Origin of the sequence: Moraxella catarrhalis (assembly GCF_001656295.1) — a bacterium.
Lineage (GTDB): Bacteria > Pseudomonadota > Gammaproteobacteria > Pseudomonadales > Moraxellaceae > Moraxella > Moraxella veridica.
Window position 1 is genome coordinate 1 of the sequence record NZ_LXHE01000007.1, and the last position, 57,671, is coordinate 57,671.

Consider the following 57,671-nt stretch of genomic DNA (forward strand, 5'->3'; position numbering starts at 1 on the left):
ATCAGACATACCCGTTATTAATATAAAAGAACACTAAATCAAAGGCTTTAAAGTGATTCTCGAGTTTTTTGGAAAAGTTACAACTTCGCCTAACTGCTCGTTTTATCCTATGCCGAATACGGCAATTATTTCCTTCGATGCCCACGGTGAAAAATTTACCAATTCTTTGAGTAAAGCCTTTAAAGCCAGTGACGAAGCTATCCCAATTATCACTGGCAATAACAGCACAAGTTACACCCAAGGCTTGAGGTTTTGCGCTTAATCGTTTAACCGTTTTAAGGTCTCGCTTTCCCCATACATAGGCAACAATTTCGCCTGTTTGACGGTGGTAAGCATAGATGAGCCATTGTTTGTTGCTCTTTTTACCTACGAACATCCATAGCTCGTCTACTTCTAGTTGGTCATAGTGACTTTGCTTTGGTATCAGTCGGTAGTTGCATTTTTCCAAAGTAGCTAATACTTTACCTTGGCTAATCCTTTCAACGCAAGCGATGTCTCTTATGCCACTACCTCGTACCATGAGTTGGCGTATTTTGCTTTCTTTTTGAGAGTGACATCCAAGATAACTTAACGCATGGTCGCCAATAAATTGCCGCCTGCAGTCTTTGCATTGGTAGTTCTGCTTACCATAGCTTTTTTTACCGTTTTTCTTTATACTGTCCCCTAAACAGGCTGGGCAGTTGATGTATAGTGTGATTTGCATTTCACTATTTTATCAATTTCTCAGCCTGTTTTTTTACAGCATACTTTTTAAAGCACTACCATATTTTGAAATTTTGTTTGCCAAATAATTGGAGTCTTTTAATAAAGGCTCATTCATTTTCGAGCCATGACCAGGATAGTCAATAGGCACTACATTAATTCTAGAATCTATTGTTTTTTTCCAATTAGCGTAGATACTGGCACTACTACCTGCAGGTGGCAAACAAAACAAGTTACATTGTGTATGTTGCAAAGCTATACCTCAAAATAGTTAAGATAAGTAAATGAAAATTATTTAAGGTTTTCCGCTCGTTCTGAGTCTGTCGAAGGGTAGGAAAACCATTATGGTTCGACAAGATCACCAGGAACGGTTTCAAATTGTCCTATTACTTAGGTCATAAATTTTATCAGTCTTCCAAATATCTGATAGGCGATGGGTAACAAAAATAACTGTGGAATTAAGTTTATTTATGTTTTTTACTACCTCAACTTCTGTGCCTTCATCAAGGGCTGAAGTCCCTTCATCTATAATTAAAATAGGGGCATTCTTTATTATAGCTCTTGCTAGTGCTACCCTTTGACGTTCGCCACCAGATAACGCTGTTCCCTGCCTACCTACATGGTAATAGATACCGTCAGAAGAACGTTGAATCAGGTCTGTCAAAGCTACTTGCTTTGCAACATTCTCAATTTCTTCATCTGTGGCCTGTGGCTTTCCAATACGAATATTTTCAGCCAATGTACCTGTAAAAATAATAGGTTCTTGTGGCACGTAAGCAATATGTTTGACAAGTTCATCATAGGGAAATTCTGATAATCGAATACCACCCAAACAAATATATCCTTCTTTTGGATCATCAAAACGTAGTATTAATTCAAGTAAAGTGCTTTTACCACTGCCACTTTTACCTGTAATTTGGAGATGGGTTTGGTAGGGGATAATAAGATTGATATTGCTTAGGATTGGTGAGTGGTTTACTTGATGGATGGTAATTTCAAATTTCTTTCTATCTTCAAGTGTTTGATAGGTACTTAAAGTGTGCGATACAACTGTATTATCAGGTTCATTCAATGACGGTATATAATATAATTGGCTATATTCTGAGAATAAATGTTTTATGTCATTAATACTGAAAGTAGCGGTAGCCAATTGTTCAAGGGGAGCTGCCGCCCTTGTAATAAGCACGATTATAGCTAAGATTTGCGTCTCTATTCTGACACCTGCAAACCATAAATAACCAATTAAACCTGCAGTCGGGAGTACACTAGCAAATAATGAAATACCTGTTGCTAGAGCTGCTATTGAATTAATACGGCTAAAACTATCACTTTGACGTAGCCATTCATTTTTCAATGGTTGCACAGCTCCATCTATGCCTTTAGATGTTCGTAGCAACTCAATGTGTTCTACGAAATTAAGTATTGATTGATTAGTAAGCAATTCAAGTTGATTCCGATTTTTATCTACCCTTAATAAAAGAAACTGACCATACCATTGTAGAGCAAATGAGAAAAAAAGCAGACCAAATGCCCAAATTGCAACTGTTTTTTCTGTCAACCACCCTAAACTTACGATCAAAAACAACGCTAAACTTGGTGAATGAATAAACATTTGTAACTGATGGGCGGGAATGCTCATAAATTGAGGGATACTTTTTCCTGCCATACTTGCAACTTTAGTGCGGTTGGCTTGATTAAGCCATGATAGTTTGGCAGAAGCTAATGCTGTTCCCAAGCCTTGATATAAATCACCTGCGAGCCTAACACCTGTCAAGTAACCCTGCCGACTCACTAAAACAGTAAGTAATACGGCTATAGTAGCAGACACAAGCACATTAAAAGGTGATAAATTATTCAAGATTGAAAATGACAATACCGTATAAGCAATTGCTTCTGCTAAAGCGACCAACAGCCATCCAATACTAACAACTAATAATCGCTTATGAGCAAGTGGTGGCAAAGAAATAACGATATATCGAAAAAATTTGTGTATAGAGCTAAACATTAACAGATAACCTTTTTATTTTGCTTGATAGGCGTATAACCACCTAAATTTATGTGGTTATCTGCACTAGCTATAATTGTTTTATCATGTGTTACTACGATTAAAGTTTTGTTGTTGGTGATAATATGAGTACGTAATTCATTCATCAATTGGTGAGCATTATCAGCATCTAATGCACTAGTTGGTTCATCTAGCAAAATAATATGGGCATTTGAAAGAAATGTTTTGGCAACACATAGACGTTGACGTTCACCGCCTGATAATAGGTGAACTGGACTATCTAATTGAACGTCAAGTCTAACTCTATTTAGAGCCAAGGTAAGCATGTCATCTGTCACTGAATCATTAACCATTTTTAAATTATCCTTAACCGTTAAAGGTATGATATCGCCACCTTGAGGAATAAACAAAATAGCTTCTTGACGACTTTGGCTATCTATTGTCAAAAGTGGATAGTCATTAATATAGACCGTTCCCTTAGTTAGAGGTTCAAACCCTGCTAGTACTTGTAATAGCATGGTTTTACCTGTACCACTTGGTGCAGTAATGGCAGTCATAGTTCTAGGTACGAATTGGTAACTAAGATTTTCAAATAATATTCTGTCTTGAAAGATTAATTGACCCTGAACAATATGAACCTTGCAAGCCTTTGATAAGTCACCAATAACAGATTCTTTACCCATATCTAAAATTGGTTGATTTAAGAAATGAATTAATCGCTGAGCAGAATTTTTTGCAGTAGCAACATAGTCTAAGCCATGACCTAACTTAAGTGCAGGAGTGACAAATGCCAAGCTAAAAAACAAGGTTGCTGCCAAAGTTGAAGTGTCGTAGTCGTAAGCAACCACATAGGCAATGGCGAAAGTTGCTATAGCTTGTAACAAAGATACCGCTAGCCCAGCCATGGTTGCGACTTTACTCACCCACATGACCATATTTTGACTAAATGTCATCGTTGCATGGTCATAGTTTTTTAATGCAAATGATTGACCTTGCCAACCATTAAATATTCGATGGACACGAATACCTCGTGTGTAGTCATCCACCGCCGTGATAATATCTCCCATGACTTGCATTCGAGCTGTACCATCACGGGCTGTTACTCTGGGCACAATAACAAGGTAATATAATGATGCAAGAATCGCTGGTAATAAAACCCATAAAGATTGCCATCCAACCATTGTTAGTAACAAGGAAATTGACAATATTGGTACGATAAAAAATGCTACCAATTCATTTGGCAAATGTGCCAATAGATGATGTAAACTATCAATGTCTTCTTTAATTAACTTTTTTAAGTCATTATTGTCTTGAATAGCTAACCTACTTGCAGGCAGTCTTACCATGTGTTCAATGATAAGTTGACGCATCGTAATTGAGAAAGTTGCCTCAGCAGAATGGGAAATATAAGATACCAATCCTGTAGATACTGCCCCTATAAACCACAATACCACACTAACTATTAACCAATAAAGATGCTTATTAGCTATCAGCTTAACAATGCTCCAGAATCCTAGTACCATAGCCACGCCACTAATGCAAGCAAATAAAACACTCAAAAATAATTTTATTCTTAATGGATATAAAATAGGCTTAATTTTCGGATTCATTAAAATTTCATATAAGTTGTTAGCTTTCATAGGTCGCTATCACAGTCGAAAGAGGATTGGTTTTGTAAATCATTAACAATATCCATAATTACGCTATCAATTTGGTGAGTGTCTTTGTGATGAGGCAACATAATTAAATGTGCTTGATTACCAGATACAGCTAAATTATGTTTTTGCCAAATATTTTTGGATGGGCAGGGGATTACCACAGATGTAATGCCCCTGTTTTTCTGTAAATGGAAGAGTCTAAAAAACTTAACTAAATCAATTAACATAGTCTATAATTCGTTTTTTTATCACCCTAGTTTGACCTAAAAATCAATCGAAGCCGAAAGCTTAAAGGTTCTTGGTGCTCCAACTGTCAGAAAGCTATCCATTTGTCCAACGCCCCAGTATTTTTTATCAGCAACATTTTCTACTACACCATTCAAGGTGACGGGATAGTTACCAATTTTGGTTTTATATCGACCACCGATATCAAAAATGGTGCGGCTTGGAATCGCTAAGCTATTATCAGTATTGATATATTGTTTTGAGGCGTGAGAGGCATTCGCTGTTAATGTTAAACCTTCAGCCATAGGTGTGTCCCACTCAACGCCAAGTTTGGCTTGTTTTTTGGGTACGCCTACCGCAATATTGCCTTGATTAATCCCACCTGCTGTACGGCTAAGTTCAGGTTTGAGATAAGAGAGACCACCCATTAAGCGTATGTCTTGTAGGGGTGAGCCTACAAAACTCCATTCAATACCACGATTGCGTTGTTGTCCATCTGATGAATAAATTTTAGTGGTTGGGTCGGTGTAACTGTTAGGTTTTTCAATTTCAAACGCACTCAAGGTGTTAGTAATACCATAAGTATCAAATTTTAAACCCACTTCTTTTTGTTTGGTTTTTTGTGGGGCAAATACTGTACCTGCATTTACCGCAGTAGCAGGGGCAGCACCGCCTTGGGTTAAGCCTTCCATATAGTTGGCATATAAAGACAGATTATCATTGGCTTTATACACAATCGCAGCAGCTGGCGTTGTTGCACCTTTGTCATAAACCGTTTTTTTGCCAAAACTGCTTGACTCATCTTTGACTTGTTGATGGCGAACGCCCAAGGTTAGCTCAACCTTACCATCAAGCATAGCCATAGTATCAGCCACACCGTAGCTTGTTAATGTTAGGTCTCGATGCAAAAATTGTGGCAATGAACTGCTCATTGCCAAAGGCTCTCCCCAATTTGGGTGATAAAGATTGGTGGTGACTTGCCAATTTTTGAGCTGGTCAGCCGTCCAGTTAGGGCGAGGAATTAGACCGTATTCATTTTGGTCATGATTATAATAGGTGGTATTTAAGACCCACTGATGACGGATATCCCCTGTAATAAAACTACCCTTAATGCCCGCTTCGGCTGATTTTTTATCGATATCAAAAGCAAGCTGTCCCATACTGGTGGTAAAGTTACCCTTATTATCCAAAATAGTGCCAGCTGCTGCACCATTATATTCGTAATCAGTTCTGCTTGTGCCGTATTTGGCATAGCCAGTTAAATTATTCGTTAATTGATAATCACCATTGAGCATTATGCCTTTGTCTTTATTGGTGACATGAGACCAATCGGGTGTGATAAGTTTGTCAGATGCAGGTGATTTAGGAATGGCTTTTAAGTTACTTCTCAAGCTGATACCCCTTGCCACACCATCAATGTGGTCTTGGGACGTATAGATATCTGCCGAGATGCTGCCTCGACTAAATTGGCCGTCCAATCCTAGAGCGGCTAATTTAGTTTGATGTTTTTGATTATCGATAGCACCTTCACCATCACGATATACGCCATTAAAACGTGCACCAAACTGGTTTTTTTCTCCAAAGCGACGAGCAATATCAACGTGTCCGCCTATATTCGCACTGTTGGTATAATCTACTGTCAAGCGATTGAGTGGTTTACTTTTTGCACGTTTAGGGGTTAGATTAATCATGCCACCGACTGAGCCTTTGGGTGGCATACCATTAAGCAAGGCAGACGGTCCTTTTAAGACTTGTACACCTTCATACATTTCAGGTGCGGTTCGATAGAAGGGTGAAATACCAATCAACCCATTAACAGTCATGTCACCAGGTTCGCTGGCAAATCCCCGAATATAGTAGTTTTCACTCCATGACCCTTTATCATTGTTACTAAAGACACTGGGGTCTGTTTTATTAATGACATCACTGATATCTTTTGCTTGGATATCAGCAACGTACTTGTCTTTATAACCAACCACATTAAAAGGGGTATCTTTAACACTTTTACTGCCTAAAAAACCAATCTCATTAGCGGTGGCTATCTGTCCCCCTTGATAGGTCGGATGTGTTGATGTAACTGTAATTGTTGGCAGTGTGACTGTTGGTAGATTTGAGTTATCCGATGAAGCTGTAACTTCAGCAGCTTGGCTATTCATTGCTGATAAGCCGCTAACGGTCAAAACTCCCAAACAGACGGCACGTTGTGCGATAAATAGTTTATTTAGCTTAAGATGTCTCATCGTAAGAACATGGTGTTGAAAATGTAGCATATATTTATACTCCAATATATATTGAAAATGATAATCATTATTAATTATACTTTATTTTTACAGCAATTCAACAGTTTTTTACAAATTTTGTAAAAGTTGTGGGGATTATGCTGTTTCCTTTGTTTATTTGTATCCTCTTAACACATCATCCATCATTATCTTGACAGAAGTGGGGCTAGCAGCCGTTGTGTACCAAGCGTCTGCATCGACAAATACCACACGCCCATTTTTCCAAGCTTTGGTTTGTGTGAGTAGTGGGTTGCTTACGCTATCAGCATTAATTAAAGGGCGATGTTCCATAACGGCGGTGCGGTCTATGATATACAAAATATCAGGGTCAGTTTGATTGATAAATTCGCTCGAAATAGGCTCACCGTGCAGGTTTATTTGCGTAGTCGTGCTAGCTGGTTTGACACCCAGTTCATTAAATACAAAGCCATAACGAGAGTTTGTGCCAAAATTGCTGAAAGAACCATTGTTGTGCATAATGACCAAGGCTTTTTCAGGACGATTAGCTGTGATTTGCTTGACTTGCTGGAGTTTTGTGTCAATTTCACTTACTTTTTGCTGAGCTAAGGCTTGTTTGTCAAAAATTTTACCCAAATCTAGTAAATGGTTTTTGATGGTATTTATCTGCCCATTACCGCTTTTATAATCAATATCATAATGCAAGGTGGGGGCTATCTTGGTGAGTTCTGGGTAGCTTTTACTGTGTAACGGTGTCATGAGAATCAAGTCAGGTTTTAGAGTGTGTACTTTTTCGATATTGGGTTGAACAATAGAACCCAAGTCTGCTATGTCGTTATTGTTTTTATATTTTTCTAAGAAATGCGGTACAAAATCTTTCACCATACCTGCGATAGGGATATTTAACTGGTCTACAAAATCTACTTCATTCATATCCAACGCAGCGATTTGTTTTGGCAAAGTATTGATGACGGTTGTGCCTAGCTGATGTTTGATGGTAACGCTATGATAATGTGTGGTCTCTTGAGATACTGATGAATTATTTTTTGGTGTGGGGTTGTCTGGTTTCTTTTCACAACCTGTTGTGATGACACAGGTTGCCGTAATCGATAATAGAGCGAGTGTATTTAAAAGTTTCATAAAGCGTTGTCTCCATGGTTAAAATAGTTTAAGTAAGTTTAAAATAGTTGCATAACAGACTGTTTTGGTGACGAATAATCTCAAACTTTAGGTCGTACAAATTTTCCAAATTCGTTTCGGTCAAAACTTGCTCGACACTCCCTTCAAAAAATATTTTTCCTTGTTTGATAGCCACAATATGGTCAGAATAATTGACCGCAAAATTAATATCGTGAATGACTAATACCACGGTTTTTTGTTGCTTATCACACAGTTGTCGCAAGGCTTGCATGATTCTGACGGCGTGATTCATGTCTAGGTTGTTTAGCGGTTCATCAAGCAAAATGATGTCTGTTTGTTGGGCAATGGTCATCGCAAGAAAAGCCATTTGCCGTTGCCCCCCACTTAGCTCATCTAAATAAGTGGTTTTAAGGTGAGATAATTGCAAAAAATCAAGGGCATGACACACAGCTTGACGGTCGTTATCAGTAAGTTTGCCTTGACTGTAGGGAAAACGCCCAAAACTTACCAATTCTTCCACAGTAAGTCGTAAATTAAATCCGATAGACTGGCGTAGTGTGGCGACGAGTTTTGCATAGTCAGAAATTTTAATGGCATCGATGTTGTTGTTATCAATAGCTATTTGTCCACTGGTGGATTCTAATAGTTTGGCTATCATCATTAATAATGTCGATTTTCCAGCCCCATTCGGACCTATTAACGCCGTGATTTTGCCTGTCGGAAATGTTGTGGTAACAGCATCCAAAATTACATTATCACGGTATTTTTTGGTCAAATTGTTTACTTCAATCATACCTGACTCCGATTGCGAAGGATAAATACCAAAAAATAACTCCCACCAAACAAATTAATCAAAATACTAACCGTGGTTTTGTAGTTAAATATATGCTCTACCAAAAATTGAGAAACAATAAAAATCACCATGGCTATCCCAGTTCCTACAGGTAAAGTGAATTTATGCCGATTGACTTTGCATAAAGCATAAGCAATATTGGCAACAAAAATACCAAAAAACGCCGTCATACCGATTAGACTGGTCGAAACAGCCACCAACACAGCGACTATCGCCAAAAAAAATCTCACTTGTTGTTGGTAATTGACACCCAGCGATATCGCTTGCTCTCGCCCTAAGCTCATCACATCCAAAATCGGCAACCGCTTTGCCAATAGGGCTAAAACCCCCACGATTAAAACGCTGGCATATACCAATGTCTCAAGCTCAGAGCGATTAAACGAAGTGTAAGTCAGACTTTGTAGCACCGAAAACTCACCAGGACTCATTTTTAGCTCAATGAATTGAGAAAAGGTACTAATCACCATAGATAGCACCAATCCTACCAACAAAAGCACATAAACGTCATTTTTACAAAACGGTAAAAGGTACTGGTACAATGCCCAAGAGTAGCCCAACATCAATAGCACAGAAATGATAAAGTTGCCATTTAACCCCAAAAAAGCAATCCCTTGTACCCCTACCATAAACAACAATAATACCTGCCACAGTAAATAAACCGACTCATAGCCCATCACCGCTGGTGTTAAAACACGATTTCCCACCACCGTCTGAAAAATAATCGCCGAAAATGCCAAACAGACACTACCTAAGCCAATCGTTAGCAGTCTTATCAAACGCTTAGGAATCACATAGTCGAAATCCAATCCTGAATCATAAAACACAAAAATAACTGCCAATACCGCAATACAACCAATTAATGCCCATAATTTTTTGGCAAAGCTGACAGAAAAAAGGTGAGTTATCGGCATTAGCGAACCCCCCGTATCAGCAATATCAAAAACAACACGCCACCAATACTACCTGCCGTCAAAGCAATTGGCACCTCAAAAGGATAAATCAACAAACGCCCAACGATATCGCAAATCAATAAAAAACACGCCCCACTCAACGCAATGATTGGTAGCGTTTTTGCTAAATTTTCACCATAGTTCAAAGCCACCAAATTGGGTATCACCAAACCAACAAAAGGTATCGCCCCAACTGTAATAACCGTAATGGCTGTAACAACTGAAACCAACAAAAACCCAACGCCTACCGTTAATGAATAATTGATGCCCAAGCTTTTCGCCATATCCTCGCCCATACCCACCACGGTAAAGCGTTGTGCATACAGATAAGTCAAAATGAGTATCGGCAATACGACATAAATCATCTCATAATGCCCTTGGACAACTTTAGAAAAATCCCCCAATAACCAACTCTGCATACTTTGGATAATATTATTTTGATAAGCATAAAACTCAGCAAATGCACTCAAGATACCGCCATACATCAGACCAATCACAGGCACTAGCACCATATTTTTGACTTTCAAACGATTAATAAAAACAATAAACACCACACTGGCGACAAAGCAAAATAACGTCGCAAAGAGCATTTTTCCGAGTGTACCGATGCTAGGCAAGAACGTTAATGCTATTAAAATACCCAGTTTTGAGGCATCTAACCCCCCTGTTATACTAGGTTCTACAAATTTATTGTGAACAATCTGCTGTAAGATAACGCCACTCACTGACAAACCCACCCCAGTCAAAGTTAAAGCGACAAGTCGAGGCAAGCGACTGGCAGTCAAGGTCAGCCAAGTGTGGCTAGATACATCAAATAGGGAAGTCCAAGCTATCTGTTGCACCCCAACAAATACAGAGATAATACACAACAATATAAATACTAAACTAATTTTCATTAATTTTTGGTCTGAATAAAAAATTATACTATAATAACATAAAATAATGATAATGAGAATTATTTTTATTAAAAATAATATCTGGTGGTGCATTAAAAAGTATGGTTTGTGTCATAATAATTACCTTTATTAAGTAATTTAGTTCAACTATCATTAGCTATTTGTACCATAACAGATAGCATCTCTGTATAAGGTTGTAGTTTTTACCATTTAGATGGTAGTTTTTACCTTATGTGAGTAACATGATAATTATCACAAAGTAAAGCTTTTTTACCACAAAAAAGGTAATTTTATGATTATTAATCGTTTTCCAGTGATTTTGGCAGAAAAAAGACTTCGGGTAGCTGATGTTGTTAGAGCAACAGGGATAAGCAAGACGACGTTGCATAAGTTATATAACGACGACTCAACACGGATTGATTTTGAAACCCTTGATAAACTATGCCGTTTTTTGGAGGTGCAGGTTGGGGATTTGTTTGAATACAAGCCTGAAGATTTATCGCAAGCAAAACAGGATTAGGCCAAAGCTCAGCTTGCAATCAATTGGTGCGTATTTTGACTTAATAATGCAGCTTGCTGCTTAAAATTGAGTTGGGGTAATTTTTCCAATATTTTAACTTATTGAAAAAGAGTCAATGGGCACATTTTAGGCACAATTTGGGCACGCAGAAATTTGCATGTGCCCAACTTATTAAAAGTGATCACACAACAATAAAGATAAGCAGTCACACAAACCCCTGATTTTAAACAACAAAAAAGCCCAAACCGTTTGATTTGGACTTTTTAGAATTTGGAGCGGGAAACGAGATTCGAACTCGCGACCCCGACCTTGGCAAGGTCGTGCTCTACCAACTGAGCTATTCCCGCTTTGTGTGGCATATTATATCGCAATTTTATTAGGTGTCAAGCATTTTCAGAATTTTTTATGCATTTAATTTGAGCACTTTGACATTATCATACCCTTGAGATAGCAGCTGCCCTGCCTGCAACCGACTCATCACGCCTTGTTGGCAATACAAAAGATAGGTTTTGGTGTTATCAAGTTTGGCAAACTGCAAGCCCAGCTTATAAAATGGCAAACAAATCACTGGCGCATCGACAGTGAGCGGTGCATCACAAGCCTCATCAGGCGCGCGAATATCTAGCACCACCTCGCCTGACCGAATATGATCAACCACTTTGGGCATGATTGGCGCATCACTCATATCCAAGCGGCGAATATCAAGAACCTGCGCACTTTGGATGGCGTGATTTAAAATTTCAAAATCAAACCGTGATTCTTGCTCCAAAATCTTAAATTCGGAAGCTTTAGCAGTCGGTGACTTTGAGATGACACCGCAGTATTCAGGCATTGACTTGGCAATGTTTGCAGTGCCAATTTTTTCTGCGGTTTTTACAATGGCTTCTTTATCTTCGGTAATTAATGGACGCAAAATCAGCGCAGATGACGCTTGATCAATCAAGCGCAGATTGGTCAGTGTTTGGCTCGCTACCTGACCCAATGCCTCGCCTGTGACCAGTGCTTGGATTTTCATTTGCTGGGCGATCTGACTGGCAGCTTTTACCATCATACGCTTTAAAATGACGCCCATCTGACCATCATCAACAGTCTTTAAGATCTCAGCAACAATGGGCTCAAAATTCACCGTCACAAAATTCACCTTGTGCGACAAAGAATAGCGAGACCACAGATGATACGCCATCTGCTTGACACCCAACTCATGTGCCTGACCGCCCAAATTAAAAAAACAATAATGGACGCGGCTACCACGGCGCATGAACATATAGCTTGAGACACCCGAATCAAAGCCACCTGAAATCAGCGACAAGACATCTTCTTGGGTGCCCATCGGAAATCCGCCAAGACCTTTAAAACGCCCTTTGACCAAAAACACTTTGTCATTTTCAATCTCAATAGCGACGGTAACCTCAGGATTTTTAAGCTTGACATAAGCACTATCTATACGCTGATTTAAGCCGCCGCCGATATAGCTTGCCGCCTCCATCGAGTCAAATTCGGTCTTGCCGCGCCGCTTCACGCGCACACAAAAGGACTTGTCGATCAGTTTATCTTTATAATCTAAATAGACATATTCAAAAATATCATGCAGATTTTGGTACTTTTTTTCATCAACTTCCAAAAAATGATGAATGCCTGAAATGCACTGAAGCGCCTCACGAATCTGCAGATGCTTATCTTGAGTTGTCTTGACTTCAATAAAGTCCCAATGGCGAGTCACCACCACTTTTTCATCAAAGTGGCGCAGCGCTGATTTGATGTTATAAAATAAAATTTTGACAAAACGCTTGCGAACCGAGTCGCTTTTCATGATGATTTCAGGAAAAAGCTTGATGATAAATTTCATAACGATGCTGACTGATAAAAATCGGCTATTTTACACCATTTTTATCATTTATGATATTTACAAAAACAAAAAAATCACACCCTATGCAGAGCGTGATTTTATCAATCAAGCAATTAATTATTCACGTTCAATCGCCAAAGCAAGCCCCATACCGCCGCCCACGCATAAAGTAGCAACACCCTTGGATTTGTTACTTGCGATCATCTCATGAATCAAAGTCACCAAAATACGGCAGCCTGAAGCGCCAATCGGATGACCGATGGCGATGGCACCGCCATTGACGTTGACGCGCTCGTTTGGTAGCTTAAGCTGGCTTGACACGCCAAGCGCCTGTGCAGCAAAGGCTTCATTGGCTTCGTATAAGTCAACATCATCAACCGCCCAGCCAGCTTTATCCAGCGTTTTTTGGACAGCTGACACCGGACCCAGACCCATAACTTCAGGCTCAATACCAGTGGCTGCATACGAGACGACCTTGGCAAGTATCGGCAAACCAAGCTCCTTGGCTCGGCTTTGTTTCATAAGCATGACCGCCGCCGCACCATCATTAATGCCCGAAGCGCTGCCAGCCGTCACCGTGCCGTCTTTTTTAAAGGCGGTGCGCAGCTTAGCAAGTCCCTCCAAAGTGGTATTAGGCTTGATGTACTCATCTTGATCTACGATAATCGGGTCGCCTTTACGCTGTGGTACACTCACGGCAGTGATTTGACTGTCAAATTTACCGGCGGCTTGAGCGGCGGCAGCTTTTTGCTGAGATGCCAACGCAAATTCATCTTGAGCATCACGAGTGATCTGTAGCCGTTCAGCGATATTTTCAGCGGTAATGCCCATGTGATAGCCATGATACACATCGGTCAAGCCATCAGCGATCATGCTGTCAGTGAGCGAGCCATTACCCATCTTGATGCCATCTCTTAAATGCACAAAATGTGGGCTTTGGCTCATCGACTCCTGACCCCCAGCGATCACAATATCAGCATCGCCGCACAAAATCGCCTGCACGCCCATTTGCACCGCCTTAAGTCCAGAGCCGCACACAACATTCACTGTCGTTGCTGGGATTTGTACTGGCAACTGGGCAAACATCGCTGCTTGGCGTGCTGGGTTTTGACCCACGCCTGTGGTGAGCACATTTCCCATGATCACTTCGCTCACCGCCTCAGGTGACACGCCTGTTTCGGCTAATAAATCGCCGATCACAGCCGCCCCAAGCTTAGGCGCAGGCAAGCTTGATAACGACCCCAAAAAAGACCCCACTGCCGTACGCTTGGCAGCCACAATCACTACGGAATCTGTCATAATTATCCCCTTATCATTCCATAAATTATGATATAAATTTCATCAATCATTGAGCGATCGTCACACCAGTTTTGCTTTGTAATTCATCAAAGCTTACACCATCTGCCAGCTCAACCAATTTAAGACCACTGTCAGTGACATCCAAGACCGCCAAATCTGTGATGATGCGATGCACCACCTTTTGACCAGTTAATGGTAAATCGCAAGCCTGCTTGATCTTAAATGAGCCATCTTTGGCGGTATGCTCCATCAGCACAATGACACGCTGCACGCCAGCGACCAAATCCATAGCGCCGCCCATGCCCTTGACCATCTTACCAGGGATCATCCAGTTTGCCAAATCGCCCTGCTCGCTGACTTCCATCGCCCCTAGGATTGCCAAGTTCACCTTACCACCACGAATCATCGCAAACGACTGCGAGCTGCCAAAAAAACTTGCGCCAGTCTGTACGGTGACGGTCTGCTTACCTGCGTTAATCAAATCGACATCGATTTCATCTTCGGTAGGAAAGGCGCCGATGCCAAGCAAGCCATTTTCAGATTGTAGCATCACATTGACGCCCTCTGGGATATAATTGGCAACCAAAGTTGGCAACCCAATGCCAAGATTGACATAAAAACCATCTTGCAACTCTTGGGCAGCTCGCTGCGCCATTTGTTCACGATTCCACGCCATGACTATTCTCCTTTATGATAATACTGTAATTATGCGCTGCGAGTGGTGCGCTGCTCGATGCGTTTTTCTGGATTGGCATTGACAATGATGCGATGTACATAAATCCCAGGCAAGTGTACGCTGTCTGGATCAATCTCACCGATTTCTACCAACTCTTCGACTTCTACCACAGTGATTTTGCCTGCAGTGGCGACGTCAGGATTGAAGTTACGCGCGGTTTTTCGAAATACCAAATTGCCCGCTTTATCCGCTTTCCATGCCTTGACCAGTGCCACATCAGCGACCAGTGAGCGCTCCATGACATAGTCTTCGCTATCAAACTGTCTGACTTCCTTACCCTCAGCGACCTGTGTACCTACACCCGTTTTGGTAAAAAACGCAGGAATGCCCGCCCCGCCTGCGCGCAGCTTTTCTGCCAAAGTACCTTGCGGCGTCAGCTCAACCTCCAGCTCGCCTGATAAAAATTGTCGCTCAAACTCTTTATTTTCACCCACATAAGAGGCGATCATTTTTTTGACTTGACGAGTTTGTAATAATAATCCCAACCCAAAATCATCGACACCAGCATTATTGCTAATGCAGGTCAAGCCCTTGACGCCTGTGTCGCGCAGTGCCACAATCAGCTGCTCTGGAATGCCGCATAAGCCAAATCCGCCGACCGCGACTGTTTGATCATCCTTAACAATATCTGCCAACGCTGATGTGGCGTCTTGATATACTTTATTACTCATCATTTGCTCCCTAAAATAAAGCCAGAATTGACCCAATTAATTAACAGTTACATTATCCAAAAATAATAAATAATCCACAAATTAAAATGCCCGAATAACCCAGCGCCATCAAGCAATAGCCCATGATCGCACGCGCATCAAGACCGACAATGCCAAGCAATGGCAGCGCCCAAAATGGCTGAATCATGTTTGTCCAAGCATCTCCCCAAGCGATCGCCATCGCTGTCGTCACTGGCGACACCCCAAGCTCAGCGCCAGCTGGTAGCATGATCGGACCTTGAACCGCCCACTGTCCGCCACCTGATGGCACAAAGACATTGACCAATCCTGCACTCAAAAATGCCAAAATCGGAAAAGTGGTTTCATTAGATATCGCCACAAAGGCATTGCTGATCTGCCCTGCCAACGAGCTGCCGCCCTCGCTTGCCCCCATCATCAAACCCATGATACCGCCATAAAATGGGAATAACAAGACAATCCCAGCGATGCCGCGGGCACTGTCTTCGATGGCGCGGCTGTAGCGCTCAGGCGTCCCATGCGCAAATAGCCCTGCAAACAAAAACAGTCCAATGACAATATTTAGCGCCAAATTAAATCCATTGGCGGCAAAATGTCCAAATAAATACACCGCTGCAATGCCCACGATGATGAGCGCAATGAACCGATTATCATCAAGTTTTTGGGCAGGTGTATCACGCAAAGGCACCTCAGGCGCTGGTTCTTGGAGCTTGGCAGGATCTGCGATGATGGGCGTTTTTGGCAGCATCAGCATATTAATGATGGGCAAGCCAATAAATAACCCCGCCACGATGGCAAGGTTCAATGGTGAAAACAGTGTTTGGCTGACTGGAATAGCAGCAGTGATGGTCTCACCAGACAGTCTGACCAAGTCAGCACCTTCCGTCGCCAATGCCAGCGGAATGGAGCCTGATAAGCCACCATGCCAAATCAAAAATCCTGAATAGGCGGACGCCACCAACAGCGGATAATCCACACCTTTGACTTGGCGCGCCAAAGATTTGGCAAACACCGCGCCAACAATCAGCCCAAAGCCCCAATTTATCCAGCAGCCCATCAGTGCCACCACCGTCACTGTGATAATCGCTTGCTTGGGACTTTTGACTTTGGCAGCGATGCCATCTAGCAGCCGACCAATCACAGGCACCTTGGCAAGCACATGCCCTGTCACCAAAATCAGCGCCATTTGCATTGAAAATCCGAGCAATGACCAAAGCCCATCACCCCAAAACTTGGCAGCTTCAAATACGGTTTGATTGGTAAAAATCAGCGCAGCGACATAGACCGCCAAGGTAAGTATGATGCAAAAGACAAATGGCGATGGCAGATAGCTTTTCACCATTTTGACTGATAGGTCAGTGAGTATGCGAAACATGATCAGATCCTTTGATAATAGCCAATAAACTTTGAAAATCCCTGGATTTATTCGCCAAACGGCAATTAATGAACGCCGATGTCTAAAATTCAAACCTAACTGTATCGCAATTCACATCCTTTGACAAGCATGCACTTAAAAAAATTTCTCACAAAATTTGTCAAGTCATCCATTGATACCATCTAAGATCGGTTTGTGTTAAGCTAAAGATTAGGATTTTTAAATCAAACCGTGTAACCAAGGAAAGATGATGACAAGCGTCTATGACTTTAGCGCAACTGATCTGACAGGTCAGCAAGTGAATTTGAGTAGTTTTAAGGGCAAGGTTTTATTGATTGTCAATACTGCAAGCCAGTGCGGATTTACCCCTCAGTTTGCAGGTCTACAGGTGCTGCACGATCGCTATCATGCCCAAGGGCTTGTCATTATTGGCTTTGCTTGCAATCAGTTTGGTAATCAAGAACCCAACACTGGTACGGCGATTGGCGAGTTTTGCCAGCGGCATTATGGCGCTCAGTTTTTGATGATGGATCAAATCAAAGTCAATGGTGACAATGCCCATCCGTTATTTCAGTGGCTAAAGTCTCAGCAAGGCGGTGTGTTTGGTGATGCCATCAAATGGAATTTTACCAAATTTCTCATTGGACGAGATGGTCAAGTCATCAAGCGCTATGCACCCATTACCAAACCTGAAAGCTTGACCGCCGACATCGAAAAAGCGCTAAAAATATGACCAAATGATGAAAAAATAACCCATTAAATATCAATAACTTATAAAATTTATCCAAAATATCAGGTAATTTCACCCAAAAAGCATTTGACACTGCTGTGAAATTCTATATAATACGCACCACAACGAACGAACACAGTGAGACATCACTCACTAAGTCGTTTAAGAACTTAAAATGTTGATACCTTGACACCGTATCGAATCTTTTTCTTAAGCACAGTAAACTGTTTAAAGAAAAAAACACATTTTAGGGTGGTTAGCTCAGTTGGTAGAGCATCTGCCTTACAAGCAGAGGGTCAGCGGTTCGATCCCGTTACCACCCACCATATTGCAGCGGTAGTTCAGTTGGTTAGAATACCGGCCTGTCACGCCGGGGGTCGCGGGTTCGAGTCCCGTCCGCTGCGCCATTTTTAGTGTAGCTTTTATAAGCTTTTCACTTTCTCCCCAAGTCTCCCCTGGCTTGGGGATTTTTTCTTTGATGGCAAATATTTGTCGGTATGGTCAGCACACCCAAATACTATCGACACCAAGCCAAATTCAGATGCCTAATAAAGGCAGTTGTGCTAAACTATGATGATTTTACCAGCTATTTTAATTCGCCAGTATCATTCGAGCCAAACAACTATGTCAAGCCCAATCATATTTCATCCAAAAACAGTTCACCCAAAAACCAACAACCAAAACACACCACTGCCCAGCGAACCTTATCACCACAAAGCCAATCACAACCAAAACCGCAGTATCGCCCAAAGCGGTGCGGTGGCAACATCCACATCAAATGGTACACCAAAAATTGGTTTTGTATCACTCGGCTGCCCTAAGGCATTGGTGGACAGTGAGCGCATCATCACAGAGCTGACTTATGAGGGTTATCAAGTTGCCAATGATTATGATGGTGCAGATTTGGTCGTGGTGAATACCTGCGGATTTATTGAGTCAGCGGTACAAGAATCTTTGGACGCCATTGGTGAAGCGATTAATAAAAATGGCAAAGTGATTGTTACAGGTTGCTTGGGTAAAGATGCCGAAAAAATTCGTACCATGCACCCTGCCGTTTTGGCGGTTACAGGTGCTCACGCTTATGAAGAGGTCATTTCTGCGGTCAATCATCATGTACCAAAACCCGCCAAATCAAAAGAATACGACCCAAAGATTGATTTGATTAATGGTGCAGGCATCAAACTTACGCCCAAACACTATGCCTATGTGAAAATTTCTGAAGGGTGTAATCATCGCTGCACTTTTTGTATTATCCCATCGCTGCGTGGCGACTTGGTCAGCCGCCCAATAGATGGCGTCATGAAAGAAGCGGTTGCACTTAAAAAATCAGGCGTCAAAGAACTTTTGGTCATCTCTCAAGATACCTCAGCTTATGGCGTGGATTTAAAATATAAAACTGTATTTTGGGAAGGCTGGCCGCTTAAGTCTAAATTTTATGATATGTGTGAGGCGATGTCAAAATTAGGCATTTGGGTACGCCTGCATTATGTGTATCCATACCCACATGTGGATGCAGTCGTTCAAATCATGGCAGACAGCATAGCGGCTTCTGGTGGCACGGGAGGCTTACTGCCTTATTTGGACATTCCATTTCAGCATGCCAGCCCCAGCGTCCTAAAGGCTATGAAACGCCCTGCCATGAGCGAGAACACCCTTGAGCGCATCCAAGCATGGCGCGCCATTTGCCCAGATATCGTGATTCGCTCAACTTTCGTGGTCGGCTTTCCTGGTGAAACCGAAGAAGATTTTGAATATCTGCTTGACTGGCTGACCAAGGCTCGCTTGGATCGTGTGGGCTGCTTTACTTATTCAGAAGTCGAAGGCGCGGTCGCCAATGATCTGCCCAATCCTGTACCCGAAGAGATCAAGCAAGCACGCTATGAGCGCCTAATGGCACTTCAGCAAAAGATCAGTGCAGAAAAACTTGCTGAAAAAGTCGGTAAAACGTTGGTCGTTTTGGTAGATGAGATCGACACCGAAGAAAATATCGCCATCTGCCGAAGCTATGCTGATGCGCCCGAAATTGACGGTCATGTCTATGTGGACAATATCGACGCCACAGTCAAGGCAGGTGATATGCTGACAGTCGTGATTGATGAAGCAAGTGACTATGATTTGTTTGCAAGCTTTGGGCCGGCATAAGCGTACAAACACCCAAAATCTATCGGGCATCAGCCCATTTAAACTTATGAGACATCAAGTCTGGCAGTGTCGATAATTTGCTTGCCAGACTTAATCAGTGACGCCAGACTTGATCGCTGGTCTTACCCTGCTCTCTTTATCGATATACTTGATCCACACCCATATCGATCGCCGCAAACAATCGATCAATCTCATCAAAGGTCGTATAATGCAGGCAGCCCATTCTAAGCACTGATCCTGTTGGGCTTAGCGCTTCTGCTAGGGCTTGGGCATAAAAATTACCATAGCCAAGCGCAATGTTTTGCTTGCCCAAAAATCGACTGAGCGCTGTACCACTTTGAATATTGCCATCTTTGATGATATTGAACGCAAAAGTCGGCGTTCGCCCTTCTGCGCTTGGCTTACCATACAGCTTCAAAAATGGGCGTTGACCAAATTTATCCAAAATATATTGGCTTTGCTGATTCTCATAGGCGCTCACCAAGTCATAACTGTTTGCTTTGCTGTCAGGGGTGAGTTCATCAGCTCCCGATAGACTCGCCCAATAACGCATCATGGCGATAAATCCCGCTTGCGACTCAAAAGACTGCGTGCCTTGTTCGTATGACATGGGCGGCTTATTGGCGGCAGGCGCTACTTTATACGGAGTTAATGCTTGTAAAATCTCACGGCGCGCAAACATCAAGCCCAAATGCGGACCCCCAATTTTATAAGCCGATGCAAATAATAAATCAGCCCCCAGTGCTTTGACATCAATGGGCATGTGCACCGCCGCATGTACAGCATCGATACTAAGCCAAGCACCTACCGACTGGACGGTTTTTGATAGCTGCTTGATATCAATGATCGTACCAATCAAATTAGACGCCAAGCCAACCGCCACCAAACGAGTGCGCTCATCAATCATGGACTTAGCCGCCTGATAATCGATATCATCTTGATTGGCGTTCAAAGGGATCATCCGAACTTCAACACCACGCTCCATCGCTGCCAGCTGCCATGCAGAGACTTGAGAGTAATGATCTAAGCTGCTGACAACCACATTATCGCCCACCTGCCAAGTGGCAGCAACCACACGAGATATCATGAACATCAAACTGGTTGCATTTTGTCCAAACACGATCTCATCGGCATCGGCACCCAGCCAAATCGCCGCCTGTGTTCTTGCTTGTTGATTCATCGACATCGTCTGCACGCCGGCATGATGATGGCTACCCATATTACTATTACCATGCCTAAGGTAATCCATCATCGCTTGAGTGACGCAGTCAGGCACCTGAGAGCCGCCAGGTCCATCAAAATAGATGGGCAAATCCCCATTTTCGTTGGCATAATTGAATGCCGCAAACTGACGGCGAATGTCAGACAATCGATCTTGAAGCATAAATTTTCCCTAAGACAACACATAAGATAAGACAACAGAACGCTGTATAAACCAGTGATCAATCAGATGAGAGATTTGGATTATTTGCAGTCAACACAAGCAAATCCCAATAACCAACCTGATCTTGATCGCCCACAGCCACAGCAGACGCACTGTGCCAAAGCGTACGATCATTGACGATGCAATATTCGCCAGCCTTAGGCGTTAAGGTGCTGACAGGCTTTGGCGACTGTTTATCGCGCCAAATCATCAGCTCGCCGCCTGATTGATTGTATCTTTGAATGGTGAAAACGCCCACATAGTCAAAGCCATCTTGATGAATCCCTTCAGGCGCCGACTCAGCAGGAGCGCTGTCTTGTTTGGCGATGATGCGCATTTGATGAATTTCAATTTGGCACACACTTGGCAACTCACACGCATCAACAAAACTTTGGTAAATCTGTGCCATACCTTGACTGTGAAGCGCTTGATCGCTTAAATTATCGTAGACGCGCACCACATCCCCTTGGAATTCATTAATATCACCTGATTGTACGAAGGCTTCGGCAGGCAGCACAGAAACTCTACCATGATCAAAGCAGATTTTGGAGTATCGACGCAGGCGATATTCGCCATCTTTATAGCGGCTGGGTGTTAATTCGTCAAAAGATGGGCGAAGGCTGATTACAGAGTCAGGCTGCAGTGCGCCAAGATGCATCAGCAGGGTTTGAGTTGGCATGATAAACTTCCTTGATTTGCCTAGTGGGAATGCTCAAGCAAAGATTATCACAACTTTATTTTATCTTCAACCAAAAAATAAGTTATCAATTCAGCGATTGTCGCCCTTAAAATATTTGTGATTTTTTAGACTTATCAAAGCCTTAAAAATTTGCTAAAATTTATCTTTTTAACTTTCTTTGATCATGTGATTGGATTCGTCAGGGATTTGGATAATGATCTAAACCTTTTGATAACATCATTTCACTTTATATTTTTAATTATTTTAGCAAAGGTGCATTATGGCAGGTCATAGTAAATGGGCAAATATCAAACATCGCAAGGCTAAGCAAGACGCGGCAAAAGGCAAAATTTTTACCAAAATTATCCGTGAAATCGTTTCAGCCGCCAAATCAGGTGATCCAGACCCTGCCAACAACCCTCGCCTGCGTGCCGTACTAGAAAAAGCCAATGCCGCCAACATGACCAAAGATGTCATCAAGCGTGCGATTGAGCGTGGTGCTGGGGGTGGTGATAATGACAATATGGAAGAGATTACCTATGAAGGTTATGGTATTGGTGGCGTAGCGGTCATTGTTGAAACCATGACTGATAATGTCAATCGTACTGTCGGCGAGGTGCGTCACGCCTTTAGTAAAAATGGTGGCAATCTTGGCACGAGTGGCTCAGTGGCATATTTATTTAGTAAGCGCGGCGAAATTGTGTTTCATGATTTAAGCTTAGAAGACAGCGTGATGGAAGCAGCGTTAGAAGCTGGCGCTGACGATATCGAAAATGATGGCGAAAGCTTATTAGTCATCACATCACCAGCAGAATTTGGTGCGGTCGTCGATGCGCTGACAGCTGCTGGACTCACCCCTGATAGTATGGAAGTGACCATGTCGCCTTCTACCACAGCCGATATTGATAACATTGACGATGCCCAAAAAGTACTTAAAATGATCGATATGCTAGAAGATTTGGACGATGTTCAAGAAGTCTATACCAATGTTAATTTTAGTGATGATGTCATGGCACAGCTTAATGCTTGATGATCGACAAGATTGGCTTAGCCAATCTTGTTTTTTATTACCAAAACCATGAGTGATTCACCACAAGTCTAAGCTTAACTGTATTAAATTTGTAGAATAACAAGGAAATTGTATGCTCACCCCTTATGTTCGTGCCATCTTACAAGCCACCGTTTATGATGTTGCCATTCATACCCCCCTTGAACCTGCCGCCAAACTTTCCAAAAAATTTGATAACCACATTCGTCTAAAACGAGAAGATTTACAGCCTGTTTTTAGTTTTAAATTACGAGGTGCTTATAATAAAATCAGCCAATTATCCGACGCCCAAAAACAAAAAGGCATCATTTGTGCATCGGCAGGTAACCATGCCCAAGGTGTGGCATATTCTGCCAACCGTTTGGGTATTAATAATTTAATTATCATGCCAACCACGACGCCCGACATCAAAGTTCAGGCAGTCAAATCCTTTGGCGGTACGGTGCATTTGCATGGCGACAGTTTTGATGAAGCCAACCGCTTTGCGATGCACAAAGCCGAAACTGACGGCATGACTTATATCGCGCCTTATGATGATGAACTGGTGATTGCAGGACAAGGAACTATTGGGCTTGAGCTGACACAGCAGTGGCGCGAGATAGATTATGTGTTTGTGGCGTGCGGTGGCGGCGGGCTGGTCGCTGGCGTGGCGGCGTTTTTGGGGGAAGTGGCGCCGCACATTAAGGTGGTGGCGGTCGAACCCAAAGGCGCTGCTTGCCTAAAAGCTGCTTTGGCATCTGATGAGCGTGTACGCTTGCCACAAGTATCGTTATTTGCTGATGGTGTGGCGGTCGCCCAAATTGGCGAGCTGCCTTATCAAATTGCCAAATTATCAAAATCTGATGGCTCAGGCACTGTGATTGAGCCTGAAGTGGTGACTTGTACTAACGATGAAATCTGTGCCGCCATCAAAGATATTTTTGAAGAAAATCGCTCCATCGTTGAGACGGCGGGCGCACTGTCTGTGGCAGGCATGAAAAAATTCATCCAAACCAACGGCATCACTGACAAAAACTGCGTCGCCATCATCTCGGGTGCAAATATGAACTTTGATCGCTTGCGCTACATCGCTGAGCGCACCGAAATTGGTGAACAAAAAGAAGCGATTTTTGCGGTGGCTGTGCCTGAGCGCACTGGGGCATTTTTGGATTTTTGTCGCACGCTCCAAGGGCGTAACATCACCGAGTTTAATTATCGTGTCGATGCTGCTCACCCAGAAGCTGCGGCGCATGTGTTTGTGGGCGTGGGGCTCAAAGAGGGTCAAAAAGAGCGCGCCACCATCATGGGCTTATTAAACGATGCTGGTTACGATGCTCACGACTTGACTGATGATGAAGCTGCCAAAACCCACATTCGCTATCTCATCGGTGGTCATGCGCGCATCGAAGACGAGCAGCTGTTTCGCGTGGTTTTCCCTGAGCGTCCGGGTGCGCTGTTAAACTTTTTGGAAAAATTAGGACAAGATTTTAACATCACTTTATTCCACTATCGCAATCATGGCGCTGCCGAAGGTCGAATTTTGGTGGGTTTACAAGCCTCTAAGGGTAGCAGTCGTCAAATTTTGGATGCGCTCACCGACATCGGCTACGAGTGCCAAAGCCTGACCGACAATGTGGGCTATCGGCTGTTTTTGAAGTGATGGACATTACTATCCTACCCCATTGGTCATTTGGCAACACTCCTCAGATGGCGGATGCGCTATTAAAGCTTGTGTTAGATGGCAAAAAAACCGCTACTTGTACGGCTTTAGATTGGCACTTAGCAGAGCCACTACCGCCTGTGGGCAGCCTACAAGTCATCACCGATGGGCAAAATATACCTGTTTGCATTATCCAAAATACTGCGCAGTTTATCATTCGCTTTAACGAAGTGGATGAAGCTCTTGCTAAAAAAGAAGGTGAAGGTGATTTATCCTTGGCGTATTGGCGAGCAGAGCATCAACGATTTTTTGAGCGATTTGATATCTTTGATGATACAATGTGGCTAATTTTTGAAGAATTTACTGTGGTTGAGATTTTATAACTTGGGTCACCAAGCTCATCATTGTAAGCTGTCAGTGAAGCTTATATAGAGCAAACATGACAAGTTGGCGGTATGACAGCTGCAGCATTAACGATCTAAACTCAGACGCTCACTGTCCATCAATCCCACCCATCAAGGCAAAGGCTGCACAAACAAGCTTTGCCCAAAAGCTGGATGTAGAAAACTTCAAAAAAGTCTATGGCAATGACAAGCTTAAAATATCGCTATAAATTGGTAATACACCCATGACAGAACACGCTTTAACTCGAGTACGAGCCGATAAATGGCTATGGGCGGCACGATTTTTTCGCACCAGAAGCCTTGCCAAAGAAGCCATCGAATCTGGCAAAGTGCATATGAACGGTGCCAAAATCAAAGTCAGCAAAGAGCTGCAAGTCGGCGATACGCTCACCGTTCGCCAAGGACATGCCACACGCCTTGAAGAAAAAACAATCATCGTCAAGGCATTGTCCGAAAATCGGGGTAATGCCACCCTTGCAGCGACGCTATATGAAGAAACTGACGAAAGTAAAACTCAGCGTGCTTTTATGGCTGAACAACGAAAGCTAATGAATTTGGCGCGTCCAGACAGCCGACCTGATAAAAAGCAGCGCCGAGAATTAAATAAATTCAAACACCATTGGTAATGATTATGACCACACCACGATCGATTCTATTTGTTTGTTTGGGTAATATCTGTCGAAGCCCATCCGCTGAAGCTGTGATGCGTGCCAAACTGACCAAGTTTTTGCCTGATGTTTATTTGGATTCAGCAGGCACGGCGGGCTATCACATCGGCAATCCCCCCGATCCACGCGCCATTGCCATTGGTCAGTCGCTTGGTTTTGATTTGGGTAAGCTGCGTGCACGCCAAGTTTCTTTGGAAGATTTTTATGAATTTGAGCTCATTTTTGCGATGGATGAGACCAATTTATCAGACTTACAAACCCTTCAAAAAACTGCCATCATGCATGCTGACGATCGAGCGGTGGCACAGCTTGATTTATTTGATCTTAACGGTCAGTCGGTCGCCGACCCTTATTATGGCGATGAGCAAGACTTTAAGCAAATGTACGACCATCTTCAGCACATTGCCGATCAGCATATCGCTAAATGGCAGCTTGATTGATCACGCTTCGCCTGCGACTGATTGACTTGCCAAGCCTGCTACCGCTATAATGCAATCCATTTCCCACCATTTGACACATGACATGCTTGATACTTACCAAAATTACGATCTGTCTTCGATGAATACCATGGCGCTGTCTTCGGTTGCAGATTCAGCGGTGGTGATTCACGATAAAGCCGCGTTGCCAACACTTAAGCTGGATCATACTTGGTTTGTGCTATCAGGTGGCAGTAATGTTTTGTTGCCAAGCAGGCTTCATGCTACCGTGGTTTTGCCTCGCATGATGGGCAGGCGTGTACTGTTTGAAGATGACAAAGAAATCATCTTACAGGTGCAAGCAGGTGAAAATTTTCATGATTTGGTGACCGATTGCGTGCATAAAGGCTGGTATGGGCTTGAAAATCTTGCCCTAATTCCAGGGCTTGTCGGTGCTGCACCTGTGCAAAATATCGGTGCTTATGGTGTACAACTTGAAGATGTGTTGGTTAGCGTACAAGTTTATGAATGGGCAAGCAAGCAGTTTAAACAACTGCCGAAGCAAGACTGCGCTTTTAGCTATCGTCACAGCATTTTTAAAGATGAACCAAATCGCTACTTAATTTGTGCGGTGACACTGCGATTACATAAAAACCCAACACGCATTCTAAGTAGCTATGGCGATTTGCACACATATGCAAAACAGCTGGCAAACAATGAAGGCCGGACTGCCATCACCACCACAGATGTGTATCATGCAGTCATCGCCATCCGCCAAAGCAAACTACCCGACCCAAAAGTTTTGGCCAACTGTGGCTCTTTTTTTCAAAACCCGATCATCTCAACAGAGCATTATCAAAAACTGTGCGTGGATTATCCAACTTTACCATGTTATCCTGTCACAAATGCTTCGGTTAAAGTGCCTGCAGGATGGCTAATTGACCAAGCCGGGCTCAAAGGTCAAGGCGTCCCGCCAATATTGACCCACGCCAAACAAGCGCTTGTTTTGACCAATCATGCACCGCTTAGCGCCACCCAAGAAGACATCAAAGCTGCAGCCGATGTCATTATCGCCGCAGTTTATCAAAAATTTGGCATCACCTTAGTGCGTGAACCTGTCTGGATCAATGCTGATGGCAGCTACAACTAACAGACCAAAAAAGCCAGCTTCCGCCCTACGGCGTATGGCATCAAAAGTCTTAAAAGTCGTCGTACTGGGCAGCGCTGTGATTATCATCGGTGCAGCAAGCGCTTTGACGCCTATTTTTGCTAATATTGGCGGCGGTCTGCTCAATCTGTATTCTGCCCTCACCCTACCTGCCGTTCAAGATGATGCCAAAAGTATCGTCGTGCTCGGTGGAGGATTGACCAAAAATCCAACTGGCGCAATCAGCTTAAACCACTTCACCCAAAGCCGTGCAGATGCCACCATTCTCCTACATGAGACGCATCCTTTGAGCATTATTACCAGTGGGGCTGAGTCACCATGGCTGCGCGACTATTTGATTGAGCACATCGGCAAGGCTAAGGCAGTGATCATTAATGAAAACGCCAGTATGAATACTTGCGAAAATGCCGTTTTTACTGCCAAATTACTCAGCTATCATGAGCTACCAACGACGGTGTATTTGGTGACAGATCGCTACCATATGGCTCGAGCGCGTCGCCAATTTGCCAAAGCGGGCATCGCTACCATACCTGCGCCTGCACCTCTTGCCATCAGTACCAGTTGGCAAAATCCTAAAGACAATTTGATCCATACGCGCCGCACCATCTATGAACTGGCAGCGCTGGCACGAGACATTGCCATTCCCCAAACCAATTGTCGTACCACAGATGAGATCAGCATCGAAGAGATCAGCACCCCTCGCCGTCAGCCGAAATTATTTTTATAGCCGTTTTTTATAGCTGCTTGGATTGATTTGTCATAAAAATCTTAGCATGATGACAGCCTACAATTCGCAATCGGCGCTCAAATATGACAAAATTGTGCCAATTTTTATAAAAAATCCTTGCATTTGTAAAAAATTCGTCTATAATACGACGCATTGGAAGCTTGGCAGAGCGGTTGAATGCACCGGTCTTGAAAACCGGCGTGGGTTCATAGCCCACCGAGAGTTCGAATCTCTCAGCTTCCGCCATTTTTTTATTAATATACCGCTTATGGAAGCTTGGCAGAGCGGTTGAATGCACCGGTCTTGAAAACCGGCGTGGGTTCATAGCCCACCGAGAGTTCGAATCTCTCAGCTTCCGCCATTATTAAAAACCGCCTATCTTATAGATTAGGCGGTTTTTTTGATTTTGCGTATTTTAGCTTATTTAACTTAATTAAATATACAAAAGCTTGTTTGGCATCATTTGCCAATTAATCAAGATTTTTTATGGAAAATTTGCTAAAATCATGGGCTTATTTAATCAGAATTTTTTTATTTTTATAATTTATCCATAGGCAATCGATGAATATTCAAGCAATTTTAAACGATAAAATTAAAGAGGCAATGATCGCAGCTGGTGCAGGCAGCGAGGTTGAGGCTTTGGTGCGTCAATCCAATAAAGCACAATTTGGGGATTATCAAGCCAATGGCATCATGGGTGCCGCCAAAAAACTGGGTATGAATCCACGAGAGTTTGCCCAAACGGTGCTTGATCATTTAAGCATTGACGATATCGCCGAAAAACTTGAGATTGCAGGCCCTGGGTTTATTAATATTTTCTTAAAAAATGAGTGGATATCTAAACATGCCAATCAAGCCAATATCAGTAGCACTTTGGGCGTAACCGCTACCCAAAATGATACCGTGGTGGTTGACTACTCCTCCCCAAATGTCGCCAAAGAAATGCATGTCGGTCATCTGCGTTCAACCATCATCGGTGATAGCGTCGTACGCACGCTTGAATTTTTAGGTAATACCGTTATCCGTGCTAACCATGTGGGTGATTGGGGTACGCAGTTTGGCATGCTCATCGCTTATCTTGAAAAGATACAAAATGATGATGTCAAGGATTTGGATTTATCTGATTTAGAAGCCTTTTATCGTGCAGCAAAACACGCCTATGACAGCGATGAAGCGTTTGCCGAAAAGTCTCGTAATTATGTGGTCAAACTCCAAAGTGGTGATGAGTATTGCTTAACAATGTGGCGAAAGCTTGTAGACATCACCATGGCACAATGTCAGCACACTTATGACCGCCTAAATGTTACCTTAACGCGTGATGATACCATGGGTGAGAGCCTATATAATCCGATGCTGCCCAAAATCGTTCAAACACTCAAAGACAAAGGCTTAGCGGTCGAAGATGATGGTGCTGCGGTGGTCTTTTTGGATGAATTTAAAAATAAAGCAGGCGACCCAATGGGCGTCATCATCCAAAAAAAGGATGGTGGCTATCTTTACACAACCACCGACATCGCCGCAGCAGCTTACCGCTATCACACACTTCATGCCGACCGTGTCATTTTGTTTACCGATGCACGCCAAACCCTACATGCACAGCAGGCATGGCTCATCACACGCAAGGCAGGATTTGTACCTGATGAATTTATCATGGAGCATTTTACCTTTGGTATGATGCTTGGCAAGGATGGCAAACCTTTTAAAACACGCACAGGTGGCACGGTTAAGCTTGCCGATTTGCTTGATGAAGCAATCGAGCGTGCAACCACCCTAATCGAGCAAAAAAATCCCGATCTTAGTGCTGAAGAAAAGCACGCTGTCGTTGAGGCGGTTGCCATTGGTGCGGTTAAATATTCCGACCTGTCTAAAAATCGCAACACCGATTATGTATTTGATTGGGATAATATGCTGTCATTTGAGGGCAATACTGCACCCTATATGCAATATGCCTATACACGCATTCGCTCGATTTTTGCGCGTGCAGGGCTTGATATGGCAGATATTGGCGGTGAGATTGTGATTCATGAAGATAAAGAGCGAGCCTTGGCGGTCAAATTACTTCAATTTGAAGAGGTGCTATTATTGGTTGCCAAAGATGGTATGCCACATCTATTGTGTCAATACCTATTTGAATTGGCGGGCATTTTCTCAAGTTTTTATGAAGCCTGCCCAATCCTAAGCTCTGATGATAAGACCAAGACCTCTCGCCTACTGCTTGCAGCACTGACCGCCAAAACCTTAAAACAAGGTCTTGATTTGCTCGGCATTAAGACCGTAGAAAAAATGTAAATCACTTTTTTCATCCCCTGATATCTTCAGGGGATGATCTTTAGAATGAACCCCTATAGCGCTCATGATTGCTTGCTGCCTTTACTGTTTTGGCGATATTTTGTGCTACAATCTTGATCAATCGGTTAACATCCAAGGTGTGATATGTATAGCGTACATCATGAGCCGCATTTTAGTAATCGCAACAATTGGCTGCGCGCAACTGTACTTGGCGCCAATGACGGCTTGATCAGCACTGCAAGCTTATTGATGGGCGTGGCAGCAGCAGGAACACAAAGCCAAACTTTGATTATGGCTGGCATGGCATCGCTCATCGCTGGTGCCATCAGTATGGCGGCGGGTGAATATGTATCGGTTTCCTCACAGTCGGATACCGAGCAAGCAGACCTACTCAAAGAGCAGCATGAGCTCACCCATAATCCCGAAAGAGAGCTTATGGAGCTCACCGAGATTTATAAGCGGCGCGGTCTTGATGCCAAGCTTGCTAAGGAAGTTGCGATCGCCTTGACGGAGCATAACGCACTTGAGGCGCACGCTCGTGATGAAATTAGGCTCAATGATGATACCGCAGCCAATCCGCTCCAAGCAGCCATCGCATCTGGCTTATCTTTTATCGCTGGGGCGGTATTACCTGTCTTGTGCGTGTATCTTGCCTCGCATGAGGTGCTGATCGGTGCCTTATGGGCGACGACGCTGATTGGACTGGCAGCACTGGGATATTTATCAGCACGCCTCGGCGGTGCCAAGCCCTTACCTGCTGCCATTCGCATTATCATCTGGGGCGTGATAGCCTTGGCAGCCACTCAGCTTATCGGTCAGCTTTTTGATGTGACTATGGCTTGATGAGCCTATAAATTTGGCATGAGCTAACATTGATCAACATCAGTCATGATGTTTATGCTTAATGTATCTGCGTTGGCAAAATCATGATTGATTTAAAATCTACTGCGCTTAGCATCCTTAAACCAATCAAAGCCAAGCATCGCCAAAACCACAGGAATCATAAAATACAGCACCTGAAACTTACCCAAGCCTATTAGTGATAAAACAGGCGCAGGACAAATACCCACCAAGCCCCAACCGACACCGAATATGGCAGCGCCAACGATGAGCGCTTTATCAATGTGCGCGGCGGTGGGTAAATCAAACTTGGCATCATGATATGTCCGTGAATGATGCACGGCAAGCTGAAAAGGAATGATGGCAACACCAATCGCCCCCAGTATGACTAATGCCAAGCTTGGATTCCACTCACCAAAAATATCCAAAAATCCAATCACTTTGGCTGGATTTGCCATACCTGACAACAATAGCCCTGCCCCAAATACCATCCCAAAAATCAGTGCACAGATATTTTTTATTTTAGTCGTCATATCAGCCTCGGAAATATCGCATCATAGCAACCGTTAAAATTCCCGTCAGCAAGAAAGTCGCAGTCGCAGCCATAGAGCGGCGCGACATCCGAGCCATGCCACAGATACCATGCCCGCTCGTACAGCCTGAGCCTAATCGTGTACCAACTCCAACGAATATACCTGCAACGCCCAGCAGCCAAGCAGGTGCAGTCAGCCTAATCTCACCCAGATCCACCAAACCAAACGCTCGAGACATCAAGGCGGCAGCCAAAGCAATACCGATCAAGAAGAACAAAGCAGCAGAGGCTTTGGTTTTAGGTAAAGTCGCCATCATGCCACTAATGCCCACGATTCTACCTGTGCTATAAAGATAACCGACGGTGGCAATGCCGATCAACACACCGCCTATCAGCGCCGATACATAATCATTCATTTGATTCTCACTGTTTTATAATTTATATTATTATAATATATATTTTTATATATTAATAGAAATTTTTTGCTGATTATGCTAGGATGGGCAAGATTTTTTATGGAAAAAATATGAAAGAGAGACTGCTTTGAGCGACATAAATTTTACACAGCTGCCTAAGGCTGTATCTGTACTAAAGCTGCTTGCCAACCCCGATAGATTAAAGATCGTTTGCGCGCTTGAAAGGCAGGCTTTGAATGTCGGTGAAATCGCGGCGCTGACCAATATCTTGCAGCCCACCTTATCACAGCAACTGGGCATTTTGCGTCAAAGCGGGCTACTTAGTACCAAAAAACAAGGCAAATTTGTCTATTATCAGCTTGCAGATGATAAAGTCATGCGCCTTATCGGTTCTTTGCATGAGCTGTATTGTCAGCTTTAATACCATCAAATAAAATCAACGATAGCGTTATAAATTGATCATCTTATCTGATTGATTTGGTTGATTGTTTAATTATTTTGAATTGTCTTAGTTATGAATAACTCCCAAGCTTTTATCAAGGGTTGCCAATCGGGACTACCTGTTGCTTTAGGCTATATTCCGGTGGCGATTGCTTTTGGTATGGCGACAACGGCTGCCGGCTTCCCAACTTGGATCATCATTGCGATGAGCGTATTCATCTATGCCGGCGCCAGTCAGTTTTTATTATTCGCCTCGATCATGAGCGGCGCAAGCGTGCTTGCCGTGGTAGGCTTATGTGCTTTACTTGACAGTCGTCACCTGCTGTACGCACCCTTGATGAAGCGTCATCTCAGATCAAGTGATGACATGATTTGGATTGCCCCGCTGATCACAGACGAAGTCTTTGCCACCGCCATGGCAAAATTAAAAGGTATTGACAATCAAAAGCCTTGGCTGATTGGACTGGCTGTCGTATCGTGGGTGTCTTGGTGGGGCGGTACCATCCTAGGTGTTTTTGGCGGCAAATTATTGGCAGACTATCCGGTGATGAGTGCCACGATGAATTTTGCTTTTGTGGCGTTATTTGTTTCATTATCCACACACGCCTATGTCAGCGAACCTAGATTTCGCCCTGCTTTGATCATTGCAGCAGTCATTGCAGCGCTGTGTGTGTCTGCTGATCATAGCGAAATTGCACTGCTTGTGGCAGGATTTGGTGGCGTTCTAGCGCATTTTTTATTAGTTAAATTATTGAATTATTAAGTCAAACTATGCTCAATGAATCTGGGTTTTATACGCTGCTGATAGCGGTTGTCTGTATGGCGATCTTGACCGCCCTTTCACGATCTTTACCATTTTTACTGCCTGATGATTCCGCCATCATTCGCTTTTTTACGGCTGAGAACTCGCCTTTTGCCCCCTTGGGCGGCGCGATTATCATTGGGATGACTGTGGTGCTTGCCATGCCATTTTTTACAGAGTCTGCGAATAATAGCCCGCTCATTGCCAGCATCTTGGGTATCGTGATGACCGTAATCGCCACCATCAAAGGCATCAATACTGGTATGAGCGTTATCATCGGTATGGCGGGATTTTTGGTGGGTGTGGGCATCGAAAAGTGGCTATTTTTATGATAAAAGCCACGATTTAACAAATACAAGTTAAACAAATATTAGCCAAACTAAGCGTATGCTGGTGATTTTTACCAATAATTTTCTACGGCAATATTACCGACACCACGACGATTCATGCTAAGCCCCTGCGCTTTGAGTGCTTCTTTGGTATCCTCAACCATTTGTGGATTACCACACAGCATGGCATGCGATTGGGTGTCGAGTGCTACCCCTGTTGTCTTGGCAAGCTCACCATGATCAATTAAGCTTGGAATACGCTCAGATAAACAGCCAGCGACTTTTTCACGCGTTACGATAGGCACATAATAAAAACGAGCAGGATTATCCACCAACCCCCCAAAGCGTGTTGCCAATGAATGAATTTTGTCTTGATACGCCAATTCACTTTGGGTTCGTGCACTGTATACAAGCACAATGTCATCATAGTGTTCCCAAGCATACAAATCCTGCAGAATGGATAAAAATGGTGCAAGCCCTGTCCCAGTTGCCAATAACCATAATGTTTTTGGCGTCGGTTCTTGATAGCGTGATAGCGTCAAAAACCCAAATGGTATTGTATTAAGATACAACTGATCGCCTGCTTGTAAGTATTGAAGCTGTGATGTAAACTCCCCATCAGCCACCACCACCGAAAAAAACTCAAGTGTCTCATCATACGGAGACGATACCACAGAATACGCACGAAAAATTGGACTGGCACTCTCAGATTTAAGCGTATCTTGACGCTTATCTTGATAATAAATCAGCTCATCTGCACATAATCCCAGCCGAACAAATTGCCCTGCCTCAAACCGAAAACCCTCAGGTCTGGTTGTCGTAAAACTAAATAAATTGGGCGACCAAACTGTCTTTGATAGCACCGTCAATGTCACTGCTTTGTCATCACTCATGATGTTCTCTTCACCATTATCATCTTAATCACCAATGTCATCTTAACAGACATTGGACTTTTATTGTGTATTTTGACTGATAATTTAGCTTTAGTCAAATCATCAGTCACGCATCAAATCCAAAAAACTGCCTTGATTGCCTTTAAAATTATCACTTGAAATATTAATAAATATTCTTATATAATAAATATAAATTAAATACTATCAATTTTTTTCATACAAGTTTTATCACAACCAAAAGGAAAATTATTATGGCTTTTAAAGACATGACAGGACAAAAAGTCCCAAATGCTGTATTTCATACACGCCAAGATGATCAATGGGTTGATGTGAACACTGATGAGCTTTTTAGTGGTAAAAAAGTCGTGGTTTTTTCATTACCAGGTGCCTTTACGCCGACTTGTTCATCAACACATTTGCCGCGTTATAATGAATTGGCAGATGAATTTAAAAAATTGGGCATTGATGATATTTTGTGCGTATCGGTGAATGATACCTTTGTGATGAATGCTTGGGCAGACGACCAAGAAAGCGACAAGATAACTTTAATCCCAGATGGTAATGGTGAGTTTACCGAAGGCATGAATCGTTTGGTTGGCAAAGAAGATTTGGGCTTTGGTAAGCGTTCATGGCGTTATTCGATGCTTGTTGATGATGGCGTGATTGTCAAAATCTTTGATGAGCCCGAAAAAGATGGCGATCCGTTTGAGGTTTCAGATGCTGACACCATGATCAAATTTTTAAATCCAGACTGGGAAGAGAAGCCATCTGTAACCATTATTACCAAGCCTGGTTGTGATTTTTGTGCCAAGGCTAAAGAGGCTTTAAAATCTCATGGCGTTGCATATGAAGAAGTTGTACTTGGTCGAGATGCCAGCATGACAAGTGTTCGTGCCATCACTGGTCATGAGACAGTGCCACAAGTCTTTGTTGGTGGCAAACGCATCGGCGGTTCAGAAGAGCTTGAAACTTATTTGGCAAGTGATGACTGTGCCGTTTAATTTTCTGACGATACGATAAAAAGAGCTTATGATTAAGCTCTTTTTTATTGTCAAGGTTTAACTTCAGTGATATGTCAAGATTTGGCATAAATGTAAATCAGCACTCATTTGGGTGCTGATTTACTGATAAATCGTAATCTTTATTACAGCATCACTGCTCGGGCAGCCATTTGCATCATTGCTTCTGGTAGTACACCAAAGACAACGATCAGCGCAGTGATAATCATCACCATGACTCCACCTGCCTTAACGCCCCAATGTTGGTGTGCATCAAACTCAAGATTGACTTTGGGTTTTTGGTACAGATTGACCAAAATACGCAAATAATAATACAAACCGATGGCACTACCCAAAATAATCATGCCAGCTGCCCAAAAGCGCACGCCTTGTACAGCTGCAAAGAACATGGTAAATTTGGTAATAAATCCTGCCGTCAGCGGAATACCTGCCAATGATAGTAGCATCACAGTCAGCACCGCCGTTAGAACGGGACGACGCCAAAATAATCCTTGATAAAAACGCAGGTCATCCGCTTCACCACTGATCGAAGTGCGTCCACGCTCACGATATGGACTTGACATAAGGGTGATTACCCCAAACGCTCCAATAGATGTCAGTGCATAAACTGCCATATACATACTCACCAAAGGTAAGCTGCCCGCTCCGATCGATAAAAGTGCAATCAAAGCATAGCCAATGTGCGCAATCGAAGAATACGCAAGCATACGCTTAATGTTATTTTGGCTGATTGCAAGCAAGTTACCCATTAAAATAGACAAAACAATGACAACAATCAAAATCGTGTCAAAAGCTGACATGGCGGTGGACATACTGCCCACAAAGAATCTGAGTGCAAGCGCCATCATAGCTACTTTACTTACACTTGCCAAAAAAGCAGCGATCGGTGCTGGCGCGCCTTCATAGACATCTGATACCCATGAATGAAATGGCGCTGCTGATAATTTAAATGCCACAGCTGCCAACATCATCACCGCTCCAACCACACTCAAGCTAGACAGATTGCCAACCAAAAGATTTCTTGCCAAATCTTTGAAGAATAAAGCACCTGTATCAGCAAAGATCAGCGCCATCCCCATGAGTAACGTCACGGAAGCTGTGGCAGACATGATCAGATATTTTAAACCTGACTCAAGCGATCTAGAGCGCAAGAAAGTGTATGCTAACATGCCATACATCGGCACAGACAGTAGCTCAAGCGACATAAAAAATGCCGCCAAATGCTCTGCGCCTGTCATCAGCATCGCCCCTAAGGTAGAGATTAGCATGAGCAAATACAGCTCATCTTTATGATCTTTTAATGTCTCAAAATAGCCATAAGCCAATGTACAACAAGCCAGCGCTGCGATCAAAATCACGCCCATATTAAAAATCGCAAAGCCATCAAAGACAAACAGCCCACCAAAAGATGCACCTGCAGGCACCAAGCCTAACGCTTGAGCGACAACTGCCAGTAAGGCAATGTTCAGACCTGCAACGCTGAGCGTTGCTGTCCAAAAATGAGAGCGCTTGACAGCAATGGCAATCATCACGATGAGTGCAGTGAGCGCCACCACCACAGCAGGCAGTATCGATAAAATAGATTCAAAAATCATAGGATTCATGATTATTCTCCCTGCTTGGTTTGGTGGTCTTGGTGGTGCTCATGACCTGCGTGATCATGATCGTGATGATGGTCAAACCCTTCATGATGATGCATACCAGCATCATACCGTTGACCATGCAGCTCATGGTGATGGGTGTGCATGTAATCGCCCATATTCCCTTCAATTAGGCGAATGCCATGCTTAGGCTCAGTCGCCATGGTCACATCATGGGCATAAGCACTTGCGATCCACTGCATCGATCCTTCGGATTTATCCATAACAGGCTGAGGATACAAGCCAAGCCACACCAATCCAATCGCCAAAGAAAGCAGCAGCGCCAATTCACGCTTGCCCAAATCTTTTAGCGTGCCATGATTTTGCTTCACCAAATCAAGCGTGGTATTTTGACCGAATAATGCACGATAAATCATAATCAAAGAATACAAACCTGCCATCACAAGGCTTGCTGTAGCAAGCGTAACAAAGATCGGATGTTTGGCAAAAGAACCAATCAAAATCAAAATCTCACCGATAAAGTTACCCGTACCTGGTATGCCTAACAATGCCGCGCTAAAGAACATGAGCAGCGGTGCAATATAGCGAAATTGACCCCACATACCGCCCATCAAAGTCATGTCACGCGTATGCAGGCGCTCGTATAATTGACCCGCCATGATGAATAGCGCCGCACTTGAAAGACCATGCGCAATCATCTGCACCATTAGTCCTTGTAATGAAATCAGACTGCCGTCATAAATTGCCAAAACAACAAAGCCCATGTGCGATACGCTGGTATAAGCCAATAGACGCTTAATATCCGTCTGCGCAAATGCCAAAAATGCGCCATAAAATACACCAATCATACCCAAAGTGATCGCCACCGGCGCAAATTCTGCTGAAGCATTTGGGAACAGTGGAATCACAAAGCGCAACAAGCCAAACGCCGCAGTCTTAATCAAAATCCCAGCCAAGTCTACCGAGCCTGCCGTAGGCGCCTGGGCGTGCGCATCTGGCAGCCAGCCATGCAAAGGGAAGACTGGTAGCTTAACAGCAAAACCAATAAAGAAGCAAAGCATGATGATGTATTCCCAACCACCCAGATCTACACCCAAGAGGTCATGATAATCAAAACTTAGCACCCCAGTTTGGCTAAAATGAATGATGACCAGCAATAAAATGCCAATCAGCATAATCAAGCCTGAGGCTTGTGTGTAAATAAAGAATTTGGTTGCTGCGTATTCTTTGGTCTTACCACCTGTGGCATTATGTCCCCAAAGTGCAATCAAAAAATAAATTGGCAGTAGCATCAATTCCCAAAAGAAGAAAAATAAAAACAAATCAATGGCTAAAAATACGCCAATCACGCCGCCTAGTGACCACAGCAGATTAAGATGAAAAAATCCGACACGGCGCTGAATTTCGCCCCACGAACAGCCCACCGCCATGATACCCAAAAACGCCGTCAGAGCAATCATCAGCAAAGACAAGCCGTCCATAGCCAAATGAAATTTAATGCCAAAACTTGGAATCCATGGCAGGATAAACTGCGCCGCCCAAGGTAAGGTCTCGCCACTGACAGGCGCATCTGTCACCAGTAGCGTATTAAAATTTCCTTGCTGCCAAAGCACCAAGGTCAAAATAAAAGTAATGATCATGCCGATCAGCGCAATCCAGCGCGGCAGTCGATCACTGACTTTTTCAATTAACCAGCACAGTAAGCCTGCAATAAATGGAATTGCGATCAATGCTGGCAGTATCCAGTTTTGTTCTAATGCCATGTTACACCACCACCATCAATGCTAAGATTAAAATAACCGCCAGACCTGCACCAAAGCCGATGGCATGAGTGCGCAAAAGCCCAGTTTGGGTTTTTGTTGTTAATTTATTACCCAATGATGCACCCAGAGGTAAGATATTAATTAGGCGATCAATCGGATCGGATTTCAAGATCTTGGTGATGCCCAAAAATGGCTTAACAAAAACAATGTCATACAAAGCATCAAAACCCAAACCATGATAACACCAATGATACAGCGCACCGCCTAGACGAGTTTGTTTGAAACTGTTAAGCAGTCTGCCTTGATTGAGCGCATATAACACCACGCCTAGCGCCAAACCTGCCGCCATAAATGCCATCGCGATATATTCAGCCGTATGTTTGGCATCTGCATTACCTGCTTGCTCAAGCAGCTGACCTGCGCCCAGCGGCAGCACATCATTCAATGGCGGAATGATCATCGCACCGATACCCGTTGAGAGCACCAATAACACAGACAAAGGTAGCCAATAAGAGATGCCTGAGAGTTTTTCGGCATGGGTTTTTTCTTCACCAAAAAAGGTGATCCATATCAAGCGGAAAGTATAAACAGAAGTCAAAAACGCGCCAAAGACACCTGCCCAAAATAAAGTCTGATAGCCACCGGCATAAGCTTCCCAAAGGATCGCCTCTTTAGAATAAAAGCCGACAGTCACCCAAGGCAGCGCTACCAGTGCGCCGCCACCGACGACAAAGCAGGCAAACACCAAAGGAATTTTCTTTGCCAGTCCGCCCATCTTAAAGATGTTTTGCTCGTGATGTACTGATAAAATCACCGCGCCAGAAGCTAAGAACAGCAGCGCCTTAAAAAACGCATGCGTCATCAGATGGAAAATCGCAGCTTGCCATGCACCAACGCCCAAAGCAATAAACATATATCCCAGCTGACTCATGGTTGAATAAGCCAAAATACGCTTGATGTCTGTTTGTGCCAACGCACAAAATCCAGCCACCAACATTGAGATAGCGCCAACGCCACCCACCCAATATAGTAAAATTTCAGGCGTTAAGATAAACACAGGATGCATGCGAGCGATCAAATACACCCCTGCTGTTACCATGGTCGCAGCGTGAATGAGTGCAGATACAGGTGTAGGACCTGCCATCGCATCGGCAAGCCAAGTGTGTAATGGGATTTGAGCTGATTTACCCCAAGCACCACCAACAAGCATCATCGCAGCCAGCACTAAGTTTGGGTTATTGACACCAAACATCTCAGGGGCACGCATGATAATATCGCTGATCGTTAGCGTGCCAAACTCACGGAATAATATAAACAGACCAATCGCCAAGAAGACATCACCAACGCGCGTCACTGTAAATGCTTTAATGGCGGCGCGTCCATTGGCACGCTCATGGAAATAAAATCCAATCAAAAGATACGAACAAATACCTACGCCTTCCCAGCCAAGATAAAGTAGCAATAAATTATCCGCCTGTACCAGCAATAACATACTTGCAACGAATAAATTCAGATAACTAAAAAATCTGGCAAATCCAGCCTCGCCGTTCATGTACCAAGAAGCGAACAGATGAATTAAAAAGCCAACGCCAGTGATGATGCCTGTCATAGTCAGAGTCAAGCCATCAAACAACAAGCCAAATGCCGGCGCAAATTCACCCACTTTTAGCCATGTCCACAAAGGAATATTAACCACCTGTCCTGAATAGTTTTGTAAATAATCCATAGATGCCATGGCAGCTGCAATGGCTGACAGCAGCATCGAGCCGACGCCCACGATGGTCGCCGCCATCTGAGAAAGGCGGTCGCGCAAGCTAGCTAAAATTAAAAATCCAATGAGTGGGCAAATAAAAGTCCACATCAGCATACTCATATCTTACCCCTTTAACTTATTGGCTTGATTGACATCGAGATTTCTAAAGCGGTGATAGAATTGGAGCAAAATCGCAAGTCCAATCGCCGCCTCAGCTGCCGCCAGTGTCAGCACAAAAATAAACATGATTTGACCATCAGCACTGCCCCACATATTGCCGCCGACTACAAATGCTAAGGCAGCAGAGTTCATCATAATCTCAAGACTCATCAACATAAATAAAATGTTTCGACGAGCCATCACACCCGCCAAACCGATGGCAAAAAGTAATGCCGATAAAATCAGCGCATGTGAAGCAGGGATGCCCAAGCCTGCCAATGCCACGCCCGCTTGAGCGCTTGCTTCATTAACTGCTGCTATGGTCATCAAAAACCCCCTTTGCGCTTTGTATGGTCTGTAAATACGGGACCATCTGGCTGATGATTGGCTACATGAGCACCATCTTCTGACTCTTGGTAGTGGCTAAAATTCTCATCATCAAGCGCTTTTTTGCCCAAATGGTATGCCGCAACCAACGCTCCAAGTAATAAAAATGCCGCTACTTCTACCAATAACACGTATTGGGTAAATAAGCTGATACCAACCTGCTTGGGATCAATGGTATTGCCGGATAAGGACACTGCTGCAGTTGGGGAGCTCAAAATAAATGCCGTCAGCACTCCACCAATAATCAGTGTCAAGCACACAGGTGTCGCCCAAGCGCTTGAGCTAAGCCAAGTTTTTTCTTCGCTCATGTCCGTGCCCAGATTGAGCATCATGATTACAAAGACAAACAGCACCAAAATCGCGCCAGCATAAACAATGACTTCAAGAACGCCTGCAAAAGGCGCACCCAAAATAAAGAAAATTCCTGCCACCGCTAAAAGCGATACAATCATCGATAAAATGGCATGGACAGGATTGGCGTGTGTCACCACCCTAAAACTGGCAAATACAGCCACTGCTGCCAGCGCATAAAAGCCAACCACATTGGCATCGCTGAGCCATTGTAATAATACATTCATCATGGTAATAAACTCCGCACATCAACCGGTGCCGCTTCATTTTGATGCGACCCTTTGGGTTGATTTTCGGTCGCCATCCCTGTTACTCGATAATAGTTATAATCAGGATATTTGCCGGGACCGGAGATAAGCAAATGCTCTTTTTCATACACCAGATTTTGGCGGTTATACTCACCAAGCTCAAAATCAGGTGTCAGCTGAATGGCGGTCGTCGGACAAGCTTCTTCACACATGCCACAAAACACACAGCGACTAAAATTAATTCGGAAAAATTCAGGATACCAGCGTCCATCTTCGCGCTCTGCTTTTTGTAAGCTGATACAGCCTACCGGACAGGCAACTGCGCATAAGTTACACGCCACACAGCGCTCATCGCCATCAGGATCACGCGTCAAGATAATCCGTCCACGAAAACGCGGTGGTACTGGTACCGGCTGTTCAGGGTATAAAATCGTGTCGCGTGGTCTGAGCGCATGGGTATTGACCATCCACATTGAACGGACGATACTAGCGATGCCAACTGCCGTATTTTTTAGAGTTGCAAGCATGATATCACATCCTTATTGTACGGAAAGTATGACGGCAGCCGTCACAAGCAAATTCACCAATGTTACCGGCAGACAAACTTTCCAGCCAAAATTCATCACCTGATCATAGCGTGGACGCATCAAAGAACCACGAGCCAAAACAAACAAGGTCATAAAAAATAACGTTTTGAGCATAAACCAAATCACCGGTGGGATAAAAGGTATCTCAAGCCCAAAAGGCGCAAGCCAACCCCCAAAGAACAAGCAAGTCATTAGTGCTGAAATGACGACCACATTGACATACTCACCAATAAAGAACATGCCAAACTTCATGCCAGAATATTCCACATGATAACCTTCGGCAAGTTCTTGTTCTGCTTCTGGCTGGTCAAAAGGATGCCGATGCGTCACTGCGACCCCTGCAACCACAAAGGTCAAGAAACCAAAAAACTGAGGGATCACATTCCAAACCACGGTTTGGGCTTCGACAATCTCACGCAGGTTAAATGACCCTGCCATTGCCACTACGCCCATTAAGGATAGTCCAAGAAAAACTTCATAACTGATGGTTTGGGCAGATGATCGAAGACCACCAAGCAATGAAAATTTATTGGCAGAAGCCCATCCACCAAACATCACTGCATACACCGCCAAGCCTGCCATGGCAAAGAAAAATAAAATACCAATATTCCAATCTGCCGCCCCTAAGGTTGGTGACAATGGAATGATGGCAAAACTTGCCAAAGCGGTAAACATGGCAATGGCAGGTGCCAATGTAAAGATCTTTTTATCGGCAAACTCAGGCGTCCAATCTTCTTTAAAGAAAATTTTTAACATATCCGCCACCAGCTGCAGCGACCCTTGCCAGCCGACACGGTTTGGACCATAGCGGTCTTGCCAAAGCGCAAGCATACGGCGCTCATAGACGATCATTAAAGCAGCAACCATCACCAAGCCAAGAAAAATGACCAGTGCCTGCACCACCAAAAATACCAATGACCAAACATCAAAGCTCATCGTATTGGTTAAAAATGAAGGTATCTCTGGGATAATACGAATCGTCATCACACGCTCTCCATGACTGGGGTGACGCGCACCGGTGTTTCACTCGCCTTAAATAAAGGATTGCGATATGTCTTTGAAAGATTTTTTAGGCTCGACACATAGCTTGGCTCAAAAATCTCTGCCACTGAGTCTGCTCGCTTAATTTTTGTTGGCACTCTAGGGCTCAGCGGCACGACGCCTGCGCCATAGCCAATGCATCCATCAGGAATGTATTCACTGATAATAACAGGTAGGACAATTTCCCCATAGACCGAATCGATCGCTAACAAATCCCCTGTGCGGACTTGCCAAAGATCAACGTCTTCTTTATTAACATACCAACCAGTCGGTTTTATTTGATTGGCGACAATTGGGCTACGGCTTGCCATCGCACTGGCACTAAATAGATTATGAATTGGGACAAGCCGCACCACGCCGTTAAAGACACTGGTATTTGGGACATCTTGGATCATTGAGCGCGACGAAGTATAGCTTTGGGTGGTTTTGGGCAAATGATCAAACAAGCGCACGCCCACATCGCCACCTTTGAGTTTACCGCCCACTTTATCTTGATATTTATTCCATGCCTGCGGCGAGTTCCAGCCTGCTGCCCAAGCAAATGGAATGCTGGCAGGATTGGTTTGAGTACCAACATAACCTTCCATAGAAAATGTCAAAGCGGTATCAAGATCTTTTGGCTGCATCGGCTCATGAACTGATAAAGGTGCGCGCAGTGCTGTACGACCAGAGTAGCGACGTGGCTCACGCGCGATCTTCAGACCCATAATCCGATAGTCCGCTGCTGGTGCAGCCTCTTGAATCAGTGCCAAATCATCGTGATGTGCCACGATGTCAGCAATCACTTCATCCAGATGTGCCGCACTGGCAGTCTTACCAGACTCATAAGCCAACGCATACAGCCATCTCCAGCCTTCTTTGATGTCACTGGTCGGCTCATAATATTTTTTATCATAAACTTGGAAGAAACGCTGTGCTCGACCTTCTGCCGAGACCAAAGTACCATCTGCTTCTGCAAAGCTGGCAGAAGATAGCACCATGGCAGCTTGGTCATGCCATGGATAGCTTTGATGATCTATAACGATCACCGTTTTATCTGCGATTTTCTCCAGTACATTAATGCCAACGCTTTGGCTTAGATCGTTTTCAAGCACAATCAGCACATCAAAATCTTCTGCCAAAACCTCTTCGATTGATCTGCCTCCAAGCAGCGACAAGCCGACACTATTAGCGGCAGGCAGTGCCAAATAAATCGCTGCAATCGGTGCAAAATGCTCATCAAGTGCCTTAGGCTGCGGCTGGCTGATTTGCGCTTGCTCGACCTTATCGGTTTGAGTGTCGGGATGTTCAGGCTTAGCTGCCAGCTGCGGGTCGTGACTTGGCATGTCTGCTGCATGAGCTTGCTCATATGCCGCCAATTCATCAGCGTTAGTTTTTTTGATGGCGCGGCGTTTATTGCTTAAAGCTTGAGAAACAAAGCCGGCGGCGTCAATAACCTGCGGTGATTGTAATGAAGTACCAGAGATAATCAGCGGCTGATTGGCAGAGACCAAATCCACAGCGATTTGATAAGCAAGCTCAAGCATCTGAGCGTCTGCAGCGATTTGGGGCTTTTGAAGATTATCCAAATGCACATCAAAGCTTTCGATAATTTCACCCACCAAATAGCCCAATCTTGCCACATCTTCGATGGTTGCCACGACAGAGACTTTGGCAATATCGTCCAGTTTGGTATCGACCACATCAACCACATAAATGGGGCTATACTCAGTTTGCCCGATACGCTTAACTGGTTCAGCAAGCCAATGATCTGTGCGCAAGGCAGTTGCCATGGCTTTGGCTTGATTTTTTGCTGCTTGGCGTACGGACAATGCCACACGGGCTGACGTTTGAGTGATGTCTTCACCCAAAATAAATACCGCGTCCGCCTGCTCAATTTGAGCCACAGAAGGATTATAAATATCTTGGTTACGCAAAAGCTGAACCGCCTGATCCGTCAAAGACTGCATCGCCATCGCCTGACCGGTGCTATATCGCGCATCACCCACCAGTTTTTTGAGTGCAAAATTATTTTCAAGACTGGTGTGGACACTACCGATGCCGATGACTTTTTTGTCTTGAATGATTTCAAGGACACGATCAAGTGCAGCATCGGCGCTCAGCTCAACTCTCCCTGACGGAGTGTTTTGATAAGGGCGGATGGGTCGATCCGCTCGGTTGACATAGCCATAGCCAAAGCGTCCGCGATCGCACAAAAAGTAACCATTCACGTCATGATTATAGCGGTTCTCGATACGACGGAGCTCGCCGTAGCGCTCGCCTGCTGAGATGTTACAGCCGGTGGAGCAGCCATGACAGACACTGGGCGCATACTGCATATCCCACTTGCGATTATAGCGATCAGAATGGGTCTTATCAGTGAATACACCTGTTGGGCAAACTTCAGTTAAGTTACCACTAAACTCACTTTCAAATTGACCGTCTGCTTCACGACCAAAATAGACGCGATTATTTGACGCATACACGCCCATATCTTCACCGCCGGCATAGTCTTTATAAAAACGTACGCAGCGATAGCAAGCGATACAGCGGTTCATTTCATGATTGATAAATGGACCTAAATCTTGGTTATGATGCGTTCGCTTGGTGAAGCGATAGCGGCGCTCACGATGCCCTGACATATAGGTCATGTCTTGCAAGTGGCAATGACCCCCTTCTTCACAAGTTGGGCAATCATGGGGGTGGTTGGTCATCAAATATTCAACAATGCGCTTACGAAATCCTTTGGCTTCTTCATCATTGACAGAGATGTACATATCATTGGTGGGCGCAACCATGCAGCTCATCACCAATCGTCCACGCCCTGCTTCATAATCTTCAGCACTGTTGTATTGCTTGACTGCACACTGACGGCACGATCCCACAGAACCCAAAGCAGGATGATAACAAAAATAAGGAATATCAATGCCAAGCGACAAACAAGCTTGTAATAGGTTATCGGTGCTATCAACCTCGACCGTCTTACCATCAATATGAATGACTGCCATCACTCGCTCCCCACTGCATCCACCGAGATTTCGGCTGAATTAATCTTATTGTCAAATTCATGACGGAAATATTTTAATGCACTCATCAAAGGCTCCATCGCCCCTGGCGCGTGCGCACAAAATGTCTTACCAATCCACAAATCGCGCGTCAGCTCAGACAGTTTATCGATATCTTCAGGTCTGCCTTCGCCTTTATCGATAGCATCTAGCATCTTCACGCCCCAAGGCAAGCCATCACGGCATGGCGTACACCAGCCGCAGCTTTCACGCTGAAAGAACTGTTGCAGATTTTTTGATAAACTCACCATATCCTGGGTTTCGTCCACCACCATCATCAGGCAGGTACCAAGGCGTGAGCCTGCTTTCATGATCGGTTCAAAATCCATCACCAAATCCAAATGCTCATCGCTTGCGGTCAAAAAGTCCGTACTGGCGCCACCTGGTAGCCATGCTTTGAGCTTCAGCCCCTCTTGCATACCACCTGCCAATTCAATCAGCTCTCTTGCGGTGTAGCCAAAAGGCACTTCCCAAAGCCCTGCATCCTTGACTCGTCCTGATACACCCATGATTTTGGTGCCCGGGGTGTCAGACTTGCCTTTGGCTTTTGGTAGATTTAAATACCAATCCACGCCATTGATCATAATCGCTGACATATTATTGAGCGTCTCAACATTATTGACGACTGTGGGTCTGCCCCACGCTCCCGAGACTTGGGGAAATGGCGGCTTGGTGCGCGGGTTGGCACGGCGACCTTCTAGGCAATTGATGAGTGCTGTCTCTTCACCGCAAATATACCGCCCCGCTCCTGTGTGCACATGCAGCTCAAAATTAAACTGGCTGCCTAAAATGCCCTCACCCATCAAGCCATGCTCATGCAGCTCTTTGATCGCGGCTTCAAGTCGCTTGGCTGCCAAGATGTATTCGCCACGAATAAAGATATAACCCACCGACGCACCGATGGCATAGGCACTGATCAGCATCCCCTCAATCAGCTGAAATGGCAAGCGCTCCATCAATAGGCGGTCTTTGAATGTGCCAGGTTCCATCTCGTCAGCATTACAAATCAAATACCGCACACCTCCATCTGGTGGCGTCATAAACGTCCATTTCAAGCCTGCGTTAAATCCTGCCCCGCCGCGGCCGCGCACATTGGCATTTTTGATCATCTCGCCCACTTCTTTGGAGGTTTTACTTAGGGCAATTTTTAGACCGTCAAAACCTTTTAATGCCAAATAATCAGCCAGCTTTAAGACAGCATCTTGATGAAATAAACGCCAAGTTAAGGGATGAGTCTCACAAGTCGGCTCTTGACCTTCTGCTAAGCCCACGCCATAGATCGGTATGCGCTGACGATTGAGCTGACTTGGGGCAAGCCCCTCTTTGCGCGCCTGTATCTGCTCTGCCACGCTCATCATGTTGGTTGTCATAGATATTGCTCCAATAACAATGGCACATCCTGTGGTGTGACCGACCCATAAGTATCTTCATCAATCAAAATACTGGTGCCTTTATCGCAATTACCCAAGCAGCAGATCGGCAGCAAGGTAAATCTGCCATCAGGGGTTGTCTGCCCAAACTCAATACCCAAGGTGCGTTTAAATTCGTCCGACAAAGCCTCATAACCCGTCAAGTAACAAGCGATCGAATCACAAATCAAAATCACATGGCGACCCACTGGGCTGCGATAAATGCGATTAAAAAATGTCGCCACCCCCTCAACATCTGCCACACTGATACCAAGCATATTGGCAATGGCGGCCACTTGGGCATCATTGACCCAGCCATGGCGTTTTTGCACCAGTTTTAGGGCATCAAGCACCGCTGCACGTGGCTGTGGATAATGATGAATGTGATGATGAATGCCGTCAATTTCTTCAGCAAGCAAAATACTATAAATATCAACCGTTGGGGCTTTATCAGTTAGGATTTTCATTTTCGTACCATGTTAATTTTGGTAAATTAGTGCTTTATAAATTTTTTTAAAAAATAAAACTTAACCCCACTCTCAACGCTTTGTAACATATTGATTTTAAAAGGCTTAAAATTTAATACCTTTTTAACTAAAAGCTGTAAGTCTAGTATTTACAAGACTTTAGAAAAAAGAGTTGAGAGTCAGGTATTTTAATTAAAAATCATCTAAATATTCTTTTTTAAAAAAAGCCAAGTCATTACACCTGATATAAGCGTTAAAGGAATTAAAGTGTACTGAATATAAACACCCACATAATTAAATTCAGTAACAACAACACCTAACAAACATACTGAAATTAAGAAAGTTATTCCAAAAAATTTAAATAGAGCCTTTCTCATATATCTACCTATCACAATCTGCCATGACAATATCAATACTCGCCAAATAAATAATCGCATCGGACACCAACGAGCCGTTAATCACGCTAGGCATCTGCTGCAAATGAGCAAAAGTCGGCGTGCGGATACGTGTACGATAGCTCATGGTTGAGTTATCAGAAGTGACATAGTAGCTGTTTAGCCCCTTGACGCCTTCTACCATACACGCCGACTCCCCTGCTGGCATGACAGGCCCCCACGACACAGAAACAAAGTGGTTGATGAGCGTTTCGATGTCTTGTAAGGTACGCTCTTTTGGCGGTGGCACGGCCAAGGGATGCTCTGCTTTATGGGCTCCGCTTGGCATATTATTTAGACACTGCTCAATGATACGCAAACTTTGGCGAATCTCTTCTATCTTCACCAAACAGCGGTCATAAGCATCGCCGTTATAAAACACGGGAATCTCAAAGTCAAAGTTTTCATAACCCAAATATGGACGAGCCTTACGTAAATCAAAGTCAATGCCCGTCGCTCGCAGTCCTGCCCCTGTTACGCCCCACGCCAGAGCATGTTTGGCATCATATTGGGCGACATTTTGCGTGCGTCCTTTTAGCACGCTATTGGTCATGGTTGCCTTGACATATTCATCTATCCGTTTTGGCATCCAGTCCAAAAACTCACGCACAAGCCTATCCCAGCCATTGGGTAAATCATGTGCCGTACCGCCTATCCGAAACCACGCAGGGTGCATGCGATAGCCTGTTACCGCTTCTATGACATCATACGCCTTTTGACGGTCAGCAAACATATAAAACACAGGGGTCATGCCACCAGCGTCTTGGATAAATGTACCCCAATAAAGCAGGTTATTGGTAATCCTAAAAAACTCACTCATCATGATGCGAATAACATTGGCACGCTCAGGGGTGCTAATGCCTGCCAGTTTCTCCACCGCCATGATATAAGGCAACTCATTCATCACCCCACCCAAATAATCAATGCGGTCGGTATAAGGAATGAACGAATGCCAAGTCTGACGCTCCGCCATCTTCTCCGCCCCACGGTGATGATAGCCAATGTCAGGGATACAATCCACAATCTCCTCACCATCAAGCTGCAACACCAAACGAAACGCCCCGTGTGCGGACGGGTGGTTAGGTCCAATGTTTAAAAACATAAAATCCTCATCACGCCCAGAGCGTTTCATGCCCCACTCTTCTGGCACAAAGCGTAAGTTCTCTTGCTCAAACTCTTGTTTGGCGGTGTTTAAAAAATAGGGCGTAAATTCGGTGGCTCGTGCGTGATATTCTTTGCGTAATGGGTGTCCCTCCCAATATTTGGGCAATAAAATGCGTGTCAGATGCGGATGCCCATCAAACACCACCCCAAACATGTCCCACACTTCTCGCTCATACCAGTTGGCATTGGGATAAATCTTGGTCGCAGATGGGACATGCTCACCTTCTTTTAAAGCAACCTTAATGCGAATGTCTGAATTTCGCTCCAAGCTCATCAGATGATAAAACACCGTAAAATCACTGTCAGGCAAGCCATGGCGGTACTGACGCAAACGCTCATCAATGGCGGACAAATCCACAAGCATGACAAAGGGCTTGGGCAATGTGCGTAAAAACAGCAAAACATCAAGCACCGCCCTTTTATCTACCCAAACGGTCGGAATGCCGTCTGCCGTTTCTTGGATAACAAGATTTGTAAACTTAGCGTTTAGCTCGTTTAAAATGTCAAAATCGTGAATGTGGTGAATGCTCATAATTTCCAACTTTGGCTTGCAACTGCTTGCTGTTTGGGTTTGGGCGGTTGCCCATTTTTATTTATTTAAATGTGGTTTAATTGCTTAAACATAAATTTCGGATTTGGCAAATAATACCGCTTGACCGCCAAGCAATAATCTATCGCCTGTCATCCTGCCATACAAAATGCCCGTGCGTTCACTTGCCTGAAAACCAATCAACTCATCTTTACCAATCTTATCTGACCAATAAGGGAAAATATGGCAATGAGCCGAACCACAAACAGGGTCTTCACTAATGCCAATTTTTGCTCCAAATGAGCGAGATACGCAGTCAAACTCTGCCCCCTTTGTGGTAAAATGACATAACACGCCGTCTAATTGAGCGATTTTTTCATCATTGACTTCATAGTTTTTGACTATATTTTCATCATCAAACACACACAATAAATCACGCCCTAAATAGACTTCTTTTGGCATTACGCCCAAAATCTCACCAATTTTAGCGACATTATCCACTTTTTTTAATTCAAAAATAGGTAAATCCATAAATAGTTTATCGCCAATTTTTTGTACGATTAATAATCCGCTCATCGTGTGAAATTTTAAAACTTCTGGGCAATTTTCTAAGGCAGTATACAAGGCGAAAGCCGTTGCCAATGTGGCGTGTCCGCACAAGCTCACTTCTACTTTTGGGGTAAACCAACGTAACTCAAATTCATCATTTTTTGACGCAACAAAAGCGGTTTCGGATAAATTATTTTCTTTGGCAATATTTAACAATACATCATCAAGCCATTTATCCAAAAGACAAACGCTGGCAGGATTACCTTTAAATACCTCATTGGTAAATGCGTCAATGGTAAATTGACGAATGGATTGTGTCATTTTTATGCCTTAAATTAAATACAAATGTCGTTTATCACACTTGCCTAAACTGCTTCATTTTATTATCTACCAACGCATAGACAATATGAATTTTTACGACTTTAAATAACTCTATTACTCGCCTGTTACCATGGCAATAAATTCAGCTTCTGTTAATTTTGGCGTGTTATTAGCAAGCTCATAATAGCCCGCTTTTTTATCAATAAAGATTTGTGATTTCAATTTAAAATCCACCTCATCAAACAATCCTGCCGAAACATAATAATTATCCGTGCCAAACTGATGAAAATACAGATGACTGCCACAAGTTTTGCAAAATGCTCGCTCACCCCATTCAGCACTCTGATAAGTGCTGATGTGGTCGGTATCATTGGTTTTTATGCTCTGCACCATTACCGTAAAACCTGCCGAACCGCCCCATTTACGGCAGTTATTGCAATGGCAAGCGTGAATTTCTTGATTGTCCGCTGTTTCAATGGTAACGGCTTTACATAAACATTGAGCTTTCATGGATTTTCCTTTTTGGATTAACAGTTAATGTTTAAAATTATGATTTAAAACGCATCATCTTGACTTCTAAGATTTTTAACCGCAATCCGCTCATCATTTTTTCTATCCCGTTCAGGAGTCATAATAGGCTGATAGATGTTTTGGTCAAGATGAATGCCCAGCGGACGGCGTTCCTCTTGGATTGAGTTTTGTAGGAGCATTAATGCCTGAATCAGAGCCTCGGGGCGTGGCGGACAACCAGGAATATACACGTCCACAGGTAAGATTTTATCCACGCCTTGTACAACTGAATAAATGTCATACATGCCGCCTGAGTTAGCACACGCCCCCATGGAAATGACCCATTTGGGTTCTAGCATTTGCTCATACAATCGCAGTATGACAGGTGCCATCTTGACAAAACAAGTCCCCGCCACAATCATCACATCAGCTTGGCGAGGGGAGGCACGAATGACCTCCGCCCCAAAACGAGACAAATCATGCACGCCTGTCAAGGTCGTGGCGTACTCCACATAACAACAGCTTGTGCCAAAGTTAAAGGGCCATAAGGAGTTTTTGCGACCCCAGTTAGCAAGATTGTGTGTCAAATCGGACAATCTGCCCAAAAAAACATTTTTATCCACCTCGGCTTGGGTGATATCATCAATGATTTCACGGCTTTGTTGTGGGTATTGCTTGGTATTTTGGTTTGGTTTGGTGAGAGTATATTTCATCGTCTTAATCTTGCTGGTTAATAAACTGGCGTTATTTTAGATTTGGTTTTGGATTTATCCAAATGACTGTTTTAGGGTTGCAAATCAGATTTTAACTTTTGATTTATCATCGCCATCTGCTCCACTGTCTTAATGATCAGAATTGTTTTTTATTTTCTTGATACCAAAAATCAAACAAATAATCACCCCACCCATGAATGCAAAATTATCAGAAACAATCGCTGCCATCACAAAACTCATGGCAAGCATGGCAAATGTCCAATCAATTTTATACCCTTTTATTATCATAAGCCTTCCTTATCACTTAAAAATCACCCATACCAACAAACACTGTCAATCAATTGGCGGTGCTATTATGAATTAAAATCTTGGGTGGTTACCCGACCTGTGGTATTAATGTGGTCAATGTTTGCCATATGTGCTTTGTTTTTTTCAATGTCATTAGAAACATTGATGCGTCCTGAAGATTGGGCAGGGACTTTTCCTGTGGGGTCGGTGTGCAGTTCATCAATGCCATGAAAAGCGGTAATGGCGGTCAAATCAAAGTCGGCGGGACGGCTTAGGATGCGTTTTTTCTTAATGCGTTTATCGGCAGGCGCCCAGTTCATCGCACCCAAACGCAGCTCATAGATCAGACCGACAAACAAAATGGCAATGAAGATCGCCGCCGCGGTAAATCCATACCAATTCACTTCGCGCACACTGACTGCATAAGCATATAAAAACAATGCTTCTAAATCAAAAATGACAAAGAAAATGGCGACCAAATAGAATTTAGCAGATAAGCGAATGCGCGCCGAACCAGCAGACACCACCCCTGCTTCAAAGGTTTCTTGCTTTTGAGACCCTGATGAACGCCCGCCAAGAAGACGTGGCACTACCAACATAAAAACAACCAGACCTACGGCGGCTAGCAAAAATGCAATCGCTGACCAATTGGCTAACATAATCACCTCTATGTGATCTCAATTTTGTAAAATGGTGGTATTATAACACACTTTACAAAATTACATCATTTTAGCAATGAATTTATCCCAAGAAATTATTTCAAATTATTATGGTATGATTTTGTTAGCAAGTACTATGTAAAAAATTCATCCAAACATTCTAAAGTAGCGTGATTGGACTAAACCGCCTGCGCGTCAAAACCCGCCTCTTCGATCGCCTCAATGATCGCTTCGGCATCACAGGCTGACTCATCAAATGCCACCACTGCCAAGCCATCTTCAAGGCTAACAGAGATCGCCTCCACGCCAGCCACCGCTTGCAAAGCTTTTTGGACGCTGCTGACACAGCCGCTACAAGTCATACCCTCGATCTTAATCTCAATTTTTTTCATAACGCATCCTTATCCTGTACTAAAAAGTCATCAGAGTATAACACAGTTGTCATATAGTTGTCATATAAGCCTTAAGCAAAATAAAAACCCAAGCGTCTATTTTTTCGCTTGAGTTTAAAAATTTCAGTCTTATAAAATTCAGTCAGCATCATGCAGCCAATTTTGCAGGGCTTTTAATTCGGTAGTTTGAGTGATGATAATATCTTCTGCCAAGACGGCGACTTCTGCATCTAGCCCCATCTCGAGCGCTTGCTCAGCCATATGAATGGCTTGTAGCTGATGCATCTGCATCAGATGAATAAACGCTTTATCCGCCGTTTGGGAGTTGGCGGCTGTTATCAGCGTTTGGGTATAATAAGATTCATAGCCATTAAAAGCCAAATGTGGTGACTGCTCAGTCCGCTCATGTGTTAGCGCATCATTAGCAAGCCACTGCCTCATCCATGCCATTTGTGCTTGTTGTATGTCTATGCTGCGCTGAGCGATATTTAGCGCTTGCTCATCTGACCCAAATTTAAGCTGAACATACGCCATCATGACGACAGCTTGCTGATGATTGAGCATGGTGCTGACAAATTGATGGTTAATGTCCGTACTAAGGCTTTGGTTTTGGATGGTCTGCCCTAACTCTTGGATGATTTGAACATAGCTTTGGTGGTAGTCATCGCTAAATTTTGTGGGCTGCGGCTGCTTGATGGCACCAGATGACTCATCAGTTTGGCTACAGCCAGCGAGACCACCTGCCATCACAGAGCTAATGAATAGATACTGCACAGCTTTGATCACAGTCTGCTTACATTTTGATCGCTGATTGATCATAGTGATACACCTCACCGCCGATCCAAGATCGCTATGAGCATCAGGCGCATCGCAAGTGCCTGATGCTCATGGTCACACAGATTACTGGCTGATGACATCGACACCGTTTGGCGGTGTAAAATTAAACTGCGCTGCCGCCAATTTTTTATTCAAAGAAATGTTGCTAAAGCGAATGGTGGTGGTCTGACCGATAGCATCGTGAAGCACCATCATCACAGGACGACCGTCACTAAAGCTCAAAGACAAGCTTTTAAAATTGGCGCTGCTTGATTTGGGCGTCAATACGAAGTAATTTTTATTGGCATTGGGCTGGCTGACATTAAAGTTTTGGCTGATTTGGCTAGGATCGCCTGACAGCAGCAGCGCTGGAGCTTCGCCCACTTGATTGCTGACCGACTGGCGGGTGGCTTGCTGCAAATCTTTATCATAAATCCACACGGTGCTGCCATTAGCCACAATCAGCTGCTCGGCTGGTGATTTGGTTTCCCAGCGGAACTGGTTCTGGCGCTGAACACTCATAGAGCCTGTAAAATTGGTGGTCTTATTGCCTGCTTTTGTGGTTTGGCTAAAATTCGCTGTCATTGAGCGAATGCCCACAAGCTGATTATTTAAATTTTTGGCGGCGGTTTGCTGAGAAGCTGCCGCAGCGTGAGCGGTGGTTGCCAGTGCCATAGGTGCTGTGGCAGCCGTCACCGTTGCCGCTGCTATAAGTGCTTTGATCGCCATGGCTTTGATGGTTGAAGTCGTCATAATTTTCCCTCATAAATTAAATGACAAAATATGCGTCATTGATCTAAAATTTTAAGTCGCTCATGAATGTTTGATGCATTTTGCCAAATTACCGTGTTGCAATCTACATAAAAAATGCAAAGGAACGCACCTGATTGTTACTGCCTACTGGAAAATTGGCAGATTTGAGCACAAAAGTTGCCCAAAACCATGAAAAATGCTGTATTTGTAACAAAGTATGACATTCTGATGGCATCATTTTGACAAAATTGATTTAAATTACTCAAAGTTCGTGCAAAAATTTTGTCATTTTAAGCAAAATCCTGCCAAAATTTGTGATTTTGACAGGCTAAAATATCAAACTGGCTTATGGTAAAAGACGCTGAATTTCCCAAGACTCACCGTGTTTGGTGTATGTCATGCGATCGTGCATACGCCCAAGACGCCCCTGCCAAAACTCAGCGCGCTCAACGATCATCTCATACCCACCCCAAAAGCTTGGGTGCGGTACAGATTCGCCAAAACGCTGATCAAGTTCTACAAACTTATCTTCCATGGTTTGGCGGCTATCCACCACGCCACTTTGGGGCTGACTCACCCAAGCACCCAACTGGCTTTCGCGTGGACGCTTGGCAAAATAAGCCGCAGATTTTTCGCTAGAAATCTTTTTCATTTGACCGCCCAAACGGACTTGGCGCTCAAGCCCTTGCCAAAAAAACAGTACTTCAGCATTGGGATTATCGGCAAGATCCTGACCCTTGGCACTGTCATAATTGGTATAAAACACCACGCCTTGATCGGTCAGCTCACGCATCAGCACAATACGAACACTTGGGCGACCATCTGCGCCACAAGTTGCCAAGCTCATCGCATAAGGCTCGGGCAGCTTGGCATCGACCGCTTCATCAAACCATGCTCGAAACAAATCAAAAGGGTTATTTGGCAGCTCTGCATCAGCCAAAATATATTTTTCGTAGGATTGTCTATGATCTGTCAAATCCACAATCGGTCTCCTAAGATACAATAAAGTGACACATCGTCACAATTTAATCAGTTATTAAGCCAGGACGCGCTTGACTTCTGCGGCTAATTTTTCTGCTAAGGCTTGGCAGCTGCTTTCGTCTTGGTGCTCAACCATCACACGGATGACAGGCTCGGTGCCTGATTTGCGGATCAGCAAGCGACCTTGATCCAAAAGTGATTTTTCTGCTTCATCGAAGATGGCTTTGAGTTCTTCATTGGCATACGGGTCGCTCATTTGAGATAGGCGCACATTGATCAGCTTTTGGGGAAATGGCGTGTATCCTTGGATCAATTCGCTGAGCGCCTTGCCTGTTTCTGCCATGCAGCTGAGCACCTGTAAGCCTGCCACAATCGCATCCCCTGTACGGCTTTTATCCAAACATAAAATATGCCCCGATGGCTCACCGCCGATAGACCAACCCCGCTCTTCTAAGTCTTGCATGACATAGCGATCACCCACTTTGGCACGATGAAAATCTATCCCCTGATCAGCCAAAGCCAGCTCAAGCGCCACATTACTCATCAAAGTGCCGACCACGCCTGCAGGCTTAAGATGCTTGGCAAGTATATATAAGATCCCATCCCCATCCACGATATTGCCTTGCTCATCGGTCATGATAATGCGATCGCCATCGCCATCTAATGCGATGCCCACATCTGCGCCATGCTCACGCACTGCTGCCTGAATGACCTCAGGATGAGTTGAGCCACAATGATCATTGATATTGACGCCATCAGGGGTATTATGAATGGCGATGACTTGTGCGCCAAGCTCTTTGAGTACTCGAGGTGCTGCGCTGTAGCCTGCGCCATTGGCACAATCGACGACGATTTTTAGATGGGATAAATTAAAATGATAAGGGAAACTGCCTTTACAATATTCGATATATCTGCCTTTGGCATCGGCGACACGGTGATTTTTGCCGATGGCGTCTGATTTAATGCCTGCTAGGCGCGCCATGCGGGCATTAGTATCTCCGACCAAGTTATCTAGC

General features: G+C 43.9%; 56 protein-coding genes, 5 tRNA genes and 1 pseudogene (1 of these 62 running past the window's edge). 21 read left to right on the forward strand and 41 right to left on the reverse strand.

All coding sequences use genetic code 11. The features are described from left to right. Nucleotide 1: 1 nt before the first annotated feature. The 9 genes and pseudogenes from AO382_RS03745 to AO382_RS03785 form a co-directional block, all read right to left on the reverse strand. Entirely contained in the window at nt 2–703 is a 702-nt protein-coding gene (locus tag AO382_RS03745; RefSeq protein ID WP_064618146.1) for an IS1 family transposase, read from the reverse strand. Between the two features lie 60 nt (nt 704–763). Further along, nucleotides 764–955 (reverse strand): annotated as a pseudogene (locus tag AO382_RS10430) (thioesterase domain-containing protein); the annotation flags it as partial. Nucleotides 956–1,075: 120 nt separating this feature from the next. Beyond that, the gene (locus AO382_RS03750; RefSeq protein WP_064618319.1) at nt 1,076–2,707 is read right to left on the reverse strand and encodes an ATP-binding cassette domain-containing protein; all 1,632 of its coding nucleotides are present in this window, start codon (nt 2,705–2,707) and stop codon (nt 1,076–1,078) included. Beyond that, the gene (locus AO382_RS03755; RefSeq protein ID WP_064618321.1) at nt 2,707–4,347 is read right to left on the reverse strand and encodes an ATP-binding cassette domain-containing protein; all 1,641 of its coding nucleotides are present in this window, start codon (nt 4,345–4,347) and stop codon (nt 2,707–2,709) included. The genes AO382_RS03750 and AO382_RS03755 overlap by 1 nt, the downstream gene beginning before the upstream one ends. Nucleotides 4,348–4,628: 281 nt before the next feature. Then, entirely contained in the window at nt 4,629–6,860 is a 2,232-nt protein-coding gene (locus tag AO382_RS03765) for a TonB-dependent receptor (protein ID WP_064618328.1), read from the reverse strand. 123 nt (nt 6,861–6,983) lie between these two features. Then, a complete protein-coding gene (locus AO382_RS03770) occupies nt 6,984–7,967 on the reverse strand; it encodes a siderophore ABC transporter substrate-binding protein (RefSeq protein WP_064618330.1) in 984 nt (327 codons plus the stop codon). A 28-nt stretch (nt 7,968–7,995) separates the two neighbouring features. Continuing rightward, the gene (locus tag AO382_RS03775) at nt 7,996–8,760 is read right to left on the reverse strand and encodes an ABC transporter ATP-binding protein (RefSeq protein ID WP_064618332.1); all 765 of its coding nucleotides are present in this window, start codon (nt 8,758–8,760) and stop codon (nt 7,996–7,998) included. Continuing rightward, entirely contained in the window at nt 8,757–9,731 is a 975-nt protein-coding gene (locus tag AO382_RS03780; protein ID WP_064618334.1) for an iron chelate uptake ABC transporter family permease subunit, read from the reverse strand. The genes AO382_RS03775 and AO382_RS03780 overlap by 4 nt, the downstream gene beginning before the upstream one ends. After that, complete coding sequence (locus tag AO382_RS03785; RefSeq protein WP_064610917.1) at nt 9,731–10,666, reverse strand: ABC transporter permease; 936 nt, start codon at nt 10,664–10,666, stop codon at nt 9,731–9,733. Before AO382_RS03785 ends, AO382_RS03780 begins: the two co-directional genes overlap by 1 nt. 292 nt (nt 10,667–10,958) lie before the next feature. On the opposite strand from AO382_RS03785, the gene AO382_RS03790 reads away from it, so the two are divergent. Next, nucleotides 10,959–11,186, forward strand: a complete 228-nt coding sequence (locus AO382_RS03790) for a helix-turn-helix domain-containing protein (protein WP_064618336.1) — start codon at nt 10,959–10,961, stop codon at nt 11,184–11,186. Between the two features lie 271 nt (nt 11,187–11,457). On the opposite strand, the gene AO382_RS03795 is transcribed toward AO382_RS03790, so the two are convergent. The 6 genes from AO382_RS03795 to AO382_RS03820 form a co-directional block, all read right to left on the reverse strand. After that, nucleotides 11,458–11,533: transfer RNA gene (locus AO382_RS03795), tRNA-Gly, on the reverse strand. A gap of 56 nt (nt 11,534–11,589) precedes the next feature. After that, complete coding sequence (thiI, locus tag AO382_RS03800) at nt 11,590–13,032, reverse strand: tRNA uracil 4-sulfurtransferase ThiI (RefSeq protein WP_064618338.1); 1,443 nt, start codon at nt 13,030–13,032, stop codon at nt 11,590–11,592. 117 nt (nt 13,033–13,149) lie between these two features. Next, nucleotides 13,150–14,331 carry an acetyl-CoA C-acetyltransferase gene (locus AO382_RS03805; protein ID WP_064618340.1) on the reverse strand — a complete coding sequence of 394 codons (1,182 nt, stop codon included), beginning with the start codon at nt 14,329–14,331 and terminating at the stop codon, nt 13,150–13,152. Nucleotides 14,332–14,377: 46 nt separating this feature from the next. Then, the gene (locus AO382_RS03810) at nt 14,378–15,007 is read right to left on the reverse strand and encodes a CoA transferase subunit B (RefSeq protein ID WP_064618342.1); all 630 of its coding nucleotides are present in this window, start codon (nt 15,005–15,007) and stop codon (nt 14,378–14,380) included. Between the two features lie 29 nt (nt 15,008–15,036). Further along, the gene (locus tag AO382_RS03815) at nt 15,037–15,738 is read right to left on the reverse strand and encodes a CoA transferase subunit A (protein ID WP_064618345.1); all 702 of its coding nucleotides are present in this window, start codon (nt 15,736–15,738) and stop codon (nt 15,037–15,039) included. Between the two features lie 52 nt (nt 15,739–15,790). After that, the gene (locus AO382_RS03820) at nt 15,791–17,131 is read right to left on the reverse strand and encodes a short-chain fatty acid transporter (RefSeq protein ID WP_064618347.1); all 1,341 of its coding nucleotides are present in this window, start codon (nt 17,129–17,131) and stop codon (nt 15,791–15,793) included. Between the two features lie 250 nt (nt 17,132–17,381). Here AO382_RS03820 and AO382_RS03825 point away from each other — a divergent pair, with 250 nt between their 5' ends. The 4 genes from AO382_RS03825 (at nt 17,382) to rimO (ending at nt 20,003) form a co-directional block, all read left to right on the forward strand. Then, nucleotides 17,382–17,864 (forward strand): glutathione peroxidase, encoded by a 483-nt coding sequence (locus AO382_RS03825; protein WP_064610901.1) that lies wholly within the window; start codon nt 17,382–17,384, stop codon nt 17,862–17,864. A 247-nt stretch (nt 17,865–18,111) separates the two neighbouring features. Then, nucleotides 18,112–18,187, forward strand: a tRNA-Val gene (locus tag AO382_RS03830). Between the two features lie 4 nt (nt 18,188–18,191). After that, nucleotides 18,192–18,268: transfer RNA gene (locus AO382_RS03835), tRNA-Asp, on the forward strand. A gap of 352 nt (nt 18,269–18,620) precedes the next feature. After that, nucleotides 18,621–20,003, forward strand: a complete 1,383-nt coding sequence (rimO, locus tag AO382_RS03840; RefSeq protein ID WP_064618471.1) for a 30S ribosomal protein S12 methylthiotransferase RimO — start codon at nt 18,621–18,623, stop codon at nt 20,001–20,003. A gap of 136 nt (nt 20,004–20,139) precedes the next feature. On the opposite strand, the gene AO382_RS03845 is transcribed toward rimO, so the two are convergent. Together AO382_RS03845 and AO382_RS03850 are read right to left on the reverse strand one after the other, a co-directional pair. Beyond that, nucleotides 20,140–21,387, reverse strand: a complete 1,248-nt coding sequence (locus AO382_RS03845) for an aminotransferase class V-fold PLP-dependent enzyme (RefSeq protein WP_064618349.1) — start codon at nt 21,385–21,387, stop codon at nt 20,140–20,142. A 58-nt stretch (nt 21,388–21,445) separates the two neighbouring features. Continuing rightward, a complete protein-coding gene (locus tag AO382_RS03850; RefSeq protein ID WP_064611118.1) occupies nt 21,446–22,105 on the reverse strand; it encodes a 2OG-Fe dioxygenase family protein in 660 nt (219 codons plus the stop codon). Between the two features lie 280 nt (nt 22,106–22,385). Here AO382_RS03850 and AO382_RS03855 point away from each other — a divergent pair, with 280 nt between their 5' ends. The 12 genes from AO382_RS03855 (at nt 22,386) to AO382_RS03905 (ending at nt 31,307) form a co-directional block, all read left to right on the forward strand. Then, entirely contained in the window at nt 22,386–23,135 is a 750-nt protein-coding gene (locus AO382_RS03855) for a YebC/PmpR family DNA-binding transcriptional regulator (RefSeq protein ID WP_064618351.1), read from the forward strand. A 112-nt stretch (nt 23,136–23,247) separates the two neighbouring features. Continuing rightward, the gene (gene ilvA / locus AO382_RS03860) at nt 23,248–24,792 is read left to right on the forward strand and encodes a threonine ammonia-lyase, biosynthetic (RefSeq protein WP_064611122.1); all 1,545 of its coding nucleotides are present in this window, start codon (nt 23,248–23,250) and stop codon (nt 24,790–24,792) included. Further along, a complete protein-coding gene (locus AO382_RS03865; RefSeq protein WP_220271522.1) occupies nt 24,744–25,175 on the forward strand; it encodes an ASCH domain-containing protein in 432 nt (143 codons plus the stop codon). The genes ilvA and AO382_RS03865 overlap by 49 nt, the downstream gene beginning before the upstream one ends. Before the next feature lie 56 nt (nt 25,176–25,231). Further along, nucleotides 25,232–25,405, forward strand: coding sequence for a hypothetical protein (locus AO382_RS10660; RefSeq protein WP_154806256.1), 174 nt, complete (start codon nt 25,232–25,234; stop codon nt 25,403–25,405). A gap of 15 nt (nt 25,406–25,420) precedes the next feature. After that, nucleotides 25,421–25,822, forward strand: coding sequence for an RNA-binding S4 domain-containing protein (locus AO382_RS03870; RefSeq protein ID WP_049235878.1), 402 nt, complete (start codon nt 25,421–25,423; stop codon nt 25,820–25,822). A 5-nt stretch (nt 25,823–25,827) separates the two neighbouring features. Continuing rightward, complete coding sequence (locus AO382_RS03875; RefSeq protein WP_064618356.1) at nt 25,828–26,304, forward strand: low molecular weight protein-tyrosine-phosphatase; 477 nt, start codon at nt 25,828–25,830, stop codon at nt 26,302–26,304. A gap of 49 nt (nt 26,305–26,353) precedes the next feature. Continuing rightward, the gene (gene murB / locus AO382_RS03880) at nt 26,354–27,430 is read left to right on the forward strand and encodes a UDP-N-acetylmuramate dehydrogenase (protein ID WP_064618357.1); all 1,077 of its coding nucleotides are present in this window, start codon (nt 26,354–26,356) and stop codon (nt 27,428–27,430) included. Then, nucleotides 27,414–28,175: a YdcF family protein gene (locus tag AO382_RS03885; RefSeq protein WP_064618473.1), complete on the forward strand. Its 762-nt coding sequence runs from the start codon at nt 27,414–27,416 to the stop codon at nt 28,173–28,175. The genes murB and AO382_RS03885 overlap by 17 nt, the downstream gene beginning before the upstream one ends. A 155-nt stretch (nt 28,176–28,330) precedes the next feature. After that, nucleotides 28,331–28,421: transfer RNA gene (locus AO382_RS03890), tRNA-Ser, on the forward strand. A 24-nt stretch (nt 28,422–28,445) separates the two neighbouring features. After that, nucleotides 28,446–28,536: transfer RNA gene (locus AO382_RS03895), tRNA-Ser, on the forward strand. A gap of 200 nt (nt 28,537–28,736) precedes the next feature. Beyond that, complete coding sequence (gene argS, locus AO382_RS03900) at nt 28,737–30,464, forward strand: arginine--tRNA ligase (protein ID WP_064618359.1); 1,728 nt, start codon at nt 28,737–28,739, stop codon at nt 30,462–30,464. Nucleotides 30,465–30,608: 144 nt separating this feature from the next. Further along, complete coding sequence (locus AO382_RS03905; RefSeq protein WP_064618361.1) at nt 30,609–31,307, forward strand: VIT family protein; 699 nt, start codon at nt 30,609–30,611, stop codon at nt 31,305–31,307. 92 nt (nt 31,308–31,399) lie between these two features. Here AO382_RS03905 and AO382_RS03910 read toward each other — a convergent pair whose 3' ends face one another. Together AO382_RS03910 and AO382_RS03915 are read right to left on the reverse strand one after the other, a co-directional pair. Then, a complete protein-coding gene (locus AO382_RS03910; protein WP_064618475.1) occupies nt 31,400–31,825 on the reverse strand; it encodes a YeeE/YedE family protein in 426 nt (141 codons plus the stop codon). A 13-nt stretch (nt 31,826–31,838) separates the two neighbouring features. Next, nucleotides 31,839–32,252, reverse strand: coding sequence for a YeeE/YedE family protein (locus AO382_RS03915; RefSeq protein WP_064618363.1), 414 nt, complete (start codon nt 32,250–32,252; stop codon nt 31,839–31,841). A 127-nt stretch (nt 32,253–32,379) separates the two neighbouring features. Here AO382_RS03915 and AO382_RS03920 point away from each other — a divergent pair, with 127 nt between their 5' ends. From AO382_RS03920 to AO382_RS03930, 3 genes are all read left to right on the forward strand, one after another. Continuing rightward, nucleotides 32,380–32,673 carry an ArsR/SmtB family transcription factor gene (locus AO382_RS03920; protein ID WP_064618365.1) on the forward strand — a complete coding sequence of 98 codons (294 nt, stop codon included), beginning with the start codon at nt 32,380–32,382 and terminating at the stop codon, nt 32,671–32,673. Between the two features lie 93 nt (nt 32,674–32,766). Next, entirely contained in the window at nt 32,767–33,456 is a 690-nt protein-coding gene (locus AO382_RS03925) for an AzlC family ABC transporter permease (RefSeq protein ID WP_064618367.1), read from the forward strand. An 8-nt stretch (nt 33,457–33,464) separates the two neighbouring features. After that, nucleotides 33,465–33,827, forward strand: coding sequence for an AzlD domain-containing protein (locus AO382_RS03930; protein WP_064618369.1), 363 nt, complete (start codon nt 33,465–33,467; stop codon nt 33,825–33,827). A gap of 68 nt (nt 33,828–33,895) precedes the next feature. Here AO382_RS03930 and AO382_RS03935 read toward each other — a convergent pair whose 3' ends face one another. After that, nucleotides 33,896–34,717, reverse strand: coding sequence for a ferredoxin--NADP reductase (locus AO382_RS03935; protein ID WP_064618371.1), 822 nt, complete (start codon nt 34,715–34,717; stop codon nt 33,896–33,898). Between the two features lie 251 nt (nt 34,718–34,968). On the opposite strand from AO382_RS03935, the gene AO382_RS03940 reads away from it, so the two are divergent. Further along, the gene (locus AO382_RS03940; RefSeq protein ID WP_064618373.1) at nt 34,969–35,718 is read left to right on the forward strand and encodes a glutathione peroxidase; all 750 of its coding nucleotides are present in this window, start codon (nt 34,969–34,971) and stop codon (nt 35,716–35,718) included. A gap of 143 nt (nt 35,719–35,861) precedes the next feature. On the opposite strand, the gene AO382_RS03945 is transcribed toward AO382_RS03940, so the two are convergent. From AO382_RS03945 to glmM, 21 genes are all read right to left on the reverse strand, one after another. Then, nucleotides 35,862–37,340 (reverse strand): NADH-quinone oxidoreductase subunit N, encoded by a 1,479-nt coding sequence (locus tag AO382_RS03945; RefSeq protein ID WP_064618375.1) that lies wholly within the window; start codon nt 37,338–37,340, stop codon nt 35,862–35,864. Nucleotides 37,341–37,342: 2 nt separating this feature from the next. Continuing rightward, a complete protein-coding gene (gene nuoM, locus AO382_RS03950) occupies nt 37,343–39,100 on the reverse strand; it encodes an NADH-quinone oxidoreductase subunit M (RefSeq protein ID WP_064618377.1) in 1,758 nt (585 codons plus the stop codon). 1 nt (nt 39,101) lies between these two features. After that, nucleotides 39,102–40,973: an NADH-quinone oxidoreductase subunit L gene (gene nuoL, locus AO382_RS03955; protein WP_064618379.1), complete on the reverse strand. Its 1,872-nt coding sequence runs from the start codon at nt 40,971–40,973 to the stop codon at nt 39,102–39,104. A 3-nt stretch (nt 40,974–40,976) separates the two neighbouring features. Continuing rightward, nucleotides 40,977–41,339: an NADH-quinone oxidoreductase subunit NuoK gene (gene nuoK, locus AO382_RS03960; protein ID WP_114800442.1), complete on the reverse strand. Its 363-nt coding sequence runs from the start codon at nt 41,337–41,339 to the stop codon at nt 40,977–40,979. After that, nucleotides 41,339–41,980 (reverse strand): NADH-quinone oxidoreductase subunit J, encoded by a 642-nt coding sequence (gene nuoJ, locus AO382_RS03965; RefSeq protein ID WP_081261360.1) that lies wholly within the window; start codon nt 41,978–41,980, stop codon nt 41,339–41,341. Before nuoJ ends, nuoK begins: the two co-directional genes overlap by 1 nt. Continuing rightward, the gene (gene nuoI, locus AO382_RS03970) at nt 41,977–42,525 is read right to left on the reverse strand and encodes an NADH-quinone oxidoreductase subunit NuoI (protein WP_064618381.1); all 549 of its coding nucleotides are present in this window, start codon (nt 42,523–42,525) and stop codon (nt 41,977–41,979) included. Before nuoI ends, nuoJ begins: the two co-directional genes overlap by 4 nt. Before the next feature lie 12 nt (nt 42,526–42,537). Continuing rightward, the gene (gene nuoH / locus AO382_RS03975) at nt 42,538–43,569 is read right to left on the reverse strand and encodes an NADH-quinone oxidoreductase subunit NuoH (RefSeq protein WP_064618383.1); all 1,032 of its coding nucleotides are present in this window, start codon (nt 43,567–43,569) and stop codon (nt 42,538–42,540) included. Beyond that, nucleotides 43,569–46,613 (reverse strand): NADH-quinone oxidoreductase subunit NuoG, encoded by a 3,045-nt coding sequence (gene nuoG, locus AO382_RS03980; RefSeq protein WP_064618385.1) that lies wholly within the window; start codon nt 46,611–46,613, stop codon nt 43,569–43,571. The genes nuoH and nuoG overlap by 1 nt, the downstream gene beginning before the upstream one ends. Beyond that, nucleotides 46,613–48,025 (reverse strand): NADH-quinone oxidoreductase subunit F, encoded by a 1,413-nt coding sequence (locus tag AO382_RS03985; RefSeq protein ID WP_081261362.1) that lies wholly within the window; start codon nt 48,023–48,025, stop codon nt 46,613–46,615. The genes nuoG and AO382_RS03985 overlap by 1 nt, the downstream gene beginning before the upstream one ends. 11 nt (nt 48,026–48,036) lie before the next feature. Then, on the reverse strand, nt 48,037–48,546 hold the full coding sequence (nuoE, locus tag AO382_RS03990; protein ID WP_064618387.1) for an NADH-quinone oxidoreductase subunit NuoE: 510 nt from the start codon (nt 48,544–48,546) through the stop codon (nt 48,037–48,039). A gap of 381 nt (nt 48,547–48,927) precedes the next feature. Next, nucleotides 48,928–50,676, reverse strand: a complete 1,749-nt coding sequence (gene nuoC, locus AO382_RS03995) for an NADH-quinone oxidoreductase subunit C/D (RefSeq protein ID WP_064618389.1) — start codon at nt 50,674–50,676, stop codon at nt 48,928–48,930. Between the two features lie 84 nt (nt 50,677–50,760). Continuing rightward, the gene (locus tag AO382_RS04000; protein ID WP_181878872.1) at nt 50,761–51,543 is read right to left on the reverse strand and encodes a PhzF family phenazine biosynthesis protein; all 783 of its coding nucleotides are present in this window, start codon (nt 51,541–51,543) and stop codon (nt 50,761–50,763) included. A 114-nt stretch (nt 51,544–51,657) separates the two neighbouring features. Next, nucleotides 51,658–52,053 carry a GFA family protein gene (locus AO382_RS04005; protein ID WP_064618390.1) on the reverse strand — a complete coding sequence of 132 codons (396 nt, stop codon included), beginning with the start codon at nt 52,051–52,053 and terminating at the stop codon, nt 51,658–51,660. A gap of 44 nt (nt 52,054–52,097) precedes the next feature. After that, nucleotides 52,098–52,766: a NuoB/complex I 20 kDa subunit family protein gene (locus AO382_RS04010; RefSeq protein ID WP_064608578.1), complete on the reverse strand. Its 669-nt coding sequence runs from the start codon at nt 52,764–52,766 to the stop codon at nt 52,098–52,100. A gap of 129 nt (nt 52,767–52,895) precedes the next feature. Next, nucleotides 52,896–53,054 (reverse strand): hypothetical protein, encoded by a 159-nt coding sequence (locus tag AO382_RS10795; RefSeq protein ID WP_162270573.1) that lies wholly within the window; start codon nt 53,052–53,054, stop codon nt 52,896–52,898. Between the two features lie 65 nt (nt 53,055–53,119). Continuing rightward, nucleotides 53,120–53,713 (reverse strand): NADH-quinone oxidoreductase subunit A, encoded by a 594-nt coding sequence (gene ndhC / locus AO382_RS04015; RefSeq protein WP_064618393.1) that lies wholly within the window; start codon nt 53,711–53,713, stop codon nt 53,120–53,122. 179 nt (nt 53,714–53,892) lie between these two features. Continuing rightward, nucleotides 53,893–54,105: a heavy-metal-associated domain-containing protein gene (locus AO382_RS04020; protein WP_064618395.1), complete on the reverse strand. Its 213-nt coding sequence runs from the start codon at nt 54,103–54,105 to the stop codon at nt 53,893–53,895. Nucleotides 54,106–54,243: 138 nt separating this feature from the next. Next, the gene (locus AO382_RS04025; RefSeq protein WP_064618397.1) at nt 54,244–54,924 is read right to left on the reverse strand and encodes a DUF305 domain-containing protein; all 681 of its coding nucleotides are present in this window, start codon (nt 54,922–54,924) and stop codon (nt 54,244–54,246) included. Between the two features lie 81 nt (nt 54,925–55,005). Beyond that, nucleotides 55,006–55,674 carry an outer membrane lipoprotein chaperone LolA gene (gene lolA / locus AO382_RS04030; RefSeq protein WP_064618399.1) on the reverse strand — a complete coding sequence of 223 codons (669 nt, stop codon included), beginning with the start codon at nt 55,672–55,674 and terminating at the stop codon, nt 55,006–55,008. Between the two features lie 346 nt (nt 55,675–56,020). After that, entirely contained in the window at nt 56,021–56,656 is a 636-nt protein-coding gene (gene pdxH / locus AO382_RS04035) for a pyridoxamine 5'-phosphate oxidase (protein WP_064618401.1), read from the reverse strand. Nucleotides 56,657–56,710: 54 nt separating this feature from the next. Then, on the reverse strand, nt 56,711–57,671 hold the 3' portion of the coding sequence (gene glmM / locus AO382_RS04040) for a phosphoglucosamine mutase (protein WP_064618403.1). It continues 395 nt past the right edge of the window; the window shows 961 of its 1,356 coding nt (coding positions 396–1,356); its start codon lies off the right edge, out of view — the gene reads right to left on this strand; it ends in the stop codon at nt 56,711–56,713.

Coding starts and splice junctions, on each gene's coding strand:
- ndhC (WP_064618393.1), bottom strand. CDS start 53,713: ATGTTAGCCAATTGGTCAGCGATTGCATTTTTGCTAGCCGCCGTAGGT.
- nuoM (WP_064618377.1), bottom strand. CDS start 39,100: ATGGCATTAGAACAAAACTGGATACTGCCAGCATTGATCGCAATTCCA.
- AO382_RS04020 (WP_064618395.1), bottom strand. CDS start 54,105: ATGAAAAAAATTGAGATTAAGATCGAGGGTATGACTTGTAGCGGCTGT.
- nuoI (WP_064618381.1), bottom strand. CDS start 42,525: ATGCTTGCAACTCTAAAAAATACGGCAGTTGGCATCGCTAGTATCGTC.
- AO382_RS04010 (WP_064608578.1), bottom strand. CDS start 52,766: ATGAAATATACTCTCACCAAACCAAACCAAAATACCAAGCAATACCCA.
- nuoK (WP_114800442.1), bottom strand. CDS start 41,339: ATGACCATAGCAGCAGTTAATGAAGCAAGCGCTCAAGCGGGCGTGGCA.
- AO382_RS03930 (WP_064618369.1), top strand. CDS start 33,465: ATGCTCAATGAATCTGGGTTTTATACGCTGCTGATAGCGGTTGTCTGT.
- AO382_RS03885 (WP_064618473.1), top strand. CDS start 27,414: ATGGCAGCTACAACTAACAGACCAAAAAAGCCAGCTTCCGCCCTACGG.
- AO382_RS03845 (WP_064618349.1), bottom strand. CDS start 21,387: ATGCTTCAAGATCGATTGTCTGACATTCGCCGTCAGTTTGCGGCATTC.
- AO382_RS04005 (WP_064618390.1), bottom strand. CDS start 52,053: ATGAAAGCTCAATGTTTATGTAAAGCCGTTACCATTGAAACAGCGGAC.
- AO382_RS03925 (WP_064618367.1), top strand. CDS start 32,767: ATGAATAACTCCCAAGCTTTTATCAAGGGTTGCCAATCGGGACTACCT.
- AO382_RS03915 (WP_064618363.1), bottom strand. CDS start 32,252: ATGAATGATTATGTATCGGCGCTGATAGGCGGTGTGTTGATCGGCATT.
- nuoL (WP_064618379.1), bottom strand. CDS start 40,973: ATGAGTATGCTGATGTGGACTTTTATTTGCCCACTCATTGGATTTTTA.
- nuoC (WP_064618389.1), bottom strand. CDS start 50,676: ATGAGCATTCACCACATTCACGATTTTGACATTTTAAACGAGCTAAAC.
- AO382_RS03855 (WP_064618351.1), top strand. CDS start 22,386: ATGGCAGGTCATAGTAAATGGGCAAATATCAAACATCGCAAGGCTAAG.
- AO382_RS03780 (WP_064618334.1), bottom strand. CDS start 9,731: ATGCCGATAACTCACCTTTTTTCTGTCAGCTTTGCCAAAAAATTATGG.
- ilvA (WP_064611122.1), top strand. CDS start 23,248: ATGCTCACCCCTTATGTTCGTGCCATCTTACAAGCCACCGTTTATGAT.
- AO382_RS03815 (WP_064618345.1), bottom strand. CDS start 15,738: ATGAGTAATAAAGTATATCAAGACGCCACATCAGCGTTGGCAGATATT.
- AO382_RS03905 (WP_064618361.1), top strand. CDS start 30,609: ATGTATAGCGTACATCATGAGCCGCATTTTAGTAATCGCAACAATTGG.
- AO382_RS03820 (WP_064618347.1), bottom strand. CDS start 17,131: ATGTTTCGCATACTCACTGACCTATCAGTCAAAATGGTGAAAAGCTAT.
- lolA (WP_064618399.1), bottom strand. CDS start 55,674: ATGACGACTTCAACCATCAAAGCCATGGCGATCAAAGCACTTATAGCA.
- AO382_RS10795 (WP_162270573.1), bottom strand. CDS start 53,054: ATGATAATAAAAGGGTATAAAATTGATTGGACATTTGCCATGCTTGCC.
- AO382_RS03825 (WP_064610901.1), top strand. CDS start 17,382: ATGACAAGCGTCTATGACTTTAGCGCAACTGATCTGACAGGTCAGCAA.
- AO382_RS03750 (WP_064618319.1), bottom strand. CDS start 2,707: ATGTTTAGCTCTATACACAAATTTTTTCGATATATCGTTATTTCTTTG.
- AO382_RS03810 (WP_064618342.1), bottom strand. CDS start 15,007: ATGGCGTGGAATCGTGAACAAATGGCGCAGCGAGCTGCCCAAGAGTTG.
- AO382_RS03935 (WP_064618371.1), bottom strand. CDS start 34,717: ATGAGTGATGACAAAGCAGTGACATTGACGGTGCTATCAAAGACAGTT.
- AO382_RS04025 (WP_064618397.1), bottom strand. CDS start 54,924: ATGATCAATCAGCGATCAAAATGTAAGCAGACTGTGATCAAAGCTGTG.
- AO382_RS03985 (WP_081261362.1), bottom strand. CDS start 48,025: ATGAGCGTGGCAGAGCAGATACAGGCGCGCAAAGAGGGGCTTGCCCCA.
- AO382_RS03790 (WP_064618336.1), top strand. CDS start 10,959: ATGATTATTAATCGTTTTCCAGTGATTTTGGCAGAAAAAAGACTTCGG.
- nuoE (WP_064618387.1), bottom strand. CDS start 48,546: ATGAAAATCCTAACTGATAAAGCCCCAACGGTTGATATTTATAGTATT.
- AO382_RS03945 (WP_064618375.1), bottom strand. CDS start 37,340: ATGAATCCTATGATTTTTGAATCTATTTTATCGATACTGCCTGCTGTG.
- AO382_RS03940 (WP_064618373.1), top strand. CDS start 34,969: ATGGCTTTTAAAGACATGACAGGACAAAAAGTCCCAAATGCTGTATTT.
- AO382_RS03805 (WP_064618340.1), bottom strand. CDS start 14,331: ATGACAGATTCCGTAGTGATTGTGGCTGCCAAGCGTACGGCAGTGGGG.
- argS (WP_064618359.1), top strand. CDS start 28,737: ATGAATATTCAAGCAATTTTAAACGATAAAATTAAAGAGGCAATGATC.
- AO382_RS03765 (WP_064618328.1), bottom strand. CDS start 6,860: ATGCTACATTTTCAACACCATGTTCTTACGATGAGACATCTTAAGCTA.
- nuoH (WP_064618383.1), bottom strand. CDS start 43,569: ATGACGATTCGTATTATCCCAGAGATACCTTCATTTTTAACCAATACG.
- AO382_RS03875 (WP_064618356.1), top strand. CDS start 25,828: ATGACCACACCACGATCGATTCTATTTGTTTGTTTGGGTAATATCTGT.
- AO382_RS03745 (WP_064618146.1), bottom strand. CDS start 703: ATGCAAATCACACTATACATCAACTGCCCAGCCTGTTTAGGGGACAGT.
- AO382_RS03850 (WP_064611118.1), bottom strand. CDS start 22,105: ATGCCAACTCAAACCCTGCTGATGCATCTTGGCGCACTGCAGCCTGAC.
- nuoG (WP_064618385.1), bottom strand. CDS start 46,613: ATGGCAGTCATTCATATTGATGGTAAGACGGTCGAGGTTGATAGCACC.
- AO382_RS03785 (WP_064610917.1), bottom strand. CDS start 10,666: ATGAAAATTAGTTTAGTATTTATATTGTTGTGTATTATCTCTGTATTT.
- AO382_RS03870 (WP_049235878.1), top strand. CDS start 25,421: ATGACAGAACACGCTTTAACTCGAGTACGAGCCGATAAATGGCTATGG.
- AO382_RS04000 (WP_181878872.1), bottom strand. CDS start 51,543: ATGACACAATCCATTCGTCAATTTACCATTGACGCATTTACCAATGAG.
- thiI (WP_064618338.1), bottom strand. CDS start 13,032: ATGAAATTTATCATCAAGCTTTTTCCTGAAATCATCATGAAAAGCGAC.
- AO382_RS10660 (WP_154806256.1), top strand. CDS start 25,232: ATGACAAGTTGGCGGTATGACAGCTGCAGCATTAACGATCTAAACTCA.
- nuoJ (WP_081261360.1), bottom strand. CDS start 41,980: ATGATGAATGTATTATTACAATGGCTCAGCGATGCCAATGTGGTTGGC.
- AO382_RS03775 (WP_064618332.1), bottom strand. CDS start 8,760: ATGATTGAAGTAAACAATTTGACCAAAAAATACCGTGATAATGTAATT.
- AO382_RS03755 (WP_064618321.1), bottom strand. CDS start 4,347: ATGAAAGCTAACAACTTATATGAAATTTTAATGAATCCGAAAATTAAG.
- AO382_RS03770 (WP_064618330.1), bottom strand. CDS start 7,967: ATGAAACTTTTAAATACACTCGCTCTATTATCGATTACGGCAACCTGT.
- murB (WP_064618357.1), top strand. CDS start 26,354: ATGCAATCCATTTCCCACCATTTGACACATGACATGCTTGATACTTAC.